Genomic DNA, 55972 nt, shown 5'->3' with positions numbered 1-55972 from the left:
CACGCCATGCAACAGGACAAAGCCACGCTGAAGAGGAAGCTGCCATGAACTCATCATTCGAACATGACGCGCAAAAAGACCCGGACCTGCTCGAACAGGAAATCAATGCCAGGCGCGAGCATATCAGTGACCTGGTCGACGCACTCGAGCAACGCCTCAGCCCTGGGCAGATGGTTGATCGCGTGCTGGCCTATGCCAAGGGCAATGGCGGCGAATTCTTCCAGAACCTTGGTACCACTCTGAAGAACAACCCCGTGCCGGCGACCCTCACGGTGTTGGGCCTGGCCTGGCTGGGGTTGAACCAGAACCGCCCCTTCAACCCTGGGCCAGCCCATCATGGGCCAGGGTTGGGCGAAAAGCTCGGCGAGGCGGTCGACACGGTGAAGGACGCGTTCGCCCAGGCCGGGGAAGCGATGCACGACGCCAGCCAGAAAGTCCGTATGAAGGCCCACGATGTGCGTGACCGGGCCAGCGAGCTTGGCAGCGACGCTCGCAAGACCATGGGCGCATCCGCCGAGAGCTTGCGCGGCTCTGCACACAAGGTTGCAGATGAAACTACAGCGTTGAAGGGGCAGTTCGATCACCTGCTGCACGAACAGCCGTTGGTGATGGCAGCCCTGGGTATCGCGCTGGGGGCTGCTTTGGGAGCGGCGCTGCCGAGTAACCGCAAGGAAGACCATGTGATGGGCGCCAGCAGCGACCGATTGACCGACACCCTCAAAGCCAAGGGTAGCGAGGTGAAAGCGGCAGTGGAGGCGTCGATGGACCAGGCGGGTGACAGCGCCTCGACCGAGTCTGGCAGCAAGGGCTCCGATCTCTCCGGCGGGTTGGGCTTCACCCAATGACGCTGCGGGTGTGCCCCTCCACCCCTTCTGCCAACACAGAGGGGGTGGCTCCCGCTTGCTTCAGGCGCCTGGCTCCTGCGCCAGGCGCTTGAGCAGTGCCTTCGCTGCTGCCTCGGAGGAGGCAGGATTCTGGCCGGTGATCAGGTGGCCATCTTCGATCACATGGCTTGCCCAGTCCGCGGCCTTGGAGTATTCGCCGCCGTTGGCCTTGAGCATGTCTTCCACCAGGAAAGGCACCACCGCGGTCAACCCGACAGCCTGTTCTTCACTGTTGGCGAAGCCGGTGACCTTCTTGCCCTTGACCACCGAATGGCCGTCTGGCGCATTGACATGCTTGAGCACCCCAGGCGCATGGCACACGGCGGCAATCGGCTTGTTGGACGCGTAGAACGCTTGGAGCAGAGTGATCGAATCCTTGTCTTCGGCCAAGTCCCAGAGTGGCCCGTGGCCCCCTGGGTAGAACACGGCATCGAAGTGGTACGGGTCGATTTCGCCAAGCGGCACGGTGTCGGCCAGGGCCATCTGCCCGTCGGTGTCGCTGGCGAAGCGCCGGGTGGCGTCGGTCTGGGCGTCCGGCTCGTCGCTTTTCGGGTCCAGCGGTGGCTGGCCGCCTTTGGGCGAGGCGAGGGTGACGTCGGCATTGGCGTCGACGAACACGTAGTAGGGCGCGGCAAATTCTTCCAGCCAGAAGCCAGTCTTCTTGCCGGTGTCACCCAGCTGGTCGTGCGAGGTGAGCACTATCAGGATCTTTTTCATCAAAGCCACTCCTCCAGAGGTGAATGGGCAGTGCGCTGTTCGCCCTGCATGAAGGTGGGAGGGCAGGGCGCCGCAGGCGTTCCATGATAGCCCTCGAAAAGAATGCGGGGTTTGCCGCTCAGTCAATTACTCTAGCGGCATGACCACTTTATTTATGGATGCCTGCCCATGAGCAACACGTCATTCCGCCAACCCGTCATGGCAGATGCCGAGCGCTGCTTCGCGATCGAAATCGGTGCCTACGAAGGTGACGAAGCGGCCACGCTGGAGAAGATCCGCACGCGCATCAGCCAATACCCTGAAGGCTTCCTGCTGCTCGAAGACGCCCATGGCATCGTCGGCTTCATCAACAGTGGCTGCGCCCACGACGTGGTGATGTCCGATGAGGCGTTCAAGGAGCTGGTCGGCCATGACCCGCAAGCGCCCAACGTGGTGATCATGTCGGTGGTGGTGGACACGGCCCACCAGGGCAAAGGCTACGCCAAGCGGCTGATGAGCGAGTTCATCAGCCGCATGAAGGCGCAGGGCAAACAGACCATCCACCTGATGTGCAAGGAACAGCACGTCGAGCTGTACCGCAAGATGGGCTACCAGTATGTGCGGCCTTCGCCCTCGGACCACGGGGGCATGGCCTGGCATGAAATGGTCATGGCGCTCTGACCCAGCCAGCACGCCGTATCAGTAGACCTGCGGCACGATGATGTCGGTCGGGGTCGGGTTGCGGATGTAGTCCTCTTTCCTGACCCGCTGCGGCAGCTCGATCGTCGGCACCTGCACTTCTTCATAGGGCATTTGCCCAAGCAGGTGGTGGATGCAGTTGAGCCTGGCCTTCTTCTTGTCATCGGCCTGCACCACCCACCAGGGCGCTTCGGCGATGTGGGTGCGTTCGAGCATGACCTCCTTGGCCTTGGTGTAGGCCTCCCAGCGCCGACGTGACTCCAGGTCCATGGGGCTCAGCTTCCATTGCTTGAGCGGGTCGTGCACGCGGCTGAGGAAACGCAGGTGCTGTTCCTGGTCGGAAATGGAGAACCAGTACTTGATCAGCTGGATGCCCGAGCGGGCGAGCATGCGCTCGAACTCCGGCACGCTGCGGAAGAACTCCTCGTACTGGTCGTCGTTGCAAAAGCCCATGACCTTCTCGACGCCCGCGCGGTTGTACCAGCTACGGTCGAACAGCACGATCTCGCCGGCCGCCGGCAAATGCGAAACGTAACGCTGGAAGTACCACTGCGTGCGCTCCCGGTCATTGGGGGCCGGCAGCGCTGCCACCCGGCATACCCGGGGATTCAGGCGCTGGGTGATGCGCTTGATCACGCCACCCTTGCCAGCGGCATCACGGCCTTCGAACAGGATCACCACCTTGTGGCCGGTCTTGACCACCCAGCTCTGCAGTTTCACCAGTTCGCCCTGCAGGCGGAACAGTTCGCGGAAGTAGGTCCGGCGCGCGGCCTTTTCGCTGCCTTCCTCCATATGGTCGTCAAACAGCGCGTTCAGGTCATGGCCGTCCTCGGCCAGCTCCAGTTCCAGCTCTTCATCACTGTGGTCCAGCAGCTCGCGATGGATGCGCCTGATCAAGGTGTGTTCGGTGGGAGACATGGCGGGCACTCGCGTCGGGGGATGATGGCAAAGTGTTTAGTCATATTTGGTTACCACCAAATGACAACCCACTGCCCGTCAGCCCCGATTTAGAGGGGGTTACTACATTGACTGCCATTCAATAGTCACAAAGCTGTAACACAGCTGATGCAAAGTGTGCTCGCCATCACACGGAGCGCTTTTCCATGATACGCCTCATGAAGTCTGCTGCACTCGCCGTTGCGGTTTCTCTGTCTGCCACTTCGGCCTTTGCCGCAGACAACATTCGCCTGACCGGTTCCGGCGCCAGTTTCCCTGCACCTATCTACCTGACCTGGTTCAAGGACTTCAGCAAGAACACTGCTGGCGTTACCGTTGACTACCAGTCCAAGGGTAGCGGCGCAGGCGTTCAGGACTTCCTGAACAAGACCGTCGACTTCGCCGCGAGCGACTCGGCCATGAGCGAAGCAGACATTGCCAAGGTCGGTGAAGGCGTGCAGTTGCTGCCGATGACCGCCGGTGAAATCGTTCTGGCGTACAACCTGCCGGGCAACCCGAAAGGCCTGAAGCTGCCGCGCGACGTGTACTCCAACATCTTCCTGGGCAAGATCACCAAGTGGAACGACCCACAGATCGTCAAGGCCAACCCGGGCATGAAACTGCCTGACCTGCCGATCACCGTGGTCGTGCGTGCCGACTCCAGCGGCACCAACGCTGTGTTCACCAAGCACCTGTCGGCCATCAACGCCGACTTCAAGAAAGACCTGGGTGAAGGCAACACCGTCAACTGGCCGGCTACCGACAAGTTCATCAAGTCGCCGAAGAACGACGGCGTGACCGCCACCGTTCGCCAGACCCCGGGCGCCATCGGCTACATCGAATACGGCTTCGCGAAGCTGGCCAAGGTCGACTTCGCCGAGTTGGAAAACAAGGCCGGCCAGTACGTCGTGCCGAACGCCGAAAGCGGTGCCGAAGCACTGGCTGCGGTGAAAATGCCGGAAAACCTGATCGCTCACCTGCCAGACCCGGAAGGTGCCAAGTCCTACCCGATCACTTCCTACACCTGGATGATCTTCCGCAAGGACAACGGCAGCCCGGAAAAGGCCAAGGCCATGCGTGAGATGGTCGAGTACGGCCTGACCCACGGTCAGAAGATCGCCGACTCGATGGGCTACATCCCGCTGCCGCCGTCGGTTGTCGACGAAGTGCGCAAAGCGTCGCAGAGCATCCAGTAACACCCTCAGGCGCTCCCGGCGTGGTGTGACAGCCGTGTCGGGAGTGTTTGCCCCTTGTCCCGGAATAAGACAATGAACACACCTTTTGCCATACCGGATAACCCAGACTCCGCGTGCCAGCCGCCGTCCGCCAAGGACTTCCTGGTTGACCGCACCTTCCGTGCCCTTGCACGTATCGGTGTGGTGCTGATTCTCGCGCTGGTTTTCGCGTTGGTATACGAAGTAGGACGCAAGGCACTTCCAGGCATGGAAAAGCACGGGTTTGACGTGCTGTTCGGCAGTGTGTGGGACGTCAACCAGGGCAAATACGGCATTCTGCCGGCCATCTGGGGCACGCTTTACAGCGCCCTGATCGCCTTGTTGATCGCAGGTTTCTTCGGCGTCAGCATGGCCATTTTCCTTACCCAGGATTTCTTGCCGGCGAGGCTCGCGGCGGTGTTTCGCACCATCGTCGAGCTGCTCGCCGCCATCCCCAGCGTCGTCTACGGCCTGTGGGGCATCTATGTGGTGATTCCGGCCATCCGGCCGTTGACTGCCTGGCTGAACAGCGAGCTGGGCTGGATCCCGTTCTTCGGCACCTCCCTGAGTGGCCCCGGCCTGCTGCCGGCGGCGTTGGTGCTGGCGATCATGATCCTGCCGACCATTGCCGCGGTTTCCCAGGATGCGCTGACCAGCGTACCGATGAAGACCAAGCAGGCAGCCTACGGCATGGGCACCACCCACTGGGAAGCGATCCTCAAGGTGATGGTGCCGTCCGCCGCCACCGGCATCTTCGGCTCCCTGGTGCTGGGCCTTGGCCGCGCACTGGGCGAAACCATGGCGCTGGCGATGCTGGTCGGTAACGCCAACACCATCACCCTTTCGCTGTTTGCCCCGGCCAACACGCTGGCAGCCTTGCTGGCGCTGAACTTCCCCGAAGCCGGGCCGAACGAGATCGAGGTGCTGATGTACGCCGCCCTGGTCCTGATGTTCATCACCTTGCTGGTGAACGTGTTCGGTTCGATGATCATGCTCTACGCCCAGCGGGGTAACAAATAATGACTGACCTCTCTGCAGCCACTACCGCATTGCCCAGCCTGCAGCGCCGCTTCGAAGGCCGCGCGCTGCGCAGCCTGGTGTTGACCTCCACGGTCTGGTGCGTGGCCCTGCTGGCCAGCGTGCCGCTGATTTCCGTGCTGTACATGCTGATCACCCGTGGCGGTGCGCGCCTGAGCCTGGAAGTGTTCACCGAATTGCCACCCACCGGTTTCGAGATGGGTGGTGGTTTCGGTAACGCCCTGGCCGGTACCTTCGTCATGGTCGGCATCGCCGCAGCCATCGCGGTGCCGGTCGGCATCCTGGCGGCGGTGTTCCTCGCCGAACTCGGCCCTGAGAGCAAGCTGGCCAACGCCTCGCGCTTCGCCGCCAAAATGCTCACCGGCCTGCCGTCGATCCTTGCGGGTGTATTCGCCTACGCCCTCGTGGTAATGACCACCGGTACCTACTCGGCCCCGGCCGGTGGCGTGGCACTGGCCGTGCTGATGCTGCCGATCGTGGTGCTGACCGCTGAAGAAGCGATGAAGATGGTACCCAAGATCATGAAGGACGCCGCCTACGGCATGGGCTGCACCCGCGCCCAGGTGATCTGGAAGATCGTCCTGCCGACCGGCATGCCGGCCATCCTCACCGGCGTCATGCTGGCGGTGGCCCGCGCTGCGGGTGAAACGGCACCGCTGCTGTTCACCGCGCTGTTCAGCAACTACTGGATCTACCACGACGGCAGCCTGGCCGTCATGAACCCCACGGCATCGCTTGCCGTACTGATCTACAACTTCTCCGGCATGCCGTTCGACAATCAGCTGGAGCTCGCCTGGGCGGCCTCGCTGGTGTTGGTGATGATCGTGCTGGTAGTCAACATTCTTAGCCGAATCTTCGGCAAGCCAAAGTACTGAAAGGGAGCATTCGACCGTGAACGTATCAACTGCACAGAGAGCCGCTCCCATGGTCAGCGAAGCGCCAATCGTCATGGACTGCAAGCTGGACAAGATCTTCTACGGCAACTTCATGGCCGTGCGTGACAGCCATGTACCGATCCGCAAGAACGAGATCACCGGCTTCATCGGCCCGTCCGGCTGCGGCAAGAGTACCGTGCTGCGCAGCCTCAACCGCATGAACGACCTGGTCAAGGGCTTCCGCTTCGAAGGCCATGTGCACTTCCTCGGCCAGGATGTCTACGGCAAGGGCGTGGACCCTGTAGTGGTGCGCCGCTACATCGGCATGGTGTTCCAGCAGCCGAACCCGTTCTCGATGAGCATCTTCGACAACGTCGCCTTCGGCCTGCGCCTGAACCGCTACAAGGGCGACATCGGCGACCGCGTCAAGCACGCCCTACAAGGCGCCGCACTGTGGGACGAGGTCAAGGACAAGCTCAAGGTCAGCGGCCTGTCGCTGTCCGGCGGCCAGCAGCAGCGTCTTTGCATCGCCCGTGCCATCGCCACCGAGCCGGAAGTGCTGCTGCTCGACGAACCCTGCTCGGCCCTCGACCCGATTGCCACCCGTCGCGTGGAAGAGCTGATGGTCGAGCTGAAAAAGGACTACACCATCGCCCTGGTGACCCACAACATGCAGCAGGCGATTCGTGTGGCCGACACCACCGCGTTCTTCTCGGTCGACATCTCCCAGGGCACCCGTACCGGTTATCTGGTGGAGATGGGCCCGACCACGCAGATTTTCCAGAATCCGCGTGAGCAGCTGACCAGTGACTACATCAGCGGCAAGTTCAGCTGAGTAGCCAGCACCCGCCAGGCGACCCGCCCCGCAGGCCAGGAAGGCCGAGCGGGGTGGGTCGCTTTCACGTTTGTACTGTTTCAAGAGATTACTAATGGATGCGACATGTCGTCTTGACCTGCCAGCGGTAGAGCGCGCACTGCGCGAAGTGCAGGGCCGCTTTGCGGAACTCAGCCAGCATTTCACCGAGCCGCGTGACCCGTTCACCGACGAGGTGCTGCTCAATGTGCTTGAAGGCTATGCCTTGATTGACGACTATGTCGCACGGGGTGTGGACCTGTTCGACCTGCAGCAGCTGAACCTGATGCTGGAGATCAACGCCACCGTGCTGTGCGGCAGCGACCCGGCACGCCGCCGCGAGTTCGCGCCACACCTCGAAGCCACCGAGGCGCGCTTTTTCAACAACGTGGAAGGCGGCATCAAGGATCTGTACAACTGGTATTGCTCATACCGCAGCGATTCGATCTGGAAGCGTGCGGCGGGTGTCTACGTGCGCATCCTCAGCAAGCCGCAACTGTTCATCGAAGGCAACAATCGCACGGGGTCGCTCATCGTCAGCTATCTGCTGATGCGTGCAGGGCTGCCGCCGTTCGTGCTGACGCTGGACAACGCCGAGGGCTACTTCAACCCGTCCTCGGTCATTCGCAACTCCGCCAAGCATGGTGTGAAAGCTTTGTACGAATTGCCCAAGATCAAGAAAAAGTATGCGGCCTTCCTGGAAGCGAAGGCACCTGAACCCGAAAAGTTTTTCCTGCGCGGCACCTGCGTGCCGGCCCGCCAGGGGAACCGCTGATGGAAAGGTATTCGATGCTGGAAAAAGGCAAGGCCGGTGGCCGACGTGCGTGGAAAGCCATCGGGCGCAAACTCAGGCGCCCGCAGATGCGCATTTCCTTCGATATCGATGACACGCTCGCCTGTTTGCCGCACCACGCCGATGAAGAAGACAGCAAGCTGCCGGCGTTCGTCCACCGCTGGCTGGGCGAGCCACTGCGCAGCGGCACCCGTTCGCTGATCCGCGACCTGCGCCGCCAGGGTTGCAGCATCTGGATCTATACCTCTTCGGGGCGTACACCGGCCTATATCCGGCGCTGGCTGATGCTCTACGGCATTCACGTCGACGGCGTGGTCAACAGTGATCGCCACCAGCATGCCCTGTCACAACACGGGCTTGAGAACACCCCCTCGAAATACCCGCCGGCATTCGACATCGACTTGCACGTCGACGATTCCGAAGGGGTCGGGATCGAGGGCTTCGACCACGGTTTCCGGGTGGTGGTGGTCAACCCGGAGGATGACAGCTGGGCACAGAAGGTGATGGACGCTGCGCAGCAGGTGCAGGCTCAGCTGGCATGGCAGCAATCGCACCGCTACGAAGCACCGGTGGTGCAGCGTTCGCAGGTGCTGGCGTCCTGAGCGTCGTTTTTATGTACGGCGTGAGATGTGTTGCGCCGGTCAGATCGAGCGCCGCCCGCGCGGCGCTCGATTTACGCCTCCCCTCAAAACCAAAGCCAGGCACCCGTCAGTGGTGCGCGGCATCCACGGCAATGCTTTCGCCAGACACTTCCAGATACCGGACACTGCGGTTGGCGATGGCATAGTGGATCAGCCCGCCCAGCCCGGCGCCGAAGAACCAGGAGAACTGCGACAGCGTCTCGAACGCCGGCACCAGCGCCAGCAGGATGGCAATCAGCGAGGCCGGGATGAACGCAGCCACGGCGCGCAGGTTGACCCCGCCACGGTAGTGATAGGCGCCCTCAGGGCTTTCGCTGTACAGCTCCGGCAGGTTCACCCGGCCACGGCGTATCAGGTAGTAGTCGGTGACCATGATGCCGTACAGCGGGCCGAGCAGGGCGCCCAGGCCGCCGAGGAAGTACACGATCACCGACGGGCTGTTGTACAGGTGCCACGGCAGGATCACCACCGCGATGGTGGCACTGAGCAAGCCTGCGCGGCGGAAGTTCAGCACCTTCGGTGCCAGGTTGGTGAGCACGAAGGCCGGGGCGACGAAGTTGGCCATGATGTTCACCGCCACGGTGACCAGCAGGAAGGCCAGGCAGGCCAGTACCAGGCCGGCGGTGTTGGGGATGGCCGCGACGATTTCGCTCGGGCTTTGCACCAGCTTGCCGTCGATGCTGAACTGCGCACCGGCGAGCACCACGGCGATCAGCGCGAAGCCCAGCATATTCACCGGCAGGCCCCAGAAGTTGCCCACGCTGATGGTGCGGCGATCCGGGCAGTTACGCGTGAAATCGCAGAAGTTGAGGATCATGGTGCCGTACAACGACACCCACAGCGCGGCGGCACCGAAGACTTTCAGCCACATGCCGGAGCCGGTCGGCGCGTTGCCGCTGGACCAGGCAATCGACAGGCCGCTGCGCCAGTACATCCAGCCCGCCAGGCCACTGAAGGCGACCAGGATGATCGGCCCGGCGAGGGATTCGAAGCGGCGCACCATCTCCATGCCGTAGGCGAAGATCGCCACCTGCACGCACCAGATGCCGAGGAAGGTGACCCAGCCCAGGGTCGACAGGCCGAGGATCGCGTTCTGGTCGTAAGCCTTGAGGTCGGGGGCGATGGCGGTGAGCAGCACGCGCAGCACCACCGAGGCGAGGTAGGTCTGGATACCGAACCAGGCGATGGCGATCACCGCGCGGATCAGAGCCGGGATCTGCGCGCCATGGATGCCGAAGCTGATCCGGCACATGACCGGGTAGGGCAGGCCGGTCTTCTGCCCCATGTAGCCGGACAGGTTCATCAGGCCGTAGATCACCAGCGCGCCGAGGGCGAAGGCGGCGAGGATCTGCGCGCCGCTCATGCCCAGGGCGAACAGGCCGATGGCGAAGGAGTAGTTGGCGATGTTGTGCACATCGTTGGTCCACAGCGCAAACAGGCTGTAGCGCCCCCAGGTGCGATTGGCTGCACGGGTCGGTGCCAGGTCGTTGCTGTACAGGCGCGGGCTCAGCGGCGGCTGACTGGCCCCGGCCGTTTCGGCAGGGCGATCGGCAAGCTGGCCAACATCGGAACGGGAAATCGACGCCATCGGGGCTCCATGATGATTGTGTACTTTTATTGTTTGTATTTGTATACAAACAAGATTCGTACCAATCCGTGAGCGTGAAGAGCGCCGGGAGTTATCTGGGAGCGGCTTTAGCCGCGAAGCAGGCGACGCGGTGGCTGGCACCGGCTTTGCCGGTGTTCGCGGCTAAAGCCGCTCCCACAGGTAATGGGCTTTGAGCTGGGAACTTTGTGCACACTTTGGTGCAGGGTTGTTACCGCCCCGCCCATGCGAGTGTGCTCAGGTGGCTCGCGGGGAATGTTCCGCATAAGCTGAGGGCAGGATGCCATGAGGATCAGTTCGATGTTGCATGTACCGCTCGCGCTGGGTCTGTTGCTTGCCACCTCCTTGGTCGAAGCCGCGCCGCTGCAGGTGCCCACCCCGGCCGCACTCAGGAGCCAGCTCGACAGCCTCAAGCCTGGCCAGTTTCTCTGGTACCCGCAGGTCTCGCCGGTGGGGCCAGTGACCGTGGTGGTCAGCCTCACCGAGCAACGTGCCTACGTTTATCGCAATGGCATCGCCATTGGCGTCAGCACCGTGAGTAGCGGCAAGGCAGGGCGGGAAACCCCCACCGGGGTGTTCAGCATTCTGCAGAAGAAGGTCGAGCACAAATCCAGCCTCTACAACAGCGCACCGATGCCCTACATGGAGCGCCTGACCTGGGACGGTATCGCCCTGCACGCGGGCCACCTGCCGGGCTACCCGGCCTCCCATGGTTGCGTGCGGCTGCCGCTGGAATTTGCCAAGAAGCTATATGAGGTCACCGGCTTCAGCTCGACCACCGTCATCGTTTCCGATACCCAAAGTGCACCGGTGGAGGTCTACCACCCCGGCGTACTGGCGCCCACGGTCAGCGCAGGCAAGGCCCAGGGCCCGCTGGTATTGAGCAACCAGCAGTTCTGGAACGACCCGGAACCGACGTCTGGGCCGCTGTCGATCCTGATCAGTCGCGCCGACCTGCGCGCCTACGTGTATCGCGCAGGCCAGCTGATCGGCTCGGCGCCTGCACTCTCGCTTGAAAACGCCAAGCACCGCAGTGGCATGGCGGTGTACTCGCTGCTGCAAAAACCCTCCGCCCTGGCGCTCGATGGCGCGCTACCGTTACGGTGGTCGGTGGTGGGCCTGAGCAACCCGGAGTACGGGGATACGCCCTATGAACAGCTGGGGCAATTGAGCATCAACCCGGAGTTCCGCCACCACCTGCGTGCGGCGATGGACGTCGGCACCATGTTGGTGATCACCGATTGGGCGTCCACCCGGGATACCCGCAGCGACGGTAAATTCACGGTGATCACCACCGACGACAGTGAAGAACTTAAGCCATTGGTCAAGAAATGATCGGCAATCCCGAAGAATTCAAGCAAAGTGGTGGCTTTTGGCCGCAAGCCAGCTGACTTTTTGCTGACAGGCCTTTACCGGGGTAGTCCATGTCGATGTTTGAACCCTTGCGGGGAGCTTTCCGGCTCTCGGTGGCCAGTATTGGCCTGTTTTTCCTCAGCGCCTGGCCAGCCGCCCACGCGCAACCCCTGCCCAGCGCCGCCGAGTTGCAGCAACTGGCACCCAACGCCAGCCTGTCGGCGCTGGGCATGGCCCTCACGGCCTACGCCTGCGCCAGCCACGGCGAGGCAGACAAACTGCTGACGGTAATCGATTACTCCAAGGCCTCGCGTGACAAGCGCCTGTGGGTGTTCGACCTGCGCGCGCGCAAGCTGTTGTTCGAGGAGTGGGTCGCTCACGGCAAGAACAGCGGCGCCGATGTGCCGACTACGTTCTCCAACGCCCCGAACAGCTACCAATCGTCCATCGGCCTGTACGAAACCGGCCAGATCTACAGCGGCAAGCACGGCCGCTCGTTGCGCCTGCAGGGGCTGGAGCCGGGGTTCAACGACAACAGCATGTCGCGGGCGATTGTCATGCATGCCGCCGCCTATGCCGACCCCAAGGTGGTGCCCGGCCTCGGGCGCCTGGGGCGCAGCCAGGGCTGCCCAGCGGTGCGGCCGGCCATTGCTGGCAAGCTGATCGACACGCTGCAGCGCGGTAGCTATGTGTTTGCCTATTACCCGCAGCAGGACTGGCTGAAGACATCGCGTTTTCTCAATGCCCAGAGCTGCCCGCTGTCGAGTCAGTCGATCGCCAGCAAGTAGCGAACGTTACACGTAGCGACAGGCCGCCTCCGATAACCGTTGTTGATGAAAATCGAAGCCTTGGATTCATTGGCAGCTCAGGTGAGTATCTAGTTGCTCGGTTTAGCTGCCAAAAGCTGATTAACCCACGAGAACGCATCGGCACGGGGCGCGACTTTTGCGACGAATTCCCGACCACGTGCTGCGGCCTCCGTCATCCCTGATGACGACCAGCGTTGTAATGGGTGAGCCTGGTTAACCTGAAAAAGGTCAGGCTTCGCGATCGGCAGCCTTCGACCCATTGCGGACATTCCATGCTTTTGGGTCAGTGCAGTGTTCGGATGTGTTCGCCGTGGAATTTTTTGCGCCTATGAGATCGAGCGCCGCCCGCGCGGCGCATCGCGAGCTGTGCTCGCTCCTACGTCTGTTTCGGGCCAGTAAAACCTGTGCCAGCCGTGCGCGACCGCCTTGTGGGTACCACGCACTACCGCGCTGAGCACCAAGGCGTTCGCGCGCAAATCCCCCAGGAGTAATTGGCCCGAAACAAACGTAGGAGCGAGCGCAGCTCGCGATGCGCCGCGCGGGCGGCGCTCTATCTAACAGACGCAGGCGATGTCATGGTGAACGTCCGCTATGGGTCGAAATCGGCCGTTCGAGAGTGATCGCTATCGACCTATGGCAGACGCAAGAATTTAGGAGCCGCTTCGCAGCCCATCGCCGCCACGGCAAGCGCGGCTCCGACAAGAACCGCGCAAGCCTTGACTGCTGCATTTATCAGGTCTTGACGGTGCTGTCCGCCGCGACCCTGCGCTTGCTCATCAGGCCGTAGTAGCAGGCTGCCGGGAACAGCAGCCCCACCACCCAGGCCAGGTCGATGCCCTGCAGCGAGGCAGCAACGGGCCCTACGTAGAGGGAGGTATTCATGAACGGAATCTCCAGCGCGATGGTGGCGAGGAACACGCCCACCGCGATCCAGTTGACCCGGCCATAGATACCAGATGGGTCAAAGATGTCGGCAATCTGGTAAACCCCTTTGCGCAGCGCGTAGTAGTCCACCAGGTTGATCGCTGTCCAGGGGATCAAAAAGTAGCTCATGAAAAAGATGAAGTTCAGGAAAAACTGGATGAAGTCATCCTGGGCCAAAGTGCACAACGCCGTCGCCAGGGCACAGATCACCAACATGAAGCTGGCGCGTACCCCGGGGGTGACCTTCAGCGCCGCGAACGGCTCGATCACTGTCACCGTCGACATGAAGGCGCCATACAGGTTGAACACGTTGATCGCGATCTGCCCGTAGAGCACGAACGCCACCGCCAGCAAGGTGCCGCCTCCGAGCACGCCGAGCAGCTGCAGGCCGACGTTGTCGGAAAAGCCGGCGATGGCCTTGGCCAGTACCGCGCCCAGCAGCATCATCCAGCTGCCGCCGATGACCGTGCCCGCGTAGCTGTACCAGAACACTTGCCGCGTCGAGGTACGGGTCGGCAAATAGCGCGAGTAGTCGGCCACGTAAGGCGCATAGGACAACTGCCAAGTTACGGCGATGCTAACCGAGGCCAGGAAGCTGGCCAGGTTGAAGCCTTGCGCTGTCCATTGGCCGCTTTCCATCGGCAACGCCAAGGCCAGCAGGGTGGCAATGCCGAAGACCGCGATCGACAGCAACGACAGCAGCTTCTGCAGTCGGTGGATGAGCTGATAGCCGAACAGCGCCACCAGGAAGCACAGGCCGCCGAGCAGGGCGATGTTGCCGCCGTTGCCGAACGGGCTGGCACTGGCGATGGCCTGGGCGGCCAGCAGCGTGTTGCTGACGAAGAACCCCAGGTAGATGAGCATTACGAACAGCAACGGCACGATGGCGCCGAACACGCCGAACTGCGCGCGGCTCTGGATCATCTGCGGGATCCCCAGTCGTGGGCCCTGGGCGGAATGCGAGGCCATGAAGATCGCGCCAATCAACGAGCCGAGCAGAATCGACAGCGCGCTCCAGAACAGGTTGAGCCCCATGCTGATCGGCAGCACACCGGCGGCCACCGTGGTGATGTTGGCGTTGGCGCCGAACCAGACGAAAAACAGCGAGCGCGGCTCGCCATGGCGCTCGGCTTCCGGGATGAAATCGATGCTTCTTTTCTCTACTTTCATGTCGTTCTCCCCTCAGCGCTGGGCTATCAGTTGGCGCTCGAAGCGCGCAATCGTCTGCACGAATGCGTCTGGCTCATGGGCGAGGTGGTCGGGTTCTGCGCTGCGCACAGAGGCTGCCGGCTGGTGGTTCCAGCTGCGCAGCAATTGTGCGGTGGCGAAGATTTCCAGCCCGTAGAGCCAGTTGGAGAGAATGAACAGCGCCGAATAGTGGGCGGCGAGCGTGGTCGCCGTGCAGGCGTCGGCGACCAGCACCAGCTGGAAGTCGTGCTGATAGGCATCGAACAGGCTGCTCATCACGCACACGTCGGTCAGTACACCGATCACCACCAGCCGCTTGATGCCGCGGCCTTTCAAGGTCTGGGCCAGGCGCGTGCCGTGAAAGGCGCTGTAGCGCTGCTTGTCGATCACCACGTCACCGGCCTGCGGTGCCAGGGCGTCGATGATTTCGATGGCCGGGGTACCAGCGCGGTAGGTGGTTGGCCGGCCTTGTGCGTCGACCGGTTCGCCGAATGCCAGGTCGCGGCCTTGCGCATCGTTGATGTGGCGGGTGTAGAACAGCGGCAGGTTGCGGCAGCGGGCGCCGTCAATCAGCGCGGCGGCGTTGTCGATCACAGTGTCCAGGCGCGGCAGGGGGAAGCTGTCTTCCTGCTGCAGGTCGATCACGAGAATAGCGGTGTCTTGAGTCATCGGATTTCTTCCAGGTGCAGGACCCCGGGCGCTGCACCAAGGGCGCGCCAGGCGGTTCTGCGGATGCAGGTGCGCGGGCGCCGCGACAGCGGTGCCTGCGTGGGTCGAGCGCAACGCTCGTGGAAGAAATCAGCCGACTATCTGCCAGAAGCCGTTCTGCTTGGCGGCGACAGCGGCGGGAAGGCGTTGCAGGGTGACCTGCAACGGTGCCGACGCTCGGCGCAGGAATCCGTTCATGGCTCCACACGGCAAGGCGCGCACCCAGCCAGAACGGCGGGTGCGAAACCTGGCAACGAGGGAGGAAAGGCGGGCCATGAGCAGAACACTCGCGTGATGGGTTCAGTCATGGCAGCAAAACTCGGGCCAATACTGCCAATGCGCTGGGAGTGGCGTCATTGGCGAGTTGAGCTTGGCAGTGTTACTTGCCGGCATGTGGTATGCCGTAATACTGTGCTACCAAGGGTATCAACCTGATGGCTCAGGCACCCTTGCGCGATACCATCGCGGTCAAGGCGGCCCTGGCTTCATCGCTGTTGAGCCGCTCGATGAACAGCAGGCCTTCCTTGGCCACCGTTGCAGCCAGCGCTTCGCGCTGCCCATCCTTGAGCAGACGCCTGCTGATGCGCAGGGCATCGACAGGCAACTGCTGCAGGCGCCGCGCCAGCTTGATGGCGGCGGCCAGGCATTGCCTGCCATCGTCGAACAGTTCGCTCGCCAAGCCCCACTGCACGGCTTGTTCGCCATTCAGCGCCTGGTTGCACAGCAACAGCTGTGCCGCCCGCGCATGCCCGAGCATCTGTGGCAGCAACAGGCTCGCGCCAAACTCCGGGCACACGCCCAGCGCCACGAACGGGGTGCGCAGTTTGGCGTCACGGCTGATCAGTACCTGGTCGCAGTGCAGCAAGAGCGTGGTGCCGATGCCGATCGCAGGCCCCGCCACTGCGGCGATCAGCGGTTTGTCCAGCGCCAGTACCGCCCACATCATGCGGAACACCGGGCTCTGCAGGTCGGTCGGCGGCTGGTCGAGAAAGTCCGGCAAGTCGTTGCCGGCGGTGAAGCACTCGGTGCTGCCGGTGATCAGGATCACCTCGACCTGCGGGTCGTTGTTGGCCGCTTCGAACAGCTCTGCCAGCCGCGTATACATGGCGTTGGTCAGGGCGTTGAGTTTGTCCGCGCGGTTCAGGCGCAGGGTCAGCAGGCCTTCATCGAGCTGCTGGTGGATCAGGTCGGTCATGGGCGGTGCCTCTGTTGTTGTTATCGTGCCCGAGTATAAACAGGCTTTCGCGACCGAGGCGAGTTGCTATACAGTCGTTCAACTGTGCGATCCACGAGAGCCACCCATGACCCAGGAAGCCCGCTTCAGCCGCATGCTGCCCGAACTGCGCAAGGCCAATCTGGTCGAGGCCACCCTGGCCTGCCTGAAGCGCCATGGCTTCCAGGGCGCCTCGATCCGCAAGATATCCGCCGAAGCCGGCGTCTCGGTAGGCCTGATCAGCCACCACTATTCGGGCAAGGACGAGCTGGTCGCCGAAGCCTACATGGCGGTCACCGGCCGGGTCATGCAGCTGCTGCGCGAGGCCATGGCCCAGGTCGCACCCAATGCCCGCGAACGGCTGTCGGCGTTCTTCCGTGGCTCGTTCAGCGCCGAGCTGCTCGACCCGCAGCTGCTCGATGCCTGGCTGGCGTTCTGGGGCGCGGTGAAGACCGCCGAGGCGATCAACCAGGTACACGACCATTCCTATGGCGAGTACCGCCGCGAGCTACGCACGCTGCTCGCCGAACTGGCGCGGGAGGAGGGCTGGGAGCGCTTCGATGCCGACCTCGCCGCCATCAGCCTCAGCGCCTTGCTCGATGGCCTGTGGCTGGAGTCCGGGCTGAACCCGGGCACCTTCACCCCGGCCCAGGGCGTGCAGATCTGCGAGGCTTGGGTCGATGGCCTGCAGGCCGGCGGTCGGCAACGCTTCACTGCGGCCACCGAGGGCTGTTGATCGACCGTTCAGCAATCGCTAGTCTTGGCCCACTCTAATAAAAAAATCGCCTTCGGGCGCTTCAGGACTACCCGCAATGACCTCTCAGGTACTGATCGTCGATGACGATCCGCTGATTCGTGACTTGCTCCAGGCCTACCTGTCCCAGGAAGGCTATACCGTCCACTGCGCCGCCACCGCGGAACAGGCTGAAACGCTGTTGAGCGAGCAGCCGGTGGAGCTAGTGATGCTCGACATCCGTCTGCCCGGCAAGGATGGCCTGACCCTGACCCGCGAGCTGCGGGTGCGCTCGGAAGTGGGGATCATCCTGATCACCGGGCGCAACGACGAGATCGACCGTATCGTTGGCCTGGAATGCGGCGCCGACGATTATGTCAGCAAGCCACTCAACCCCCGCGAACTGGTGTCCCGCGCGAAGAACCTGATCCGTCGCGTGCGCCACGCCCAGGGTGCCCGGCCAGCCAGCGTCGCCACTGCCACCCTCAAGCAGTTCGGCGACTGGTCGCTGGACTGCGACCGCCGCCGCCTGATCGATGCGCAAGGCGGCGAAACCCTGTTGACCCACGGCGAGTTCCAGCTGCTCAGCGTGTTCCTGCGCAACAGCGGCCATACCCTGAGCCGCGACCAGCTGATGGACCAGATCCGCAACCGTGAGTGGGTGCCCAACGACCGTTCCATCGACGTGCTGGTCGGCCGCCTGCGGCGCAAGCTACACGACGACCCCGCCGAGCCCGAACTGATCATCACCATCCACGGTGCCGGCTACCTGTTCACCGCCAGCGTGGCCGCGTGAGTCAGTACCTGTTCGGCCTGCTGATGCTGCTGGCCAGCGCTGCGCTGCAGGCCGCCGAGACCGTGCGCTACTGCGACTACCCGGTGTATCCACCGGTGTCCTGGAGCGATGGCAAGCAGCCGCGCGGGCTGGCGCCAACGGTGGTGCGCGAACTGTTCGGGCGGCTGGGCTACCAGGTCGAGATGGTCGTGCTGGGCAATTGGCAACGCTGCCTGCTCGACGCTGCCGAAGGGCGGGTGGATGTGGTGCTGGCCTACACCTCGGAGCAGCGTGCCAAGGCCATGCGCTTCTCGCAGGTGCCGGTGCTGCGCGAGGAGGTGGCGGTGTTCGCCAACCGTCAGCACCCGCTGCAGTTCGACAAGCTTGAAGACCTGGCTCGCTACCGGGGTGGGCTGTTGTTCGGCGAAAGCTACGGCCCGGCGTTCGACCGCTTCGTCGCGCAGCACCAGAACATCGAGTGGGTCTCGGACAGCGGGCAGAACTTCGGCAAGCTGATTCGCGGGCGTATCGACTTCGTGGTGCAGGAGCGGCGCACCGGCCAGCTGTTCGTCGAGCACCTGCCCGGCGCCTGGGACATCGTCGCGCTGCCTCCGGCGCTGAGTGTCGACTACCTGCGCGTGGCGGTGTCGCGCCACTCGCCGTTGAGCGCGCGCATGGCCGACATCGACGCGCAACTGCAGCAGATGACCGACGCCGGCGAGCTGGAGCGCTGGCTGCATGAAAGTGAGGTCACCTACCGCGACATGGTCAGCCAGCCATGAACCGCCTGCAACCGGGCGGCCTGTTGCGCCGGCTGCTGCTGTTCATCCTGCTGTTCAGCCTGTGCTTCACGGTGCTGGCCAGCAGCGTGCAGCTGTATTTCGAATACCGCCGCGAGATGCGCGAGATCGATGCGCGCATGGCGCTGATCCGCGCCGGCTACCTGGCCAGCCTGGAGCGCAGCCTGTGGGACCTGAACCAGGAGCAGCTGAACGTGCAGTTGCGCGGGCTGGTGGACTTTTCCGATGTGGCGCGGGTGCGCCTGAACAGCGCCGACTTCACCTTGCAGCAAGGTGAGCCGAACCCGCAGGGGCCGCTGCGGGTCGAGCGTTTTGCGCTGGACTACCAGCCACCTTCCGGGCCTGCGCGGCACCTGGGCGAACTGGAAGTGAGCACGGACCTGGGCGCGGTGCACCGGCGGCTGTTCGCCACCGGCCTCACCAGCCTGTTGTGGATGAGCGTGTTCCTCTGCGGCCTGGCGCTGGCGCTCTCTGGGTTGTTCTATCGCCTGGTGACCCGTCACCTGCAGGTCATGGCCGACTTCGCCCGGCGCATCGGTGCCGGGCAATGGCACGAGCCCCTGCGCCTGAACAAGCGCCGTTCGCCCCATACCGACGAGATCGACAGCGTGGCGCTGGCACTGGACGACATGCGCCGGGCGATCCTCAGTGACAGCGAACGCCGCGAAACCGACCGTCTGGCCTTGCAGGACAAGCGCGACGAACTGCAGAAGCAGGTGGAGCGGCGCACGGCGAGCCTGATGCGCGCCAAGGACGATGCCGAAGCGGCCAACCTGGCCAAGTCGCGCTTCCTCGCCACCATGAGCCATGAACTGCGCACACCGCTCAACGGCATCCTCGGCATGGCCGAACTGCTGCGTGGCGCCGGGCTCGCAGCGCCGGACCGCCAGCGCCTCGAGGCGTTGTACAAGGCCGGCGAGGGGCTGCTGAGCATCCTCAACGAAGTGCTGTATTTTGCCCGCCTCGAAGAAGGCGAAAGCCGCCCCGAGGCCGTGGCGTTCTCTCTGCGCCAGTTGTGCGCCGAGGTGGTGACCCTGCTCGAACCCCGCGCGCTGGCCAACGACAGCCTGGTGCTGTGCCGCATCGACCCGCAGCTGGCCGCGTACCAGCACGGCGCCGAGCAGTACTTGCGCCAGGTGCTGAGCAACCTGTTGGCCAACGCCATCAAGTTCACCGAGGGCGGCGAGATTCTCGTCGAAGTGCAAGTGTTGCAGGAGTCACCCGGGCGGCAACGCCTGCGCCTGAGCGTCACCGACGACGGTATCGGCATCTGCGAGGCGATGCAGCCGAAGATCTTCGACCGTTTCGTCCAGGCCAGCGAGGCGGTCGCACGGCGCTATGGCGGCACCGGCCTGGGGTTGGCGATCAGCAAGCACCTGGTCGAGCAGCTGGGCGGGCAGATTGGCGTGCGCAGCCGCGAGGGGGAGGGCAGCTGCTTCTGGCTGGAGCTGGAACTGGAGACGGCGCAGGCGCTCCAGTTCATGGCAGAGGCTGGCCGCGCCGCAGCGCCGCTGCACATCCTGGTGGTGGAAGACGTGGCCCTGAACCGTGAAGTGGTGCGCGGGCTACTGGAGCGTGACGGGCATGAAGTCTGGCTGGCCGAAGATGCCGAGCAGGGCTTGCAGCTGTGTGCTCAGCAACGCTTCGACCTGCTCCTGCTGGATGTACACCTGCCGGGCATCAGTGGCGTGGAGCTGTGTCGACAGCTGCGTGCCGGCGCCACGCCCAACCGCGACACGCGCATCCTGGCGCTAACCGCCAGCGTGCAGCCAGGGCTGGTGCGTGCCTATCTGGATGCCGGCATGCAGGGGGTGCTGGGCAAGCCGCTGAAGCTTGCCAACCTGCGCCAGGCGCTGGCGGGGCAGTGTCAGGAGGAAACGCCGGCCACGTCCGCCTGGCTTGACCACGAGTTGCTGACCACGCACCGCACGCTGCTTGGCGAGCAGAAGTTGCAAGGCCTGCTGGCTGGCTTGCGAGACGGCCTGGCGCAACAGCGCCAGGCCTTGCTCGAAGCGGTCGAGGCGGGGGACTGCACCGAGGTGACCCACCTGGCCCACCGGCTGGCCGGTAGCAGCGATTCCATGGGCTTGTGCGGCCTGGCGGCGAGCTTGCGCCAGCTTGAAGAGCATGCCCTGGCCCGTGACAAGGCGGGTGTGCGCGCCATGGGCCCGTTGCTGGGCGAGCAGCTGCAGCGTGCCGAAAACACCCTGGCCGAACTGCTGCTCGCCTGAGCGACAAAATCCTTACGACTTTTTACATCTTTGATCTTTACGATCAACCGGGCCTTACATCGCTTTCCAATAATCGGACGCAACCGCTGCACACGCGGTCTTCGACGCTTATTGGAGATAATAATAATGAAAGGCCGTAAATCTGAAGGTATCCACCTCACACGGGCATTGAAGAGCCGGCACATCTTCATGCTCTCGCTCGGTGGCGTGATCGGCACCGGGCTGTTCATGGGCTCGGGGGTGACCATCAACCAGGGCGGGCCGGTGGGCGCGATCCTGGCCTATCTGGTCGCCGGTTTCCTGATGTACCTGGTGATGGTCTGCCTGGGTGAACTGTCGGTGCAGATGCCGGTGTCCGGTTCGTTCCAGGCCCATGCGACGAAATTCATCGGCCCGGCCACCGGCTTCATGATCGGCTGGGTGTACTGGATGAGCTGGGCCACCACCGTGGGCCTGGAGTTCACCGCCGCCGGCATGCTGATGACGCGCTGGTTCCCGGAGGTGCCGATCTGGTACTGGTCGGCGCTGTTCGTGGCGGTGCTGTTCGGCATCAACGCCCTGGCCACCCGCGCCTTCGGCGAGGCGGAATACTGGTTCTCCGGGATCAAGGTGGCGGCGATCCTCGGCTTCATCATCGTCGGTGTGCTGGTGATCTTCGGCGGCATTACGCTGAACAGCGGGGCGCCGGCGCCGATGATGACCAACCTGATCGGCGATTCGCTGTTCCCCAATGGCCTGTCGGCGGTGTTCGCGGTGATGATGACCGTGGTCTACGCCTTCCAGGGCTGCGAGATCATGGGCGTGGCGGCGGGCGAGACCGACCAGCCGGAAAAGAGCATCCCGCGGGCCGTGCGCAACGTGGTGTTCCGCGTGCTGATCTTCTACGTGCTGGCGATCGTGGTGCTGTCGGCAATCGTGCCGTGGCAGCAGGCCGGGCTGATGGAAAGCCCGTTCGTGCAGGTGTTCGACATGGTCGGAATTCCTTACGCCGCAGACCTGATGAACTTCGTGATCCTCACTGCGATTCTGTCGGTGGGCAACTCCGGGCTGTATGCCTCCACCCGCATCCTCTGGGCGATGTCCAAGACCGGCATGGCGCCGCGCAGCCTGTCGCCGCTGAGCAGCCGTGGCGTGCCACTGCGCGCCCTGTTCGTCACCTTGTGCTTTGCGCTGGTGTCGTTGCTGACCAGCTTTGTCGCCGCCGACACCCTGTTCATGGTGCTGATGGCGGTGAGCGGCATGGCCGGCACGGTGACCTGGATCGTCATTGCCCTGGCGCAGTACCGCTTCCGCAAGCAGTTCTTGCGTGAGGGTGGCCAGTTGAGCGACCTCAAGTACCGCGCGCCGCTGTACCCGCTGGTGCCATTGCTGTGCATTACCTTGTGCAGCTCGCTGTTTGTGTTCCTGGCGATGGATGAGACGCAGCGGCCTTCGCTCTATTGGGGCTTTGGTTTCATTGCGCTGTGCTATGCGGCGTACTTCCTGGTGCAGCGCAAGCGTCAGGGGGTGGGGTTGGAGCCGGAAATGCCGGCAGCCTGAACCATCCACTGGGGCCGCTTTGCGGCCCCAGCGATTGTGGGCAGTTGTACAAAGTTGTAACAGCGCGGACCCGTACCGCTCTGAGTGTCAATAAAAATGATTATAAATCATATATTTAAGCAATTTTGCACGACGTTACAGTGCATTCTCCTCGCCAATTGCCTCCTTGTTGAACACTCGTTTAGCATGAGCCTCACCTCTCACAGCAATCACAATAATCCGAGGCCCGTCATGACCGCTCCGTCGTCCCTACTCACCCAGGTTGAAGCCGGCGTTGCCTGGATCACCCTGAACCGCCCCGAGCAGCGCAACGCGCTGGACATCCCCACCCTGAAGCAGCTGCACGCCACCCTCGAGGCGTACAACCTCGACCCGGCCGTGCGCGTGGTGGTGCTGACCGGCACAGGCCGCAGCTTCTGCGCCGGCGCCGACCTTGCCGAATGGGCCGAAGCCGAAGCCCGTGGTGCACTGGAAACCTACGGCTGGACCGAAACCGCCCACGCCCTGATGCACTGCCTGCACACCCTGGACAAGCCCACCATCGCTGCCATCAACGGCACCGCCGTCGGCGCCGGCATGGACCTGTCGCTGTGCTGCGACCTGCGCCTGGCCGCCCAGTCGGCCCGGTTCAAGGCCGGCTACACCAGCATGGCCTACTCGCCGGATGCCGGCGCCAGCTGGCACCTGCCACGGCTGATCGGCAGCGAACAGGCCAAGCGCCTGCTGTTCCTCGACGAGCTGTGGGGCGCCGAACGTGCCCTGGCGGCCGGCCTGGTCGGTGAAGTGGTCGCCGACGACCAGTTGCCCACTGCCACCGCCGACCTGGCGGCACGCCTGGCCCAGGGGCCGACCTTCGCCTACGCCCAGACCAAGCGCCTGATGCGCGACGGCGCCTCGCGCAGCCTGGCCGAGCAGCTCACTGCCGAGCTGGCTGCCGGCCTGCTCTGCGGGCGCAGCGCCGACGGCGCCGAGGCCTTGCGCGCAGCCACGGAAAAACGCGCACCACGTTTCAGCGGCAAATAAGCACGCTCTCTTTCCCCGCTTACCCAGGAACAGGCCATGAATTTCCAACTGACCCAAGAACAAGAAATGTTGGTGGATGCCGTACGCAGCTTCGTCGCCAAGGAGCTGTTGCCCCATGAAGAAGCCGTGGACCGTGCCGACGAAGTGTCCCCGGAACTCGCCGCGCAGATCCGTGGCAAGGCCATCGCCGCCGGCTTCTACGCCTTCAACATGCCCGAGGAAGTCGGTGGCGGCGGCCTCGACTACCTGTCCCAGGCCCTGATCGAGCGCGAGCTGTCGAAGGTTTCCTGGGCGCTGCACGTGTTCGTCGCCCGGCCTTCGAAGATCCTCATGGCCTGCACCGGCCAGCAGGTCGAGGACTACCTGCTGCCGTGCATTCGTGGCGAAAAGACCGATTGTTTCGCCCTGACCGAACCGGGCGCCGGCTCCGACGCCAACTCGATCAAGACCCGCGCCGTGCGTGAAGGCGACGACTTCGTGATCAATGGCAGCAAGCACTTCATCAGCCATGCCGGGCACGCCGACTTCGCCATCGTCTTTGCCGTCACCGACACCTACGAGCACAACGGCCGCAAGCGCAACGCCGTCACCGCCTTCCTGGTCGACCGCGGCACCCCGGGCATGACGATCCGCCGTGGCCCGAAATGCGTGAGCAACCGTGGCTACCACACCTACGAGCTGTTCTTCGACGACTGCAAGGTGCCGGCCGCCAAGGTGCTCGGTGAAGTCGGCAAGGGCTGGGACGTGGCCAACGCCTGGCTCACCGCAGGCCGGGTCATGGTCGCTGCCAACTGCGTCGGCCAGGCCCAGCGGGCGCTGGACGTGTCGCTGCAATGGGCCGCCGACCGCAAGCAGTTCGGCCAGCCGATCGGCACCTACCAGGGCGTGTCGTTCAAGCTCGCCGACATGGCCACGCAGATCCGCGCCGCCGAACTGCTGACCCTGCACACCGCCTGGAAGATGGACCAGGGCAACATGACCGACGGCGAGGCGGGCATGGCCAAGCTGTTCGCCAGCGAAGTGCTCGGCAAGGTCGCCGACGAAGCGGTGCAGATCTATGGCGGCATGGGCCTGATGGACGAAGGACCGGTCGAACGCATCTGGCGCAACGCACGCATCGAGCGGATCTGGGAAGGCACCTCGGAGATCCAGCGGCACATCATCTCGCGCGAACTGCTGCGCCCACTGCTGCGCTGATCGGAGCATCCCCATGTCGCAAGCCATTCGTGACAACCTCAAACGCCTGCTGGCCCCCCGGCACCTGGCTTTCGTCGGCGGGCGCAGCATGGCCCGTGCGCTCAAGCGCTGTGCCGAGGGCGGCTACCCGGGCCAGATGTGGCTGGTCAACCCGCAGCAGGACAGCATCGACGGCGTGCCCTGTGTGCGCAGCGTGACCGTGCTGCCCTGCGCGCCGGATGCGGTGTTCATCGCCACCAACCGCGAACTGACCCTGACCTGCGTCGCCGAGCTTGCCGCCAAAGGCGCGGGCGGGGCGATCTGCTATGCCTCGGGCTTCGCTGAAAGCGGCGCCGAGGGCCAGGCACTGCAACAGCAGCTGCTTGAAGCCGCCGGCGACATGGCACTGCTCGGGCCCAACTGCTACGGCCTGCTCGACTACCTGCACAGTGCCGCCCTGTGGCCGGTGGCCCACGGTGGCAAGGCGGTGGACAAGGGCGTGGCGGTGCTGACCCAGAGCGGCAACTTCGCCTACAACCTGTCGATGAGCGACCGCTCGCTGCCGGTGGCCTACATGGCTTCGGTCGGCAACCAGGCGCAACTGGGCATCGCCGAACTGATGGACGTGCTGCTCGATGAACCCCGGGTCACCGCCATCGGCCTGCACCTGGAAGGCCTGAGGAACGTGCCAGGCTTTGCCCGTGCCGCGCACAAGGCGCTGGAAAAGGGCATCCCGATCGTCGCGCTGAAGACCGGGGTGTCGCAGATCGGCGCCGAACTCGCATTGAGCCACACCAGCTCGCTGTCCGGCTCCGACGCCCTGTACGACAGCCTGTTCGAGCGCCTGGGGGTGATCCGCGTCAGCGGCCCGGTGAGTTTCGTCGAAACCCTCAAGGCCGCCGCCTGCGGCAACCTGCCCAAGGGCCCCAGCCTGATCGCGCTGGCCTGCTCGGGCGGCGATGCCGGGCTGATCGCCGACTACAGCGAATGCAACCAGCTGAGCCTGCCGGCCCTGGACGCCGGCCAGGTCGAAGAGCTGGCCCAGGTACTGCCGGCCTACGCCAACCTGGTCAACCCGCTGGACTTCACCACAGCTATCTGGGGCGATGGCCCGGCCAAGGCGCGCATGCTCGACAGCGCCCTGCGCAGCGACGCCGATGCGGCGATGCTGGTGCTCGATTACCCCGCCGAGTTCACCGGCGAACGCAAGGAATGCGACCTGCTGCTGGAGCTGTACTGCGCGGCGCTCAAGCGCCATGGCAAGACCGGCTTCGTTACCTCGGCCTTCCCCGAACTGCTGCCAGCCAGCGCCCGCGAGCGCCTGCACGCGGCCGGGGTACCGGCGCTGCAAGGGGTGGAGGATGGCCTGGCAGCCTGGGGCCGGGTTGCCCGTTACGCGCAACAGCGCCCGGCCTTGCTGGCGCTGGGCGAATCGGCGCTGGTACCGCTGTGCCCGCAGCCGCTGGCCGGCGACAGCCGCCTGCTCAACGAGTGGGATTCCAAACAGGCCCTGCGCGGCTTCGGCCTGCCCATTCCGAATGGCGTGCTGAGCAGCCCGCAGCGCGCGCTGGCCGATGCCGGCCAGGTGGGCTTCCCGCTGGTGCTCAAGGCCGTCAGCGCGCAGTTGCCGCACAAGACCGAAGCCGGTGCGGTAGCGCTGAACCTGGCCGACGAGGCAGCCCTCGGCCTCGCCCTTGAGCAGATGCGCACGCGCATTGCCGCTTATGCGCCGGGCGTCGCCTTCGACCAGGTGTTGCTCGAACCCATGGCCGGCGCGCCGCTGGCCGAGCTGATCGTCGGCATCAAGCGCGAGGCAGACTTCGGCCTGGCGCTGGTGATCGGTGCCGGCGGCATCCTGGTCGAGCTGCTCAAGGACAGCAACAGCCTGCTGCTGCCGACCACCGACGGCGCCATCCGCAAAGCCGTGCTCGGCCTGCGCAGTGCGGCCTTGCTGCAAGGCTTCCGTGGCAAACCGGCGGCCGACCTGGATGCACTGGTCGCCGCCATTCGCGCGGTGGCCGACTACGCCTGCGAAAACGCCAGCCAGCTGCTGGAGCTGGATGTGAACCCATTGATGGTCGGTGCCAATGGCACCACGGCGGTCGATGCCTTGATCCGCCTCGGCCAAGTGTAAGGACATGAACATGACCCACCCCACACTCACGGGCGGCCAGGCACTGGTGCGCCTGCTGGCCAACTACGGCGTCGACACCGTGTTCGGCATCCCCGGCGTGCACACCCTGGAGCTGTACCGCGGCCTGCCCGGCAGCGGCATTCGCCACGTCCTCACCCGGCACGAGCAGGGCGCCGGCTTCATGGCCGACGGCTATGCCCGGGTCAGCGGCAAGCCGGGCGTCTGCTTTGTCATCACCGGCCCCGGTGTGACCAACGCAGCCACCGCCATCGGCCAGGCCTACGCCGACTCGATTCCGCTGCTGGTGATCTCCAGCGTCAACCACACCGCCAGCCTGGGCAAAGGCTGGGGCTGCCTGCACGAGACCCAGGACCAGCGCGCCATGACCGCGCCGATCACCGCCTTCTCGGCCGTGGCGCTGAAGGCTGAAGACCTGCCAGAGCTGATCGCCCGCGCCTATGCCGTGTTCGACAGCGAGCGCCCGCGCCCGGTGCATATCTCGGTGCCGCTGGACGTACTGGCTGCGCCTGTGGCGCGAGACTGGAGCAATGAAGTGGTGCGCCGCCCCGGTCGCGGCCCGGCCAGCCTCGACAGCCTGCAACAGGCGGCGGCCAGACTGGCGGCGGCGAAGCGCCCGATGATCATTGCCGGCGGGGGTGCCCTGCAGGCGGGCGCCGAGTTGCAGCAGCTGAGCACACGCCTGGCGGCGCCACTGTTCACCAGCGTCGCCGGCAAGGGCCTGATGCCGCTGGACTCGCCGCTCAATGCTGGCTCCACCCTGTGCGTGGAGCCGGGCTGGGCGCTGATCGCCGAGGCCGACGTGGTGCTGGCGGTCGGCACCGAAATGGCCGACACCGACTTCTGGCGCGAGCGTCTGCCGCTGACCGGCGAGCTGCTGCGGGTGGATATCGACCCGCGCAAGTTCAACGATTTCTACCCCTGCGCGCTGGCGTTGCACGGCGATGCCCGGCAGACCCTGGCGGGGCTGCTCGAGCACTTGCCGGACGGCGTACGCGATGCGACCCAGGCAAGCGCAGCAGTGGCCCGCCTGCGGGTTGCCGTGCAGGCGAACCACGGCCCTCTGCAGGCGATCCACCAGGCGATCCTGCAGCGGGTCGCGGCCGAGCTGCCAGAAAACGCCTTCATCAGCACCGACATGACCCAGCTGGCCTACACCGGTAACTATGTGTTCAACAGCCGGGCCCCGCGCAGCTGGCTGCACCCGACCGGTTACGGCACCCTCGGCTACGGCCTGCCGGCCGGTATCGGCGCCATGTTCGCCACGGCCGACCGCCCAGGCCTGGTGCTGGTGGGCGACGGTGGTTTCCTCTACACGGCGCAGGAGCTGGCGACCGCGGTCGAGGAGCTGGACCGCCCGCTGGTGGTGCTGCTGTGGAACAACGACGCGCTGGGGCAGATCCGCGACGACATGCTCGACCTGAACATCGAGCCCATCGGCGTCTTGCCGCGCAACCCGGACTTCGCCGGCCTGGCCCGCGCCTTCGGTTGCACGGTCGCGCAGCCGCAAAGCCTCGACGAACTGCAACGCGACCTGCGCGGCGGCTTTGCCCGCAACGGCGTGACCCTGATCGAGCTCAAGCACGCCTGCGCGCGCTGAGCCCACCCCGCACAACAGGACGACCAGCCATGCGATTTTCTTCATTGACCCAACGGATCGCCGGTGACGGCGCCGCCGCCTGGGAGATCCACTACCGCGCCCTGGCCATGCTCGAGCAGGGCCGCGACGTACTGCTGCTGTCGGTCGGCGACCCGGACTTCGACACCCCGGCACCGATCGTCCAGGCGGCCGTGGCCAGCCTCGAGGCCGGCAACACCCATTACGCCGATGTGCGCGGCAAGCGCAGCCTGCGCGAGGCCATCGCCCGTCGCCACCAGCAACGCAGCGGCCAGGCGGTCAGCGCCGACCAGGTGACGGTGCTGGCGGGGGCGCAGTGCGCGCTGTTCTGCGTCGCGCAATGCGTGCTGGAGCCGGGCGATGAAGTGATCGTCGCCGAGCCGATGTATGTCACCTACGAAGCGGTGTTCGGTGCCTGCGGTGCCAAGGTGGTGCCGGTGCCGGTTCGCCCGGAGCATGGCTTCCGCGTGCAACCCGAGGACGTCGCCGCACGGGTCACCCCGCGCACTCGTGCCCTGGCGCTGAACAGCCCGCACAACCCCTCCGGTGCCAGCCTGCCGCGCAGCACCTGGGAGGCCCTGGCCGAACTGTGCATCGCCCATGACCTGTGGTTGATCAGCGACGAGGTCTACAGCGAGTTGTTGTTCGAAGGCGAGCACGTCAGCCCCGCCAGCCTGCCGGGCATGGCCGAGCGCACGGCGACGCTGAACAGCCTGTCCAAGTCCCATGCCATGACCGGTTGGCGGGTCGGCTGGGTGGTCGGCTCGCCGGCGCTGTCCGGGCACCTGGAGAACCTGGCACTGTGCATGCTCTACGGCTCGCCGGACTTCATTCAGGATGCTGCGGTGGCCGCGCTGGAGCAGCCCTTGCCGGAACTGGACGGCATGCGCGACGCCTACCGCCAGCGCCGCGACCTGGTGTGCGAGCGCCTGGCGCACTGCCCGGGCTTGCGGGCACTCAAACCCGATGGCGGGATGTTCGTGATGGTCGATATCCGCGAGACCGGGCTCAGCGCACAAGCCTTCGCCGACCGCCTGCTCGACCAGCATGGGGTGTCGGTGCTGGCCGGTGAAGCGTTCGGCCCGAGTGCGGCCGGGCATATCCGCCTGGGCCTGGTGCTTGGCGCCGAACCCCTGGGCGAGGCCTGCCGGCGCATTGCCCTGTGCGCCAGTGAACTGATGGAGGCGCAACGCAATGCGTGAATACAGCCGCCTGTTCATCGATGGCCGCTGGCAGCCACCAGTGGGGCAGGGCATGGCCGAGGTGATCGACCCGGCCAGCGAAGCGGTTGCCGGCAAGGTGCCGCTGGGTAACGAAGACGATGTGGAACGCGCCGTCAACGCGGCGCGCAGGGCGTTTGCCGGCTGGTCACGCACACCGTCCGGCGTGCGCGCCGGGTTCATTCGCGCCCTGGCCGAACAGCTCAAGGCGCGGGCCGACGAGATGGCGGCGGTGATCACCACCGAGCTGGGCATGCCGGTGCAGTGGTGTCGGCAGGTGCAGGTCGACGGGCCTATCGTCGGTCTGGAGCAGTACATCGAGCTGGCCGGCAGGATGGATGAGGTGCGCGAAGTCGGTAACTCGCTGCTGTACCGCGAGGCGGTGGGTGTGTGCGCATTCATCAACCCCTGGAATTACCCGCTGCATCAACTGATCGGCAAGCTGGCACCGGCCTTGGCTGCGGGCTGCACGGTGGTGGTCAAGCCGAGCCAGGAAACCCCGCTGCATGCCTTCCTGCTGGCGGAAATGATCGAGGCCATCGGGCTGCCGGCCGGGGTGTTCAACCTGGTCAGCGGGCCGGGGGCCAAGGTCGGTGAGGCGCTGGCGCGACACCCGCTGGTGGACATGGTCTCGTTCACCGGGTCTACCGGGGCGGGTGTGCGGGTTGCCCAGGCGGCAGCGCCGTCGGTGAAGCGGGTGTGCCTGGAGCTGGGCGGCAAGTCGCCGTTCCTGATCACCGCCGACGCCCCGCTCGAAGCAGCGGTGCGCCATGGCGTGCAGGACGTGATGATCAACTCGGGGCAGACCTGCACGGCGCTGACGCGCATGCTGTTGCCGGCTTCGCGCTATGCCGAGGCCGTGGAGATCGCCGTGGACGAGGCCCGTGGCCTGGTGATGGGCGATCCGCAGGACCCGCGCAGTTTCCTCGGGCCGATGTGTTCGGCCGGGCAGCGGCGCACGGTCCGGGAGTACATACGGGTGGGGCAGGAAGAGGGCGCGCGGCTGGCCTGTGGCGGGGAGACGGCTGCGGGCTTCGAGCGTGGGTTCTATGTACCGCCGACGCTTTTCGCCGACGTCGACAACCGCATGCGCATTGCCCAGGAGGAAATCTTCGGGCCGGTGCTGTGCCTGATTCCCTACGCCGACGAGGCCGAGGGCATTGCCCTGGCCAACGACTCGCCGTTCGGGCTGTCCAGCGCGGTATGGGCCGGTAGCCGCGACAGGGCGCTGCAACTGGGCCGCCAGCTGCGTGCGGGGCAGTGCTTCGTCAATGGCGGGGCGTTCAATTACCAGGCACCGTTCGGCGGCTACAAGCAGTCGGGCAATGGCCGCGAGTGGGGGGAGGAGGGCCTGCACGAGTTCGTCGAGGTGAAGGCCATTCAGCTCTGAATGTCCCGAAAGCTGGCGCGGTCCATCCTGTGGGAGCCGCGCCAGTTCTCAGAAACTGGCGTTCAGGCCGTATGTTCCTTGGGCGTATCAAACGCCACGAACAACTGGTCGGCCGTGATCGCCCCCAGGTCCAGGCGCATGTTCTGCTCCAGCATCGCAAACAGCCGGGTGAACACTTCGTACACCTTGCAGTGGTCTTCGAGCCCGGCAAACGGGTTGTCGATCTTCTCGGCGATCAGCGAGCTTTCCTGCACCGCGTCATACACCTCGCGCAGGGTGATCTCTTGCGGTGCGCGGGCCAGGGTCACGCCGCCCTGGGCGCCGCGATAGGAGGTCAGGATATTGGCCTTGACCATCTGCGACACCATCGAGCGCACGCGGGTCGGGTGCACCTTGACCCATTTGGCGATGGTCTCGGTGCGCAGCTTCTGCGGGGCATTGGCCGCCACGAACGAAAGGATGTACGAGGCGGTGATGAGTCGGGTCGATTGGCTCATGGGGCAAAGGCTCCCTGCGAAAACGTCAATGGTACACCAGTGAAAAAGCCCGGTATCGGGCGCTGGAAATCAGCTTGTCCTGCCGCTAATGTATTTGTTACGGTAACAATTACAAATTGTAAACAGCTTCTACGCAATCCGCTTTGACCGAACAACAATTTCTTGCGGTTCAACAGGGGCAAATGCCATGAGCGATAACAACAAGAACAATCCTCACGCCATTCTCGACGGCGGCCTGCCGCGCCGGGATTTCCTCAAGTACAGCGCGGCCGCTGCGGCCATCGCCGGGGCGTTCTCCCTCGGCCTGCCGCTGCCTGGCCATGCCGAAGAGGCCACGCCAAAGCCGGGCGGCACCTTGCGCCTGGGCCTGGCTGGGGGCAGCACCACCGACTCCAAGGACCCCGGCTCGTGGGTCGATACCTTCACCTTCATCGGCTTCTCGGCGGTGTACAACACCCTCACCGAAATTTCCGTGGAAGGCACTGCCATCCCTGAGCTGGCCGAGCGCTGGGAGTCGAGCCCCGACGCCAAGGTCTGGACCTTCACCCTGCGCCAGGGCGTGACCTTCCACAACGGCAAGGCCCTCAGCGCCGACGACGTGGTGGCCTCGATCCAGCACCATCTGGGCGACAAGTCGACCTCCGCCGCCAAGACCGTGCTGGGCGATGTCGCCAAGGTGAGCGCCAGCGCCCCCGACACCGTGGTGTTCGAGCTGCACTCGGGCAACGCCGACTTCGCCTACGTGGTCGCCGACTACCACCTGGTGATCATGCCCGCCAAGGATGGCCTGGCCGACTGGCAGGCCGGGGTCGGCACCGGCGGTTACCGCATCAAGGGCTTCGAGCCGGGCGTGCGCATGGACCTGGAGCGCAGCCCGGACTACTGGAAGCCGGGCAGGGCGCATTTCGCCAGCGCCGAGCTGATCGCCATCGCCGACGGCGCCGCACGGGTCAACGCCCTGGTCACCGGCAAGGTCGATGTGATCAACAAGGTCGACCTCAAGACCGTGTCGTTGCTCAAGCGCAACCCGAAGCTGGTGATCGAGGAAACCAAGGGCGCCCAGCACTACACCTTCCCGATGCTCACCGACAGCGAGCAGTTCCGCGACAACAACGTGCGCATGGCCCTCAAGCACGCGATCAATCGCGAGACCCTGCTGGCCTCGGTGCTCTACGGCTATGGCCAGGTCGGCAACGACCACCCGCTGCAGCCGGCCAACCGCTTCATCAACCCGGCGCTGGAACAGCGCGTCTACGACCCGGACAAGGCCCGCTTCTACCTGCGCCAGGCCGGCATGGACAGCCTCAAGGTGCGCCTGCAGGCCTCCGATGCCGCCTACAGCGGCGCGGTGGATGCCTCGGTGCTGTTCAAGGAGCAGGCGCGCCAGGCCGGCATCGACATCGACGTGGTGCGCGAACCCGCCGATGGGTTCTTCACCAACGTATGGATGAAACAGCCGTTCACCACCTCGTTCTGGTACTCCAGCCTCACCGCCGACCGCATGTTCAGCATCGGTTACGCCAAGGGCGCGGCGTGGAACGAGACCCACTGGGACAACCCGCGCTTCAACCAGCTGCTTAACGCCGCCCGTGGCGAGATGAACGAGCCGCTGCGCCGCGAGATGTACAACGAGATGCAGGCGCTGTGCCGCGACGACGGCGGGGCGATCGTGCCGCTGTTCGCCAGCTCCGTCGCCGCCCGTTCCAGCCGTGTGGCCCATGGCCCGCTCACCGCGCCTTACGGCGAGCTGGACGGCCTGCGGGTGATCGAGCGCTGGTGGCAGGCCTGAGCCGCTGACGTTTCGCAAGCATCCAGACGAGGAGTGGTACGGTGAACAATCTTGGCAAACTGCTTGTGCAGCGGCTGGCCCTGGGCCTGTTGTCGCTGTTTGCGGTCTCGGTGGTGATCTTCCTGGCAGTCAGCCTGCTGCCAGGCGACATCGCCCAGGCCATGCTCGGCCAGTCGGCCACCCCGGAAACCGTGGCGGCCCTGCGCGCCCAGCTGGGGCTGGACCTGTCGCCGGTGCAGCGTTTCGTGCAGTGGGCGTGGCGCCTGTTGCACGGTGACCTGGGGGTGTCGCTGGCCAACCAGCGGCCGATCGTCGAACTGGTCGGTACGCGGCTGGGCAACACCTTCAGCCTGGCCTTGCTGGCGGCGCTGTTCTCGGTGCCGACGGCGTTGCTGCTGGGCATGCTCGCGGCGCTGTACCGCAACAGCTGGTTCGACCGCCTGCTCAATACCGGCGCCTTGAGCGCCGTGTCGTTCCCCGAGTTCTTCGTTGCCTACCTGCTGATCCTGGTGTTCGCAGTGAAGCTCGAATGGCTGCCGGGCATCTCCAGCCTGCCCGCAGATGCCTCGCTGGGTGAAGTGCTGGAAGTCTCGGTGCTGCCGGTGGCGACCCTGAGCCTGGTGGTGATCGCGCAGATGATGCGCATGACTCGCGCCTCGCTGATCAACCTGCTGGCCAGCCCCTATATCGAGATGGCCCGGCTCAAGGGCGTGTCGCCGGCGCGGGTGATCTTCAAGCATGCCTTGCCCAATGCCCTGGCGCCGATCGTCAACGTGGTGGCGCTGAACCTGGCGTACCTGGTGGTGGGCGTGGTGGTGGTGGAAGTGGTGTTCGTCTACCCCGGGCTCGGCCAGTTGCTGGTGGACTCGGTGGCCAAGCGCGACATCCCGGTGGTGCAGGCCTGCAGCCTGATCTTCGCCGGCACCTACATCCTGCTCAATACCGGCGCCGACGTGCTGTCGATCGCCAGCAACCCACGCCTGATGCATCCTAAGGGGTAGACCATGAGCCTGTTCACACCTGTGCTGCGCGCGCCCCTGAGTGCCAAGTTCGGCCTGCTGGTGATCGTTGCCTACACCGTGGTGGCGCTGTTCGCGCCGCTGCTGGCGCCTTATGGCGAAACCCAGGTGGTCGGCGAGGGCTTCGCGCCGTGGAGCCCGCAGTTCCTGCTGGGCACCGACAACCTTGGCCGCGACACCTTCAGCCGCCTGCTGTTCGGCGCCCGCAACACCCTGGGCATCGCCTTCCTGACCACCAGCCTGGCGTTCCTGCTGGGCGGCCTGTGCGGGCTGGTCGCGGCCATCAAGGGTGGCTGGATCGACCAGGGCCTGTCGCGCCTGGTGGACATCCTGATGGCCATCCCGCAACTGATCTTCGCCTTGCTGATCCTCAGCGTGGTCGGCACCACGGCCACCTCGCTGGTACTGGTGATCGCCCTGCTCGACGCCACGCGGGTGTTCCGCCTGTCGCGGGCGGTGGCCATGAACGTGGTGGTGCAGGACTTCGTCGAGGCCGCACGGCTGCGCGGCGAAGGGCTGTGGTGGCTGGTCACCCGTGAAGTGCTGCCCAATGCCGCCGCGCCGCTGATTGCCGAATTCGGCCTGCGCTTCTGCTTCGTCTTCCTGTTCATCAGCGCCTTGTCGTTCCTCGGCCTCGGCATCCAGCCGCCGACTGCCGACTGGGGCAGCATGGTGCGTGACAACGCGGTGCTGATCACCTTCGGTGACATCAGCCCGCTGCTGCCGGCCCTGGCGGTGGCGTTGATCACGGTGAGCGTGAACTTTGTCGTCGACTGGGTGCTGCACCTGTCCAGCGGCCTGAAGGAGTGCTGAGCATGAACCCTGATACCTTGCTGGAAATCCGCGGCCTGCGCATCGAAGGCCACCATGACGACGCCTGGCACCCGCTGATCAAGGGCATCGACCTGACCTTGAAGCGCGGCGAGGTGCTGGGTCTGATCGGTGAGTCCGGTGCCGGCAAGTCGACCCTGGGCCTGGCCGCGATGGGCTACGTGCGCGACGGCTGCCGGATCACCGGCGGCAGCGTGTGCTTCGATGGCATTCTGTTGCTCGAGTGCAGCGCCGAAACCCTGCGCAAGCTGCGCGGCCTGCGCATCGCCTATGTGGCGCAGAGCGCTGCCGCCTCGTTCAACCCGGCGCACCGGCTGATCGACCAGCACGTGGAAACGGCCGTGACCAACGGCGGCATCGACCGCGCCAAGGCCGAGGCCGAGGCGGTGGAGCTGTACCGCATCCTGCGCCTGCCCGACCCTGAGCACATCGGCCAACGTTACCCGCACCAGCTGTCCGGCGGCCAGTTGCAGCGGGTGATGACCGCCATGGCCATGGCCTGCCACCCAGACCTGATCATCTTCGACGAACCGACCACGGCGCTGGACGTCACCACCCAGATCGAGGTGCTGGCGGCGATCCGCGACGCAGTGAAAACCTTTGGCAGCGCCGCGCTGTACATCAGCCATGACCTGGCGGTGGTGGCGCAGATGGCCGACCGCATCATGGTGCTGCGCCACGGCAGCCTGGTGGAGGAGGCGCAGACCCGCCACATGCTCAGCGCCCCGCAGCAGGAATACACCCAGTCGCTGTGGGCGGTGCGCAACTTCCACACCACGGCCAAGGCCCGCCCGGGAAATGAAAAACCCTTGCTGGAAGTGCGCAACGCCGATGCCCGCTATGGCCAGCAGCCGGTGCTGCACGATGTGTCGCTGAAGCTCTATCGCGGCCAGACCCTGGCGGTGATCGGCGAGTCCGGCAGCGGCAAGAGCACCACCGCGCGCCTGATCAGCGGCCTGCTGCCGCCGACCTCGGGCCAGGTGCTGTATGACGGCGAGGCCTTGCCGGCCGACTACCGCCAGCGCAGCAAGGAGCAGCTGCGGCGCATCCAGATGATCTACCAGATCCCCGACACTGCGCTCAACCCACGCCAGCGCATCGTCGACATCATCGGCCGGCCGCTGAGCTTCTACCTGGGGCTCAAGGGCAAGGCGCTGCGCGAGCGGGTTGCCGAACTGCTGCGGATGATCGACCTGGAACCGACCAAGTACATGGACCGCCTGCCACGCGAGCTGTCGGGCGGGCAGAAGCAGCGGATCTGCATTGCCCGTGCCCTGGCCGCCGAGCCCCAGCTGATCATCTGCGACGAAGTGACCTCGGCCCTCGACCAGTTGGTGGCCGAGGGCGTGCTGAAACTGCTCGACCGCATCCAGCGCGAGCTGGGCGTGGCCTACCTGTTCATTACCCACGACGTGGCCACCGTGCGCGCCATCGCCGACGAGGTGCTGGTGATGCAGCGCGGGCGGGTGGTCGACCAGGGCAGCCGCGAAGCGATCTTCCAGCCGCCGCACCGCGACTACACCGGGTTGCTGTTCTCCTGCGAGCCCGAGATGGACCCCGACTGGCTCGACCGTCTGCTGGCGGCGCGCAACTCCAATACCCCTTTGGCTACTGTTTGAGGATTGCCCATGAAAGTCCTGATCGTTCACGCTCACCCAGAGCCTCAGTCCTTCACCGCCGCACTACGCGACCAAGCGGCGCAGACTTTCCGTGCCCAGGGCCATGAAGTGCAGGTCAGCGACCTGTACGCCATGGGCTGGAACCCGGTGGCCAGCGCCGATGACTTCAGCCACCGGGAAAACCCGGAATACCTGGTGTATGCGCTGGAGCAGCGCCTGGGCGTGAAGAGCGGTTCCATCGCGCCAGACATCCAGCAGGAGCTGGACAAGCTGCTGTGGGCCGACCTGTTGGTGCTGAACTTCCCGATCTTCTGGTTCTCGGCACCGGCGATGCTCAAGGGCTGGATCGACCGGGTGCTGGTGTCTGGCGTGTGCTACGGCGGCAAGCGTTTCTACGACCAGGGCGGCCTGGCCGGCAAGCGCGCGCTGGTGACCGTGACCCTGGGCGGCCGTGAGCACATGTTCGGCGAGGGCGCGATCCACGGGCCGCTGGAAGACATGCTGCGGCCGATCCTGCGCGGCACCCTGGCCTATGTCGGCTTCGAGGTGCTGGAGCCGTTCGTGGCCTGGCATGTGCCGTACATCAATGATGAAGCGCGCCAGGCGTTTCTGCACAGTTACGAGCAGCGCCTGCAGCACCTGTCGGATGACCTGCCGCTGAGCTTCCCGCGCCTGGACCAGTTCGATGAGGCGCTGTATCCGCTGCCGCGCTGATCATTGGGCAGCTTGGATTGTCGGGGCTGCTTTGCAGCCCATCGCCGGCAAGCGCGGCTCCCACCTTGATCGGCGTACGCAGGGCCCTGGGGGAGCCGCGCTTGCCGGCGATGGGCCGCAAAGCGGCCCCGGGGTTGTCGAGCACTCACGCCTTGTCCGCCTTGCCAGCTGCGGCGGCGAACTTGGCCAAGTGAACATCCAGCCGGCGAGGGCGCCGGTTCTGGTCCTCTGCGCGCTCCTTGCGGCGAATGGCATTGCGCACCATCAATGAGCCCAGGTAGCGGATGGGTTCCGGTGGGAAATGCCCAAGCGGGCCGTCAAGCAATGGCGAGCGTGTCCACGGGTTGTCCAGCCCCAGCACCAGCGAAGACAGGATCTGACCACCCATGTGACACGGGCCCACGCCACTTCCGGAATAACCAAACCCATAGAAGATATTGCCCTTGGCACCCATGCGGCCGAAGAACGGCAAGCCGGTGACCGAGCGATCCGAAGGGCCGTTCCAGGTCGCCGCAATATCGACGCCGGTGAATGCCGGAAAGAACTTTTCCAACGAATCGCGCAGCAAGTTCGCATAGGGTGATGGCTGGTCGAACACCGGCAGCATGCGCCCGCCAAAGGCGAAGGTGTTGCCCCCTTTGCCCAGCATGATTCGCCCGTCGGGGGTGTTGTGGTAGTAGTGAACGAAGATGCGCGAGTCGAGCACCGTCACGCCGCTGGTCAGGCCGATGCGCTCCAGCAGGTCCGGGCGGGGTTCGGTAATGATCATGTCGCTCGAGACAATGGCCACCGAACGCGAAAACTGTGGGAAGGCCCGGGCCATCCAGGCATTGATCGCCAGCACCACGTTGGCGCAAGTGACCTTGCCATGGGGAGTGATGACCGAGGTTGGCTGCCCTTCGTCCAGGCCGACCATGGGCGTGCCTTCATGAATACGCACACCCAGCCCCAGCGCAACGCGGCGCAGGCCACGTACCAGCTTGGCCGGTTGCACGCTGGCCGCGGCGGGCGAGTACCAGCCTTCAAGGTGCTGGGCCGAGCCGGCCATGCGTTGCACATCGGCGAGCGGGCGCTTGGCGAAGGTGTTGATCCCATGACGCTCCAGCGCGGCGACCACCGCATCCGTGGAGCCAACTTGCGCCTGGCTGGTCGAGGTGTACAGCGTGCCGTCGAGACGGTAGTCGGCATCCACGCCGTACTTGCTGCAGAAGTCGCCGATCGCGTAGATGCTCTGCTCCGATGCCTTGACCAGGCGCACCGCCTCTTCGAGCCCGAACAAGCGCTCCAGGGTAAAGAACTTCGCCGACCAGGACAGCGCACAACCGCCATTGCGCCCACTGGCCCCCGCGCCGCAGATGTCCGCTTCAACGATGACCACATCGAGCTCGGGGTTCTGTTCCTTGAGCATGATGGCGGTCCACAGGCCGGTGTAGCCGCCGCCGACGATGCAGACATCGGCATGGGTGTCCTGCTGCAGGGGCGGGCAGGGCTCGTCGGGCTGATTCTTCAGGGCTTGTTCCAGCCAGAAAGGGCGCATCGTGCTTCTCCAGAAAGGGACCGAAAAGGGCGCCGAGCAAGGTGCGCCCTGTGTCCCGCATCCTTGCAGTGCACTGTGCATAAATAAAATCGATTTAACGTATGAATATATAAGCTCAGTCTATGTGTGAGCGACCCCACCCATTCGGGTTATGGTCCCGTGGCGCAATCCCCCGGATAGTGGCTCCATCAGCTCACCCGAGCCGATCCTGATCACACGATGGAGTTGCTATGCGCAAGGCATTGAAGGTGATTTCCAGTCTGCTGATGTGCTGTACCGCCACGGCCGCCCTGGCCAGCGAGGCAGACACCAGCAACACGCTCAGGTTGTACAACTGGACCGACTACATCGGCGAAAACACCCTCGCCGATTTCGAGAAGCAGACCGGCATCAAGGTGATCTACGACACCTTCGACGGCTACGAGACGGTCCAGACCAAACTGCTCACCGGCCGCTCTGGCTACGACCTGGTGATGCTCAACGGCTCGCTGGTGCCACCGCTGATCAAGGCCGGGGTGTTCCAGCCGCTGGATAAATCCAAGCTGCCCAGCTGGGCCAACCTCGACCCGCAAGTGGTGCAGAGCCTGCAGGCCTTCGACCCCGGCATGCGCTACTCGGCGCCCTACACCTGGGGCAGCTCGGGCATCACCTACAACGTCGACAAGATCAAGCAGCGCATGCCCGACGCGCCGATCGGCTCGCTGGCCATGCTGTTCGACCCGAAGATCGTCTCGCGCTTCGCCGACTGCGGCGTGACCGTGATGGACGCGCCCAGCGAAGTCATCCCGCTGGCCCTCAAGTACATTGGCAAGGACCCGCAGAGCGCCAAGCCGGCTGACCTCAAGGCGGCCCAGGACGTGCTCATGGGCATCCGCCCCTACATCAAGAAGTTCGACTCGGTGAACTACCTCACCAGCCTGCCCAATGGTGACGTGTGCATGGCCCTGACCTGGTCCGGCGACTACGCCACCGCCCAGGCCCGCGCGGTGGAGGCGAAGAAGGACATCAACCTGGCGTTCTTCATACCCAAGGAAGGCTCGCTGATCTGGTTCGACAGCCTATACATGCCCAACGACGCCCCCCACGTGGCCAACGCCCACCGTTTCATCGAATACCTGCTGCAACCCAAGACCATGGCCGAGGTGACCAACTACATCCACTACGCCAACAGCAACGCCGCCGCCACGCCGCTGGTGCAGGCCGATATCCGCAACGACCCGGCCATCTACCCCGACGAGCCGACCCGCGAGCGGCTGTTCACCCAGAAGTCCCAGGACCCCCAGGCCATGCGGGCCATCACCCGGGTCTGGAGCACGGTCAAGACCGGCATCTGACACCTTTAACCGTACCGATCCGACAAGGAATTGCTTATGGCTACCCCGACTCGCCCATTGGCCGCCACCTCGCACAACGACCAGCTGGTGAAAGCCGACAAAGCCCACTACATGCACGGCTACCACATGTTCGACGAGCACGCCGAGCAGGGCGCGCTGAACATCCAGGCCGGTGACGGCGCCTACATCCACGACACCCAGGGCAACCGCTTCCTCGACGCCGTCGGCGGCATGTGGTGCACCAACATCGGCCTGGGCCGCGAGGAAATGGCCCTGGCCATCGCCGACCAGGTGCGCCAGCTGGCCTATTCCAACCCGTTCTCGGACATGGCCAACCCGAAAGCCATCGAGTTGTGCCAGAAGCTCGCGAGCCTCGCGCCCGGCGACCTCGACCACGTGTTCCTCACCACCGGCGGCTCCACCGCCGTGGACACCGCCTACCGGTTGATCCAGTACTACCAGAACTGCCGCGGCAAGCCGCACAAGAAGCACGTGATCGCCCGCTACAACGCCTACCACGGCTCGACCTGCCTGACCATGTCGATCGGCAACAAGGCCGCCGACCGGGTGCCGGAGTTCGACTACTCTCACGAGCTGATTCACCACGTCTCCAACCCCAACTTCTACCGGGCCGGCGACGACATGGACGAGGCCGAGTTCCTCGACTTCCTGGTGGCCGAGTTCGAGGACAAGATCCTCTCCCTGGGCGCCGACAACGTCGCGGCCTTCTTCGCCGAGCCGATCATGGGGTCGGGCGGGGTGATCATCCCGCCCAAGGGCTACTTCCAGCGCATGTGGCAGGTGTGCCAGACCTACGACATCCTCTTCGTCGCCGACGAAGTGGTCACTTCGTTCGGCCGCCTGGGCACCTTCTTCGCCTCCGAAGCGCTGTTCGGCATCACCCCGGACATCATCACCACTGCCAAGGGCCTGACCTCGGCCTACCTGCCACTGGGCGCGTGCATCTTCTCCGAGCGCATCTGGAAGGTGATCGCCGAACCGGGCAAGGGCCGCTGCTTCACCCACGGCTTCACCTACAGCGGGCACCCGGTGTGCTGCGTGGCGGCGCTGAAGAACATCGAGATCATCGAGCGGGAAAACCTGCTGGCCCACGTCAACGATGTCGGCAGCTACCTGGAGCAGCGCTTGCAGACCCTGGCTGCATTGCCGCTGGTGGGCCAGGTGCGCTGCATGAAACTGATGGCCTGCGTCGAGTTCGTTGCCAACAAGCAGACCAAGGCGCTGTTCCCGGATGCGGTGAACATCGGCGAGCGCATCCATGTGCGGGCCCAGGCCAAGGGGCTGCTGGTGCGCCCGATCATGCACCTGAACGTGATGTCGCCGCCGCTGATCATCACCCACGCCCAGGTGGACGAGATCGTCGATACCCTGCGCAGCTGCATTCTCGAGGCGGCGCAGGAGCTGACCGAGCAGGGCCTGTACCACGGCCAATGATCGACCTGCAGCCAAAGATGCGCGCGCGTGCCCCGGCCGGTAGACTGCGGGGCATGAGCCGAGCACACGAAAACACCACAATAAACCTGCCGTTTCATGCCCTGCAGCAATGGCACGGCGCCCTGCAACAGGCCTTCGCCCACAGCGAGGGCCCGGACGCGCTGGCCTGGCTGGCGGCGGCCATCAGCCAGCTGGTGGCCGCCGAGTCGATGCTGATCAGCCTCGAACGCAAGGGCCAGCCGCCGCAGCTGCTGTACCAGCAGGGCATCCCCGACCGTTATCACGAGGCGGTGCTGGAACGCTATTTCGCCGCAGGCTACCTGCTCGACCCGTTCTGCCTGGCGGTGGAAAAGGGCCTGGCGCAGGGCTTCTATCACCTGGAAGACATCGCCCCGGACAATTTCTTCGATAGCGACTATTACAAGACCTATTACTTGGGCACCGGCTGCAGCGAGGACAGCTACTTCATCGTCGACCTGGGCAATGACAGCAAGATTTCCCTGAGCCTGTTCCAGGGCTGCAGCGGTGCGCGGCTGGAGGTGGCGCAACTGCACCTGTTGCAGGCCGTGGAACCGATGGTTCGCGAGTTGCTGATGCGCTTTGCCCGGCATGGCCTGGAGCCGCAGCCGGAAGCGAATGAAAGCGTGCAGGCGGCGTTCGACAGCTTTGGGTGCGGGGTGCTGACCGAGCGCGAGCGGCAAGTGGCGCAGATGGTGTTGCAGGGGCATTCGGTGAAGTCCACCGCCCATGAACTGGGCATCTCGCCAGAGACGGTGCGCATGCACCGCAAGAACCTGTACCTGAAGCTGGAGATCAACTCGCAATCGGAGCTGTTCGCCCAGTTCATCGGCTGGTTGCGGCGGGTCTGAGCGGGCTCACCAGCGCAGCAGGCGCGGGCCCAGCCAGGCGCCGAGCGCGGTCGGCAGCAGCATGCCGAGCACGTACCACAGGCCCCAGAACGGCACGCCCATCTCCGGGCAGTGCAGGCAGTAGGCCAAGGTGGCCGTCGAGCCGGCCAGCAGGCCACCTGCGCCACCGGCCTGGCGCAGGCGGGTCGGTGCCAGCCCGCGCAGGGCCCAGAACACGCTTGCCAGCCCCGGCAGCGAGAGCAAGGTGATGTTCAGCGCGCAGGTGCGCCAGGTGCGGCCGAACAGCAGGTCGGCGCGCGCATCGAGCGGGGCGCCAGCCAGGCTCAGCGCCGCGCCCAGCCACAGCAGCAGCAGGGGCAGCCCCAGCAGCCCCCAGGCCAGGCCACCGCGCACGCCCGGCCTGGCCAGCCGGCTGGCCAGCCACAGCCCGAGCAGCGCCAGGCTGCCGGGCAAGGCCACCTTGGCCCAGAACAGCGGCGTGCGCGCCACCTCGGCCAGGTCGCTGCGCACGCCGTAGAGGGCCGCAGTCATCAGCACTGCGGCCAGGCCGCCAAGCAACACCGCCAGACCCAGGCGCCGGCCCGTAGCGTTGTGCTGCACCGGGCCTTCGCCTGCGGCCAGCAGGCTGATCAGGTCATCGGTCTTCATCGTCGCTCCTACCTCCAATCAACCTGGCCAGGGCCTTCAGGCCGCGATGTATGCCCACCTTGACCGCCGAGCTGGAAAGCCCGGTCAGTTGCGCGGTTTCCTCCACCGACAGCCCCTGCAACTTGACGTGGACGATCGGTAGCCGCTGACGCTCGGGCAGCTGTTCCAGCAGCCTGGCCAGGTCGCGGCTGGCTTCGGCAGGTTCGGCATCGCTGCTGGCGAACAGCTCGGCGTCGTCATCCAGTGGCGCGCTGTGCGCATCCAGGCGGGCCCGGCTGCGCAGGTAGTCGACCAGCTTGTAGCGGGCGATCGCCTGCACCCAGGCGGTCAACGGTTGTTGCGCCTGATAAGTATGCCGCGCGTTGTGCACCGCCAGCAGCACCTCTTGCAGCAGGTCCTCGATCTCGGCCGGGCGGCCAGCCAGGCGCCGCCGCAGAAACGCCCGGATATGCAGCGCCAGCGCGGCGAGGAAGGCCCGGTAGGCCTGCGCATCACCCGCCAGCCCGGCCAGCAGCAAGGCTTGCAGCTGGGCTTCGCGCGCATCGAGCACTGCCTGTGAGTTAGTTCGCTGCATGGGCCGCCTGGGTTACACCGTGGGTGCAATTTTCGGTGAGCCAGCCGTTGGTGACCCCCTGGATTGAAACCTTAAGTAAAGACCAGCAAGTGCTCGCCAGCATATGTTCAGCGCCTGTGAGATCGAGCGCCGCCCGCGCGGCGCATCGCGAGCTTTGCTCGCTCCTACGTTTGTTTCGGGCCAATTATTCCTGGGGGATTTGCGCGCGAATCCCTTGGCGCCTGTCTATACATCGCGTCGTACCAACAAGGCGGTCGCGCGTGCCTGCCACAGGCGTTACTGGCCCGAAACAAACGTAGGAGCGAGCAAAGCTCGCGATGCGCCGCGCGGGCGGCGCTCGACCTCGCAGGCGCTAGACCTCTCAGCTCAGGCTCAGCACCAGCCGGTTGAGCGAAAAATTTTTCCAGTCCTGTAACCGGATCCGCACACGCCACGAACTACTCCATGAGCCGCCGGTAAACCTGCCACGGCCAACCACTCTGGAGACTTCAGCATGAAAACCTTAGCCCTCGCCACCGCTGCCTTGGCCCTCGCTTCGCTGGCAAGCGCCGCCCTGGCGGCTACCCCCACCCAGCCGGCCGGCAGCGGCGCCACCATGGAGAAATGCTACGGCGTCGCCATGGCCGGCAAGAACGACTGCAAGGCAGGCGCCGGCACCACCTGCGCCGGCTCCGCGAAGAAGGACTACGACGGCATGCACTGGAAGAACGTCCCGGCCGGCACCTGCACCTCGATCAAGACCCCGAACGGCATGGGTTCGCTGACCCCGATCCAGTCCTGAGCAGAGGAGGCCGACCATGAACGGCAAGGCAGCACTGGGCGCCGGGATCGGGCTCAAGGCCGAGCACTATGACGCGGCGCTGGCGTGCAGCGCCGAAGGGCTCTGGTTCGAGGTTCACCCGGAGAACTACATGGTCGGCGGCCCGCGCCTTGCCTGGCTGCTGCGCATCGCCGAGCGCCACCCGCTGTCGCTGCACGGCGTGGCGCTGTCGCTGGCGGCCGATGCCGAGCCGGACCCGCAGCACCTGCAACGCTTACGCACGCTTATCGACCAGGTGCGGCCGGTGCTGGTGTCCGAACACCTGGCCTGGTCGACCTGGCGCGGCGCCTATCACCCCGACCTGCTGCCGTTCCCGCGCAGCAGCGAGGCCCTGGCCCGCATCAGCAGCAATATCCAGCGCAGCCAGGAAGCGCTGGGGCGGCGGATCTCGATCGAGAACCCCAGCCATTACCTGCAGCTGGACGGGCATGACTGGGACGAGATCGATTTCCTGGCGGAACTGGCCCGGCGCACGGGTTGCGGCTTGCTGCTGGACGTCAACAACGTCTATGTCAGCGCGCACAACCTGGGCTTCAGCGCTGCCGATTATCTGGACCGCTTTCCCGCACAGGCGATCAGCGAAATTCACCTGGCCGGTTATAGCCACGACGCGCAAGGCAGCCTGTTGATCGACTCGCACGATGCGCGAGTCGCCGAGCCGGTCTGGGCGCTTTACCGGCGCCTGATCGCCCGGATTGGCCCGCGCCCGACCCTGGTCGAGCGGGATGGCAATGTCCCGTCGTTCAATGAATTGCTGGGCGAACGGGCCATGGCCCAGGCAACCCTGAACAGCCCTGGAGAGCAGCCATGAACCTTACCTTGAGCCAGTTCCAGGACGCGTTCGTCGCCGCCTTGCAGGGGCACCCGGCGCCGGGGCTGGCGGCACTCACCGAACAGCCGGCGTTCGCGGTGTATCGCAACACGGTCATGGCCGGCTGCGTGGAGGCGTTGTGTAGCAACTTCCCCAGCGTCCTGACCCTGGTCGGGCGCGAATGGATGGAAGCGGCCGCGGCGGCCTACGCACGGCAAGCGCCACCCGACGACCCCCGGCTGATCCATTACGGCGCAGGCTTCGCCGACTTTCTCGAGCAGGCGCAAGCACAACACGGCGTGCCGTACCTGGCCGAGGTTGCACGGCTGGATGCCTGCTGGAGCGAGGCCTTCAGCGCACTCGATGCGCCTTGCCTCGACTTGGCCGAGCTGGCTGGCATGACGGCCGGTGACCTGGCGCGCAGCGTTCTCTACCCGCGTGCCAATGCCCGCTGGTACTGGTGTGCGGCGCATCCAGCCTACCGCCTCTGGCGCTGCGGCCGCGAGCAGCTGGCCTGGGCAGACGATCAGCCTTGGGTCGGTGAAGGTGCGCTGTTCGTTGGCGGCCCCGAGGGTGTCACTCACCAGCCGCTGGAGCAGGGCGGCTGTGCGTTCCTGCAGGCCTGCGCAACCGGGCAGCCCCTTGAACAGGCTTCTGAGTTTGCCGAACACACCCAACCGGACCTGGACTTCGGCGACCTGCTCGGCCGCCTGGTCGCTGCCCAGGTCTTCCGCCCGCTCAGCTTTACTTGAGGACGCCACCATGGACCATGTCCACGCCACACCCTTGACCAGCAACCTGCGCCACGCCTGGAACCGGCTTGCCGATGCCCTGCAACAGCATTTGGGCGACAGCATCTTGTGCCTGGTTGCGCGGTTTGGCATTGCCTCGGTGTTCTTCCTGTCCGGGCGAACCAAGGTCGAAGGCTTTCTGACCATCACGCCGAGCACTTACGAGCTGTTTCGCACCGAGTATGCGTTGCCGCTGATTTCCCCCTGGCTGGCGGCGCACCTGGCCACTTACGCCGAGCACCTGTTCTCACTGCTGCTGGTGCTGGGCCTGATGACCCGCCTGTCAGCCCTGGCGCTGCTGGGCATGACCACGGTGATCGAAGTGTTCGTCTACCCCGATGCCTGGCCCACCCACCTGACCTGGGCGGGCTTGCTCCTGCTGCTGATCGCGCGTGGGGCTGGCAAGTTGTCCCTAGATCACCTGCTGAAGGTACGCTGATCGCTGACATCGGCCTGAACATGCAGGGACGTGCGCAGCAACAGCAGCACCGCCCCAAGTACCGGCAGGCTCACCAGCAACAGCGCATAGCGCAGCGATTGCACGCCGAACAGGGGTTGCAGCAGGTCGCTGAGCAGGCCGGTCAGCAGCGGGCCGGCCCCCACGCCCAGCAGGGTGCTGACGATGGTCTGCAGGGCCATGGCCGTGCCGCGCTGCTGCGCCGCCACCAGTTGCGTGACCAGGTTGTAGGACGGCGCCACCCACCACACGGCAAAGAAGCTGTACAGCGCGCACCACAGCATCGCCACCGGTACCGGCAGGGCGCCCAGGTACATCAGCCGCTCGCTGGGCCACAGCAGGTAGCTGGCCAGTGCCGACAGCGCCGCCAGGTGGCCGAGCACCGGCAGTGACAGCTGCCAGTGCGCACTGCGGCGGGCCAGGCGGTCGCTCAGCCAGCCGCTGAACAGCCCGCCAATGCCGGCAGCGCTGCCGCAGACCACCCCCGCAAGCATGCCGGCCTCGCGCAGCGACAGGCCATGGGAGCGTACCAGGAAGCTGGTGTTCCACATGGCCACGGCATAGGAACCCAACGTGGTCAGCCCGCCCGCAAGGATCAGCCAGCGGTAGGGCGCCAGCGCCCACAATGCGCGGGCTTCGGCGCCAAGGCCCAGGCGCGGCGCGGGTGCCGGTGCCGAGTGCTGACCCAGGTCCCAACGGCCACGCGCGGGCTCGCGCACCAGCAGCCCAAGGAGGGCGGCAAAGGCCAGGGCTGGCAGCCCCAGGGCGATGAACGCCGTGCGCCAGCCGTATTGCTCGACCACCCAGGCCCCGATGCTCAGGCCGATGATCGACGAAAAAGTCGGTGCAGCAGTGAAGCAGCTGATAGCAAACGAGCGCCGCTGTGGCGGGTACAGGTCGGCGATCAGCGACAGCGACGCCGAGGTGGTCGGCGCTTCGCTCACCGCCACCAGCATGCGCGCCAGGGCCAGCACCACGAAACTGCCCGCCAGCCCGCAGCTCATGGTGGCCAGCGCCCACAGCAGGCAGGCCAGCGCCAGCAGGCGCAGGCGCGGCAGGCGGTCGACCAGGCGCCCGGCCGGCAAGCCGAGCAGGGCATACACCGCGGCGAAGGCCAGGCCCGAAATCAGGCCCAGGGCGCTGTCACCGACCTGAAACTCAGCCTTGATCGGCTCGAACATCACCGCCAGGATCTGCCGGCCGACGAAGTTGTCGGCGAACACGGCCGCCAGCAACAACAGCAGACCATGGCTGCGCCAGCCGACCGTGGTCGACGGCAAGGTAGGCGTGGCGCTGCTCATCGCGGTGCCCACAGGTCCGGCAGGCCGGGGTCGCTGACCACGATCAGGCGCTTGAGCAACACCTTCAGCGCCTGGGCATCGGCTTCGCCGAGCTTGCCGATGAGGTCTTCCTCGACCACCTTGGCCAGCGCCACCTGCTGCAATGACAGCTCGCGGCCATTGGCGGTCAGCACGAAACGCAACGGTGCGGCATCCCCTTCGATGGCCACCAGGCCCTGGCGTTCGAGAAAGCGCATGCCGGCCAGGGTCACCACATGGCCGGTGTAGCTGACGAAGGTGTTGAGCTCGTCCAGGGTCAGGTTGTCGCGGATCGACAGCACCGCCAGCACGAAGAACGCCTGTTCATCCAGTTGCTGGTTGCTGAGCAGCTGGCGCAACCGGTTGAGCACCTGGTAGTGGCCGCGCCCCAGCAGGTAGCCCAGCAGGTCTTCGGTGTAGCTGCATTCCGGTGGCGGTGGCGTGGTGGCCAGGCGCAGCTCGCTGCGCGGCTTGCGCGTGGCCAGGGCGTACTGGCCGCTCTGGAAGGCCAGTGGCGCGCGGTCGCTGTGGTCGAATGCCAGCACCTCGCCGACGAAGATCACATGGTCGCCGCCTTCGTACTGGAAGGCGGTGCGGCACTGGAAGCGCGCGGTGCAGTCCTGCAGCAGCGGGGCATCGCTGATGCCGTTGTCGAGCTCGATTTCGGCGAACTTGTCCTCGCCCTGGGTGGCGAAGCGGCCGGACAGCTGCTCTTGCCCGATCGACAGCACGTGCACGTTCCAGTGCTTGCCGCTGCTGAACACCGGCAGGCTGCGCGCCTGCTTGGACAGGCTCCACAGCACCAGCGGCGGGTTCAGCGACACCGAGTTGAAGCTGTTGGCGGTAATGCCCACCGGCGCGCCGTCCTCGCCCTGGGAGGTGATGATGGTGACACCGGTGGTGAAGGTGCCAAGTGCGGCGCGGAAGGCCTGGGGGTCGAAACCGATCTGTGGGATTGCCATGGCTGGCCTCATGCGGGTGGCTTTTGTGCCGCCAGTATTGGCCTGCAGGCCTTGCCGGGCATCGTCTCAACGGACTAACGCAGTTGCTCGATTCTGGTCCGATCGGACGAGGCGCAGCCGCCGCGCCCTGGCTAGTGTGGCGCCATGCGCATCGGGCGCAGTCAACAGCCAGAGGAGACACCCATGCCACCCGTTTCGTCATCGGTCCAGGCGCTCAGCGGCCTGTTAGCGCGGCAGCACAGCGCTTTCGTCGGCGAGGGCGCCGTCACGGCCGAGCGCCGTCGCCAGCGCCTGCAGCAGGTGATCGACCTGCTGGTGCGCCACCACGAGAGCCTGACCCAGGCTATCGACGAGGATTTCGGCGGCCGGCCCGCCGGCTTCACCCTGATGAACGATGTGCTCGGTGCCCTGGCCAGCCTCAAGCACGCCAGGGACCACCTGCAGCAGTGGATGGCGGATGAGCCCAGGGCGCCTTTCGCGCCCTACGACCAGCTCGGCGCCAAGGCCTGGGTGCGTTACCAGCCCAAAGGCACGGTGGGCATCATTGGCACGTGGAATGCCCCGCTGTACACCCTCTTCAGCCCGCTGGCGTCGGCCCTTGCTGCCGGTAACCGGGCCATCCTCAAACCCTCCGAGGTGCTGCCGCGCACGGCGGCGCTGGTCGCCGAGCTGTGCGCCGCGCACCTCGACCCGCTGGAGGTGGCGGTGGTGACCGGCGGCCCGGACCTGGCAGATGCCTTCACCGCCCAGCCGTTCGACCACCTGGTGTTCACCGGCAGCACGGCGGTGGGGCGCAAGGTGATGGCCAATGCTGCGCAGAACCTGGTGCCGGTAACCCTGGAGCTGGGCGGCAAGTCGCCGGTGATCGTGTCGGCCAGCGCCGACCTGGCCAAGGCCGCGCACAGTATTGCCGTGGCCAAGGCCACCAATGCCGGGCAGATCTGCATCAACCCGGACCTGGTCTATGTGCCCCAGGCGATGCAAGAGGGCTTCATCGCCGAGCTGCGCAGCGCCTACTGTGCGCTGAACCCGAGCGTGGCCGGCAACCCGGATGTGGTGGCCGTGGTCAATACCCGGCACCTGGCGCGGGTCGAGGCGTTAGTGCAGGATGCGCAACAGCTTGGCGTGCGCGTCGAGGTGATGCCCGAGGTAACCCCGGGCAGCGCGGATGAACGCCGTCGGCCCTTGAGCGTGGTGGTCAATCCGCCCGAGCAGGCGCAGATCATGCACGAAGAAATCTTCGGTCCGTCGCTGGTGGTGCTGGCCTATGACACGCTGGACCAGGTCATTGCCCAGATCAACAGCCGGCCACGGCCGCTGGCGCTGTACTACTTCGGCGAGAACCCGCAAGAGCAGCAGCAGGTGCTCAACCACACGCTGTCTGGCGGGGTGACGCTCAACGACGTGATGATGCATGCCGCCCTGCACGATGCGCCATTTGGCGGTGTCGGCGCCTCGGGCATGGGGCATTATCACGGACGCGAGGGTTTCCTTGAATTCAGCCACCTGCGCACCGTGTTCCAGGCCCCGGCACACGACCCGCGCCGCGAGTGGGGGCTGCTGCCACCGTATGGCGAGCACTACCTCGCCGCCATGCTGGCCCAGGTCACTGCCGACTGATGCGTACTTACAACAATGAAGAACAGGACGCCATGAGTAATCAGACCCAAGATCCGCATTCCACAACTGCCTCCAGCTGGTCGCGCCGCAGTGTGCTCAAGGCCGGCGCCGTCGGCCTGGGCGCCGGCCTGCTGGGGCGCTTTGCCGACGCAGCAGCCACCGGCCTGTCGGCCAGCGACTACCAGGGCCTGGACGCCTGGGCGATGGCCGAGGCAGTGCGCGCCGGCAGCCTCAGCGGCGAAGAGCTGCTGGCCGCCGCGCTGGCCCGGCATGCCGCCGTCAACCCCAGGGTCGGCGCCGTGAACATGCTGCACGAGGCCTACGCCCAGGCCCTGCTGGCCCGTCGTCGCGCCGCTGGTGACGGAGCCAAGGGCGCGCTGGCCGGGGTGCCGCTGCTGCTCAAGGACCTCAACACCTACCTGCAAGGCACGCCGACCACCCATGGCTGCCGGCTGTTCCGCGATGCACCGCCGGCCACGGTCACCAGCACCCTGATTGCCCGCTACGAGCAGGCCGGCGCGGTGCCGTTCGGCAAGACCACCTGCCCGGAGTTCGGCCTGACCACCACCACCGAATCGCTGCTCTGGGGCGAGACCCACAACCCGTGGAACCTTGCCATGAGCGCGGGTGGCTCATCCGGTGGCGCCGCTGCGGCGGTGGCCGCCGGCATCGTCCCGGTGGCCCATGCCACCGACGGTGGCGGCTCGATCCGCATCCCGGCGTCGTACTGCGGCCTGGTCGGGCTCAAGCCCAGCCGGTACCGCACGCCCAGTGGCCCGCTGCATTTCGAGGGCTGGTTCGGTGCCAGCGTCGGCCATGTGGTGTCGCGCACGCTGCGTGACACCGCGCTGTTCCTCGATGCCGGGCAGGGCCACGAAGCCGGCAGCGCCTACTGGAGCGCGCCGCTGGAGCGGCCGTACGTGGACGAGTTGCAGCGCGCCCCGGGCAAGTTGCGGGTGGCCGTGGTGCGCCAGTCGCTGACCGGCGCGCCGCTGGATCCTGCAGTAGCTGCCACCCTGGAGCAGACCATCAAGCAGTTGCAGGGCTTGGGCCATGAACTCGAAGAGCTGCAGTTGGCCGTGGACCCCCGCGAGCTGTTCGGCGCCCATGGCACGGTGATCGGCACGGCGCTGTCTAGCCTGGTGCACGAGCGCGAGCAGGCGCTGGGCCGCGCGGCAGGTCCGGGCGACCTGGAGCAGATCACCCAGGTGGTGCTAAAGCGAGCCAGCGCCACCAACGGCGAGGCGATGTACCGCGCCCGGCAGAGCTTCGAGCGCATCGGCGCGGCGATGGAGCAGCCGTTCACCCGCTTCGATGTGATCCTCTCGCCGGTCACCGCCAACCTCACCCCGGCCCTCGGCCAGCTCAGCCTCGACCAGCCCTGGGACAGCTACGCGCAACGGGCGATGGGCAGCGCCGGCTTCACCGTGCTGGCCAACGTCAGCGGCCAGCCGTCGATCTCCCTGCCGCTGGGGCAGAGCGACGGCGGCTTGCCGGTGGGCATGCTGTTCACCGCCCGTCTCGGTGGCGAAGATGTGCTGCTGCGCCTGGCCAGCCAGCTGGAGCAGGACCGCCCGTGGGCCGGGCGTCGGGCGCAGCTGTAGCGCCTAGTCCGCTTTGACGATGAGTGCCCGTCGGCCAGCGCTGATCATGGGATGCACGCCGCCAGCCGCACCGCGAGGGTGCTGGCGGCTCTTCCCTGACCTTAGCGAATGGCACAACAACAATGACGGCTCAAGATCAGTCTCAAACCCAGTACGACGTGATAGTGGTCGGCTCGGGGGCCGGCGCGATGACCTCGGCGGTGTTCCTTGCCGACCAGGGCTTCAGCGTGCTGGTTCTGGAAAAGAGCGACAAGTTCGGCGGCACCTCGGCCATTTCCGGGGGTGGCATCTGGATCCCCAACAATCACTACTTCGCCCGCCAGGGCGGCAACGACAGCCTCGAGCAGGCACGCCGCTACCTCGATGCAGCGGCCGCTGGCCAGGTCGACCCGGCCCGCCTTGAGGCCTACCTGGACAACGCGCCGAAGATGATCGAGGCGCTCACCCGCTGCAGCCGCGTGCGCTATGCGGTGGCGGCGAAGTACCCCGATTACTACCCGCACCTGCCCGGCGCCTTGCCCGGCGGGCGCACCCTCGACCCGGAACTGTTCGACAGCAGCCTGCTCGGTGCCGAGCTCGACAACCTGCGCAAGCCGTCACCCTCGACCCTGCTGATGGGCCGTATCGCCTGGACTGCGCGCGACGCGCACAAGGCCATGGCCCGAGGTTTTGGCTGGCGCCTGCTGATCCTGCGGCTGATGCTGCGCTACAAGCTCGACTTCAAGTGGCGCCGCAAAAGCCGTTTCGACCGCCGTGCGGCGCTGGGCAGCTCGCTGGTGTGTTCGCTGCGCCGCTCGCTGATGGACCGCAACGTGCCGCTTTGGCTGAACAGCGACTTCCGTGAACTGATCGTGGAGCAGGGCCGGGTCAGCGGCGTGCGCATCTACCGCGAGGGCCGCGAGCTCGCGCTGCAGGCCCGTCACGGGGTGATCCTGGCGTCTGGCGGCTTCGAGCAGAACCAGGCCTTGCGTGAACAGTACCTGCCCAAGCCGACGCGCATGGCCTGGAGCGCCACGCCACCGGGCAACAACACCGGCGCCGCGCTGCAGGCTGGCCTGGCCCAGGGCGCGGCCACCGCACTGATGGACTGGGCCTGGTGGGCGCCAACCATCGCCGTGCCGGGTGAAGACAAGCCCCGTGGCATTTTCGCCGAACGCGCCTTCCCCGGCGCCATCGTGGTCAATGGCGAGGGCCGGCGATTCGTCAACGAAGCCGCACCGTACCTGGAATTCGTCGACGCCATGCACCGCGACAACGCCCGCACCGGCGGTGGTTCGGTGCCGGCCTGGGTGATCTTCGACGGGCACTTCCGCTTCAACTACGCCATGGGCCCGTTGATGCCGGCCCAGGTCATGCCCGACAGCCGCTTGCGCCCGGAGTGGCGCGACACCTTGTACTGGAAGGCCGAGACTCTGGAGGCCTTGGCCGGCAAGATCGGCATCGACGCCCAGGGCCTGGCCGGCACCGTGGCCCAGGTCAACGACTATGCGCGCACCGGGGTCGACCTGGACTTCGGCCGCGGCGGCAATGTCTTCGACCGCTACTACGGCGACTGCAACATCAAACCCAACCCGTGCCTGGCACCGCTAAGCAAGGGGCCGTACTACGCCATGCGCCTGGATGCCGGTGACATCGGCACCAAGGGCGGCCTGCTGACCAATGCCCAGGCCCAGGTACTGCGTGAAGACGGCTCGGTGATCGCCGGCCTGTATGCCATCGGCAACTGCTCGGCCTCGGTGATGGGCACCAGCTACCCCGGTGCTGGCGGCACCCTGGGCCCGGCCATGACCTTTGCCTACGTGGCCGCCAACCACTTGGCGGCCAAGCGCCGGGAGGTGGCATGAGCAGCGCCGTCACCGCGATTCTCGAACCGTTGCAGGTGGCCGACGCGGCGGCGCTGCAGTGGCAGGCACACTGCGATGTGCTGGTGATCGGCTGGGGCGCCGCCGGGGCCTGCGCGGCGCTGCAGGCATGTGCCGATGGCGCCGATGTGCTGGTCGCCGACCGCTTTACCGGCGGCGGCGCCAGCGCCCGCAGCGGTGGCGTGGTGTATGCCGGCGGCGGTACCCGGCAGCAGCAGGCGGCGGGTTTCGACGACAGCCCCGAGGCGATGTTCGACTACCTGCGGCATGAAACCCAGGGCGTGGTCAGCGACGACACGCTGTGGCGCTTCTGCCGCGACAGCGTCGCCAACCTGCAATGGCTGGAAAGCCACGGCGCGCCGTTCGCCCACCAGATGCCACCTGGCGGCAAGACGTCGTACCCGCCCGACGGCGCCTTCCTCTACTACTCGGGCAACGAACTGGTGCCGGCCTATGCCGGCCAGCAGCCGGCGGCGCCGCGTGGCCACCGCACGGTCGGCAAGGGCCAGTGCGGCGCGGTGCTGTACAGCCACTTGCAGGCGGCCTGCCTGCGCGCCGGCGTGCGACCGTTGCCGCAGTCGGCGGCGCGGCGCCTGGTGCTCGACGGGTGGGGGCGGGTGATCGGTGCCGAGCTGTGGCGCCTGGCACCGGGCAGCAAGGCGGCGCGCGAACATGCGCGGCTGGCGGCCCGCGCCGAACGCCTGCAGAACTTCATGCCGGGCTACTGCGACCGCCTGCGCCGCCGGTTGAGCGCGCTCGAACACAAGCACGCCCGGCCCTGGCTGGTGCGGGCTGTGAACGGGGTGATCCTGAGCACCGGTGGCTTCATCTTCAACCGCGAGCTGATCAAGGCCCACGCGCCAGCCTTCCGCCGCAACTTCAAGGTCGGCGCCACCGGCTGCGACGGCAGCGGCCTGCGCCTGGGCCTCAGCGTCGGCGCGGCCAGCGACCGCCTGCAGCGGGTCTCGGCGTGGCGCTTCATCAATCCGCCGTACAGCTGGCACAAGGGCATCGTGGTCAACCGCGCCGGCGAGCGCTTCTGCAACGAAGAGGTGTACGGCGCCACCCTCGGCCAGCCGTTGATGGAAGAGCAGGGCGGCCAGGCCTGGCTGGTGCTCGATGCGCCACTGCGCAAGCAAGCCCTGCGCGAGGCGTTGTTTGGCGGCTACTGGTGGTTCCAGGCGCTGCCGGCGTTGGTGCTGATGCTGTTGGGCGCGCGCAAGGGCAAAAACCTGCAGGCGCTGGCGCAAACCACCGGCATGGTCGCGGAAAACCTGCGTCAGGCGTTGCTGGCCAACAATGCCGCAGCCCGTGGCCAGGCGCCGGACCCGTTCGGCAAGTCGGCGGGCGGGCGCCAGGTGCTGGAGCAGGGGCCGTTCCATGCCTGCGATATCTCGGTGGGCAACCCGATCTTCCCGCTGGGGGCATTGACCCTCGGTGGCCTGCGCGTAGACGAGCAGAGCGGTGCGGTGCTGGACCAGGAGGGTCAGGCAATCGCCGGGCTCTATGCGGCCGGGCGCACGGCGCTGGGTATTCCTTCACATCTTTACATCAGCGGCCTGTCCCTGGCCGATTGCGTGTTCTCTGGTCGCCGTGCCGGAGCCGCCGTCGCCGCCGGGGCACGCTTGAACACGGACTGCGAGGTGGCGTCATGAGTGAACGTAACGGACGAGTGCAGGGCAAGGTTGCCTTGGTCACCGGGGGCGCCAAGGGCATCGGCGCAGCGAGTGCACGGCTGCTGGTAGAGCAGGGC

General features: G+C 65.7%; 51 protein-coding genes (2 of these 51 only partly in view). 39 read left to right on the top strand and 12 right to left on the bottom strand.

The features are described from left to right. Positions 1 to 48: the end of a phage holin family protein gene (locus C2H86_RS00475; protein ID WP_159410971.1), read on the top strand. The gene continues 381 nt to the left of window position 1, outside the view; the window shows 48 of its 429 coding nt (coding positions 382-429); its start codon lies beyond the left edge, outside the window; the stop codon is at positions 46 to 48. Further along, positions 45 to 845 (top strand): DUF3618 domain-containing protein, encoded by an 801-nt coding sequence (locus C2H86_RS00470; protein ID WP_159410970.1) that lies wholly within the window; start codon positions 45 to 47, stop codon positions 843 to 845. Before C2H86_RS00475 ends, C2H86_RS00470 begins: the two co-directional genes overlap by 4 nt. A 60-nt stretch (positions 846 to 905) precedes the next feature. Here the strand turns inward: C2H86_RS00470 and C2H86_RS00465 are convergent, their stop codons facing one another. Continuing rightward, positions 906 to 1601 (bottom strand): type 1 glutamine amidotransferase domain-containing protein, encoded by a 696-nt coding sequence (locus tag C2H86_RS00465; protein WP_159410969.1) that lies wholly within the window; start codon positions 1599 to 1601, stop codon positions 906 to 908. A 168-nt stretch (positions 1602 to 1769) separates the two neighbouring features. On the opposite strand from C2H86_RS00465, the gene C2H86_RS00460 reads away from it, so the two are divergent. Next, positions 1770 to 2261 (top strand): GNAT family N-acetyltransferase, encoded by a 492-nt coding sequence (locus C2H86_RS00460; protein ID WP_159410968.1) that lies wholly within the window; start codon positions 1770 to 1772, stop codon positions 2259 to 2261. Between the two features lie 18 nt (positions 2262 to 2279). Here the strand turns inward: C2H86_RS00460 and ppk2 are convergent, their stop codons facing one another. After that, positions 2280 to 3197: a polyphosphate kinase 2 gene (ppk2, locus tag C2H86_RS00455; protein WP_159410967.1), complete on the bottom strand. Its 918-nt coding sequence runs from the start codon at positions 3195 to 3197 to the stop codon at positions 2280 to 2282. Between the two features lie 185 nt (positions 3198 to 3382). On the opposite strand from ppk2, the gene pstS reads away from it, so the two are divergent. From pstS to C2H86_RS00425, 6 genes are all read left to right on the top strand, one after another. Further along, the gene (gene pstS / locus C2H86_RS00450; protein WP_159410966.1) at positions 3383 to 4411 is read left to right on the top strand and encodes a phosphate ABC transporter substrate-binding protein PstS; all 1029 of its coding nucleotides are present in this window, start codon (positions 3383 to 3385) and stop codon (positions 4409 to 4411) included. Positions 4412 to 4483: 72 nt separating this feature from the next. Further along, a complete protein-coding gene (gene pstC / locus C2H86_RS00445) occupies positions 4484 to 5449 on the top strand; it encodes a phosphate ABC transporter permease subunit PstC (RefSeq protein ID WP_110635505.1) in 966 nt (321 codons plus the stop codon). Then, the gene (gene pstA, locus C2H86_RS00440; protein ID WP_103447793.1) at positions 5449 to 6342 is read left to right on the top strand and encodes a phosphate ABC transporter permease PstA; all 894 of its coding nucleotides are present in this window, start codon (positions 5449 to 5451) and stop codon (positions 6340 to 6342) included. The genes pstC and pstA overlap by 1 nt, the downstream gene beginning before the upstream one ends. 49 nt (positions 6343 to 6391) lie before the next feature. Further along, positions 6392 to 7177, top strand: a complete 786-nt coding sequence (gene pstB / locus C2H86_RS00435; RefSeq protein ID WP_027918791.1) for a phosphate ABC transporter ATP-binding protein PstB — start codon at positions 6392 to 6394, stop codon at positions 7175 to 7177. 94 nt (positions 7178 to 7271) lie between these two features. Beyond that, entirely contained in the window at positions 7272 to 7970 is a 699-nt protein-coding gene (locus C2H86_RS00430; protein WP_159410965.1) for a hypothetical protein, read from the top strand. After that, positions 7970 to 8590 carry a hypothetical protein gene (locus C2H86_RS00425; RefSeq protein ID WP_159410964.1) on the top strand — a complete coding sequence of 207 codons (621 nt, stop codon included), beginning with the start codon at positions 7970 to 7972 and terminating at the stop codon, positions 8588 to 8590. The genes C2H86_RS00430 and C2H86_RS00425 overlap by 1 nt, the downstream gene beginning before the upstream one ends. Positions 8591 to 8696: 106 nt before the next feature. Here C2H86_RS00425 and C2H86_RS00420 read toward each other — a convergent pair whose 3' ends face one another. After that, entirely contained in the window at positions 8697 to 10217 is a 1521-nt protein-coding gene (locus C2H86_RS00420; RefSeq protein ID WP_159410963.1) for an NCS1 family nucleobase:cation symporter-1, read from the bottom strand. A 318-nt stretch (positions 10218 to 10535) separates the two neighbouring features. Between C2H86_RS00420 and C2H86_RS00415 the strand changes: the two genes are divergently transcribed. Further along, a complete protein-coding gene (locus C2H86_RS00415; protein WP_159410962.1) occupies positions 10536 to 11570 on the top strand; it encodes a L,D-transpeptidase in 1035 nt (344 codons plus the stop codon). Positions 11571 to 11659: 89 nt separating this feature from the next. Further along, a complete protein-coding gene (locus tag C2H86_RS00410; RefSeq protein WP_159410961.1) occupies positions 11660 to 12376 on the top strand; it encodes a murein L,D-transpeptidase catalytic domain family protein in 717 nt (238 codons plus the stop codon). 753 nt (positions 12377 to 13129) lie between these two features. Here the strand turns inward: C2H86_RS00410 and C2H86_RS00405 are convergent. From C2H86_RS00405 to C2H86_RS00390, 3 genes are all read right to left on the bottom strand, one after another. Next, the gene (locus C2H86_RS00405; RefSeq protein ID WP_159410960.1) at positions 13130 to 14491 is read right to left on the bottom strand and encodes a purine-cytosine permease family protein; all 1362 of its coding nucleotides are present in this window, start codon (positions 14489 to 14491) and stop codon (positions 13130 to 13132) included. Between the two features lie 12 nt (positions 14492 to 14503). Beyond that, positions 14504 to 15178, bottom strand: coding sequence for a cysteine hydrolase family protein (locus C2H86_RS00400; RefSeq protein WP_159410959.1), 675 nt, complete (start codon positions 15176 to 15178; stop codon positions 14504 to 14506). Between the two features lie 478 nt (positions 15179 to 15656). Next, the gene (locus C2H86_RS00390) at positions 15657 to 16412 is read right to left on the bottom strand and encodes an enoyl-CoA hydratase-related protein (RefSeq protein ID WP_159410957.1); all 756 of its coding nucleotides are present in this window, start codon (positions 16410 to 16412) and stop codon (positions 15657 to 15659) included. Positions 16413 to 16518: 106 nt separating this feature from the next. Here C2H86_RS00390 and C2H86_RS00385 point away from each other — a divergent pair, with 106 nt between their 5' ends. From C2H86_RS00385 to C2H86_RS00335, 11 genes are all read left to right on the top strand, one after another. Then, positions 16519 to 17166 carry a TetR family transcriptional regulator C-terminal domain-containing protein gene (locus tag C2H86_RS00385; RefSeq protein WP_159410956.1) on the top strand — a complete coding sequence of 216 codons (648 nt, stop codon included), beginning with the start codon at positions 16519 to 16521 and terminating at the stop codon, positions 17164 to 17166. Positions 17167 to 17242: 76 nt separating this feature from the next. Beyond that, on the top strand, positions 17243 to 17959 hold the full coding sequence (locus C2H86_RS00380) for a response regulator (protein ID WP_159410955.1): 717 nt from the start codon (positions 17243 to 17245) through the stop codon (positions 17957 to 17959). Positions 17960 to 17982: 23 nt separating this feature from the next. After that, positions 17983 to 18720 (top strand): substrate-binding periplasmic protein, encoded by a 738-nt coding sequence (locus C2H86_RS00375; RefSeq protein WP_430738607.1) that lies wholly within the window; start codon positions 17983 to 17985, stop codon positions 18718 to 18720. Next, positions 18717 to 20969: an ATP-binding protein gene (locus C2H86_RS00370; protein ID WP_159410953.1), complete on the top strand. Its 2253-nt coding sequence runs from the start codon at positions 18717 to 18719 to the stop codon at positions 20967 to 20969. The genes C2H86_RS00375 and C2H86_RS00370 overlap by 4 nt, the downstream gene beginning before the upstream one ends. 126 nt (positions 20970 to 21095) lie before the next feature. Continuing rightward, positions 21096 to 22508: an amino acid permease gene (locus C2H86_RS00365; protein ID WP_159410952.1), complete on the top strand. Its 1413-nt coding sequence runs from the start codon at positions 21096 to 21098 to the stop codon at positions 22506 to 22508. Positions 22509 to 22739: 231 nt separating this feature from the next. Continuing rightward, entirely contained in the window at positions 22740 to 23531 is a 792-nt protein-coding gene (locus C2H86_RS00360; protein ID WP_159410951.1) for an enoyl-CoA hydratase/isomerase family protein, read from the top strand. Positions 23532 to 23567: 36 nt separating this feature from the next. Then, entirely contained in the window at positions 23568 to 24728 is a 1161-nt protein-coding gene (locus C2H86_RS00355) for an acyl-CoA dehydrogenase family protein (RefSeq protein ID WP_159410950.1), read from the top strand. A 13-nt stretch (positions 24729 to 24741) separates the two neighbouring features. Further along, positions 24742 to 26841, top strand: coding sequence for an acetate--CoA ligase family protein (locus tag C2H86_RS00350; RefSeq protein ID WP_159410949.1), 2100 nt, complete (start codon positions 24742 to 24744; stop codon positions 26839 to 26841). A gap of 10 nt (positions 26842 to 26851) precedes the next feature. Beyond that, the gene (locus C2H86_RS00345) at positions 26852 to 28459 is read left to right on the top strand and encodes a 5-guanidino-2-oxopentanoate decarboxylase (RefSeq protein ID WP_159410948.1); all 1608 of its coding nucleotides are present in this window, start codon (positions 26852 to 26854) and stop codon (positions 28457 to 28459) included. Between the two features lie 29 nt (positions 28460 to 28488). After that, a complete protein-coding gene (locus C2H86_RS00340; RefSeq protein WP_159410947.1) occupies positions 28489 to 29679 on the top strand; it encodes a pyridoxal phosphate-dependent aminotransferase in 1191 nt (396 codons plus the stop codon). Then, complete coding sequence (locus C2H86_RS00335; protein WP_159410946.1) at positions 29672 to 31087, top strand: aldehyde dehydrogenase family protein; 1416 nt, start codon at positions 29672 to 29674, stop codon at positions 31085 to 31087. Before C2H86_RS00340 ends, C2H86_RS00335 begins: the two co-directional genes overlap by 8 nt. 62 nt (positions 31088 to 31149) lie before the next feature. Here the strand turns inward: C2H86_RS00335 and C2H86_RS00330 are convergent, their stop codons facing one another. Continuing rightward, the gene (locus tag C2H86_RS00330) at positions 31150 to 31584 is read right to left on the bottom strand and encodes an RrF2 family transcriptional regulator (protein ID WP_079228574.1); all 435 of its coding nucleotides are present in this window, start codon (positions 31582 to 31584) and stop codon (positions 31150 to 31152) included. A gap of 187 nt (positions 31585 to 31771) precedes the next feature. On the opposite strand from C2H86_RS00330, the gene C2H86_RS00325 reads away from it, so the two are divergent. From C2H86_RS00325 to C2H86_RS00305, 5 genes are read left to right on the top strand one after another with little or no spacing between them, the layout of a single operon-like run. Further along, positions 31772 to 33373, top strand: coding sequence for an ABC transporter substrate-binding protein (locus C2H86_RS00325; RefSeq protein ID WP_159410945.1), 1602 nt, complete (start codon positions 31772 to 31774; stop codon positions 33371 to 33373). Positions 33374 to 33414: 41 nt separating this feature from the next. Then, entirely contained in the window at positions 33415 to 34374 is a 960-nt protein-coding gene (locus C2H86_RS00320; RefSeq protein ID WP_159410944.1) for an ABC transporter permease, read from the top strand. A 3-nt stretch (positions 34375 to 34377) separates the two neighbouring features. Then, complete coding sequence (locus C2H86_RS00315; protein WP_110635404.1) at positions 34378 to 35205, top strand: ABC transporter permease; 828 nt, start codon at positions 34378 to 34380, stop codon at positions 35203 to 35205. A gap of 2 nt (positions 35206 to 35207) precedes the next feature. Continuing rightward, complete coding sequence (locus C2H86_RS00310; protein ID WP_205524588.1) at positions 35208 to 36842, top strand: ABC transporter ATP-binding protein; 1635 nt, start codon at positions 35208 to 35210, stop codon at positions 36840 to 36842. A 9-nt stretch (positions 36843 to 36851) separates the two neighbouring features. Further along, the gene (locus C2H86_RS00305) at positions 36852 to 37556 is read left to right on the top strand and encodes an NAD(P)H-dependent oxidoreductase (RefSeq protein WP_159410943.1); all 705 of its coding nucleotides are present in this window, start codon (positions 36852 to 36854) and stop codon (positions 37554 to 37556) included. A 145-nt stretch (positions 37557 to 37701) separates the two neighbouring features. On the opposite strand, the gene C2H86_RS00300 is transcribed toward C2H86_RS00305, so the two are convergent. Further along, a complete protein-coding gene (locus C2H86_RS00300) occupies positions 37702 to 39093 on the bottom strand; it encodes an FAD-dependent oxidoreductase (RefSeq protein ID WP_159410942.1) in 1392 nt (463 codons plus the stop codon). A gap of 230 nt (positions 39094 to 39323) precedes the next feature. On the opposite strand from C2H86_RS00300, the gene C2H86_RS00295 reads away from it, so the two are divergent. The 3 genes from C2H86_RS00295 to C2H86_RS00285 are packed head-to-tail and all read left to right on the top strand — an operon-like array spanning position 39324 to position 42751. Then, positions 39324 to 40427, top strand: a complete 1104-nt coding sequence (locus tag C2H86_RS00295) for a polyamine ABC transporter substrate-binding protein (protein WP_159410941.1) — start codon at positions 39324 to 39326, stop codon at positions 40425 to 40427. Between the two features lie 36 nt (positions 40428 to 40463). Further along, positions 40464 to 41882 carry an aminotransferase gene (locus C2H86_RS00290; protein ID WP_159410940.1) on the top strand — a complete coding sequence of 473 codons (1419 nt, stop codon included), beginning with the start codon at positions 40464 to 40466 and terminating at the stop codon, positions 41880 to 41882. 53 nt (positions 41883 to 41935) lie between these two features. Then, positions 41936 to 42751: a helix-turn-helix transcriptional regulator gene (locus C2H86_RS00285; RefSeq protein ID WP_159410939.1), complete on the top strand. Its 816-nt coding sequence runs from the start codon at positions 41936 to 41938 to the stop codon at positions 42749 to 42751. Positions 42752 to 42757: 6 nt separating this feature from the next. On the opposite strand, the gene C2H86_RS00280 is transcribed toward C2H86_RS00285, so the two are convergent. After that, on the bottom strand, positions 42758 to 43399 hold the full coding sequence (locus C2H86_RS00280) for a DUF1109 domain-containing protein (RefSeq protein ID WP_159410938.1): 642 nt from the start codon (positions 43397 to 43399) through the stop codon (positions 42758 to 42760). Further along, positions 43386 to 43973, bottom strand: a complete 588-nt coding sequence (locus tag C2H86_RS00275) for a sigma-70 family RNA polymerase sigma factor (RefSeq protein WP_159410937.1) — start codon at positions 43971 to 43973, stop codon at positions 43386 to 43388. Before C2H86_RS00275 ends, C2H86_RS00280 begins: the two co-directional genes overlap by 14 nt. 493 nt (positions 43974 to 44466) lie before the next feature. Here C2H86_RS00275 and C2H86_RS00270 point away from each other — a divergent pair, with 493 nt between their 5' ends. From C2H86_RS00270 to C2H86_RS00255, 4 genes are read left to right on the top strand one after another with little or no spacing between them, the layout of a single operon-like run. Beyond that, complete coding sequence (locus C2H86_RS00270) at positions 44467 to 44754, top strand: BufA1 family periplasmic bufferin-type metallophore (RefSeq protein WP_159410936.1); 288 nt, start codon at positions 44467 to 44469, stop codon at positions 44752 to 44754. 16 nt (positions 44755 to 44770) lie between these two features. Further along, the gene (gene bufB, locus C2H86_RS00265) at positions 44771 to 45604 is read left to right on the top strand and encodes an MNIO family bufferin maturase (RefSeq protein WP_159410935.1); all 834 of its coding nucleotides are present in this window, start codon (positions 44771 to 44773) and stop codon (positions 45602 to 45604) included. Beyond that, on the top strand, positions 45601 to 46356 hold the full coding sequence (locus tag C2H86_RS00260) for an HvfC/BufC N-terminal domain-containing protein (protein ID WP_159410934.1): 756 nt from the start codon (positions 45601 to 45603) through the stop codon (positions 46354 to 46356). Before bufB ends, C2H86_RS00260 begins: the two co-directional genes overlap by 4 nt. A 10-nt stretch (positions 46357 to 46366) precedes the next feature. Continuing rightward, positions 46367 to 46834 (top strand): DoxX family protein, encoded by a 468-nt coding sequence (locus C2H86_RS00255; RefSeq protein WP_159410933.1) that lies wholly within the window; start codon positions 46367 to 46369, stop codon positions 46832 to 46834. Here the strand turns inward: C2H86_RS00255 and C2H86_RS00250 are convergent. Then, a complete protein-coding gene (locus tag C2H86_RS00250; protein ID WP_205524587.1) occupies positions 46813 to 48153 on the bottom strand; it encodes an MFS transporter in 1341 nt (446 codons plus the stop codon). The genes C2H86_RS00255 and C2H86_RS00250 overlap by 22 nt on opposite strands. Further along, positions 48150 to 49133 carry a flavin reductase family protein gene (locus C2H86_RS00245; protein ID WP_159410932.1) on the bottom strand — a complete coding sequence of 328 codons (984 nt, stop codon included), beginning with the start codon at positions 49131 to 49133 and terminating at the stop codon, positions 48150 to 48152. Before C2H86_RS00245 ends, C2H86_RS00250 begins: the two co-directional genes overlap by 4 nt. Positions 49134 to 49316: 183 nt before the next feature. Here C2H86_RS00245 and C2H86_RS00240 point away from each other — a divergent pair, with 183 nt between their 5' ends. From C2H86_RS00240 to C2H86_RS00220, 5 genes are all read left to right on the top strand, one after another. After that, positions 49317 to 50753, top strand: a complete 1437-nt coding sequence (locus C2H86_RS00240; protein ID WP_159410931.1) for a coniferyl aldehyde dehydrogenase — start codon at positions 49317 to 49319, stop codon at positions 50751 to 50753. 32 nt (positions 50754 to 50785) lie between these two features. Then, complete coding sequence (locus C2H86_RS00235; RefSeq protein ID WP_240349666.1) at positions 50786 to 52357, top strand: amidase; 1572 nt, start codon at positions 50786 to 50788, stop codon at positions 52355 to 52357. Positions 52358 to 52479: 122 nt separating this feature from the next. Continuing rightward, entirely contained in the window at positions 52480 to 54201 is a 1722-nt protein-coding gene (locus tag C2H86_RS00230) for an FAD-binding protein (protein ID WP_159410929.1), read from the top strand. After that, positions 54198 to 55874 carry an FAD-binding protein gene (locus C2H86_RS00225; protein ID WP_159410928.1) on the top strand — a complete coding sequence of 559 codons (1677 nt, stop codon included), beginning with the start codon at positions 54198 to 54200 and terminating at the stop codon, positions 55872 to 55874. The genes C2H86_RS00230 and C2H86_RS00225 overlap by 4 nt, the downstream gene beginning before the upstream one ends. Further along, on the top strand, positions 55871 to 55972 hold the start of the coding sequence (locus C2H86_RS00220; RefSeq protein WP_159410927.1) for an SDR family oxidoreductase. 666 nt of this gene lie beyond the right edge of the window; 102 of the gene's 768 nt are visible here — the first part of the coding sequence; its start codon is at positions 55871 to 55873; its stop codon lies beyond the right edge, outside the window. The genes C2H86_RS00225 and C2H86_RS00220 overlap by 4 nt, the downstream gene beginning before the upstream one ends.

Origin of the sequence: Pseudomonas putida (assembly GCF_009883635.2) — a bacterium.
GTDB lineage: Bacteria > Pseudomonadota > Gammaproteobacteria > Pseudomonadales > Pseudomonadaceae > Aquipseudomonas > Aquipseudomonas putida_W.
This window is presented reverse-complemented; position numbering and strand designations above follow the sequence as displayed.

Bases quoted from the DNA above. Each gene is read 5' to 3' on its own strand.
- C2H86_RS00260 (WP_159410934.1), top strand. From the start codon at position 45,601: ATGAACCTTACCTTGAGCCAGTTCCAGGACGCGTTCGTCGCCGCCTTG.
- C2H86_RS00305 (WP_159410943.1), top strand. From the start codon at position 36,852: ATGAAAGTCCTGATCGTTCACGCTCACCCAGAGCCTCAGTCCTTCACC.
- C2H86_RS00225 (WP_159410928.1), top strand. From the start codon at position 54,198: ATGAGCAGCGCCGTCACCGCGATTCTCGAACCGTTGCAGGTGGCCGAC.
- C2H86_RS00350 (WP_159410949.1), top strand. From the start codon at position 24,742: ATGTCGCAAGCCATTCGTGACAACCTCAAACGCCTGCTGGCCCCCCGG.
- pstS (WP_159410966.1), top strand. From the start codon at position 3,383: ATGATACGCCTCATGAAGTCTGCTGCACTCGCCGTTGCGGTTTCTCTG.
- C2H86_RS00270 (WP_159410936.1), top strand. From the start codon at position 44,467: ATGAAAACCTTAGCCCTCGCCACCGCTGCCTTGGCCCTCGCTTCGCTG.
- C2H86_RS00275 (WP_159410937.1), bottom strand. From the start codon at position 43,973: ATGCAGCGAACTAACTCACAGGCAGTGCTCGATGCGCGCGAAGCCCAG.
- pstC (WP_110635505.1), top strand. From the start codon at position 4,484: ATGAACACACCTTTTGCCATACCGGATAACCCAGACTCCGCGTGCCAG.
- pstB (WP_027918791.1), top strand. From the start codon at position 6,392: ATGGTCAGCGAAGCGCCAATCGTCATGGACTGCAAGCTGGACAAGATC.
- C2H86_RS00290 (WP_159410940.1), top strand. From the start codon at position 40,464: ATGGCTACCCCGACTCGCCCATTGGCCGCCACCTCGCACAACGACCAG.
- C2H86_RS00470 (WP_159410970.1), top strand. From the start codon at position 45: ATGAACTCATCATTCGAACATGACGCGCAAAAAGACCCGGACCTGCTC.
- bufB (WP_159410935.1), top strand. From the start codon at position 44,771: ATGAACGGCAAGGCAGCACTGGGCGCCGGGATCGGGCTCAAGGCCGAG.
- C2H86_RS00360 (WP_159410951.1), top strand. From the start codon at position 22,740: ATGACCGCTCCGTCGTCCCTACTCACCCAGGTTGAAGCCGGCGTTGCC.
- C2H86_RS00465 (WP_159410969.1), bottom strand. From the start codon at position 1,601: ATGAAAAAGATCCTGATAGTGCTCACCTCGCACGACCAGCTGGGTGAC.
- C2H86_RS00325 (WP_159410945.1), top strand. From the start codon at position 31,772: ATGAGCGATAACAACAAGAACAATCCTCACGCCATTCTCGACGGCGGC.
- C2H86_RS00405 (WP_159410960.1), bottom strand. From the start codon at position 14,491: ATGAAAGTAGAGAAAAGAAGCATCGATTTCATCCCGGAAGCCGAGCGC.
- pstA (WP_103447793.1), top strand. From the start codon at position 5,449: ATGACTGACCTCTCTGCAGCCACTACCGCATTGCCCAGCCTGCAGCGC.
- C2H86_RS00390 (WP_159410957.1), bottom strand. From the start codon at position 16,412: ATGACCGACCTGATCCACCAGCAGCTCGATGAAGGCCTGCTGACCCTG.
- C2H86_RS00385 (WP_159410956.1), top strand. From the start codon at position 16,519: ATGACCCAGGAAGCCCGCTTCAGCCGCATGCTGCCCGAACTGCGCAAG.
- C2H86_RS00420 (WP_159410963.1), bottom strand. From the start codon at position 10,217: ATGGCGTCGATTTCCCGTTCCGATGTTGGCCAGCTTGCCGATCGCCCT.
- C2H86_RS00295 (WP_159410941.1), top strand. From the start codon at position 39,324: ATGCGCAAGGCATTGAAGGTGATTTCCAGTCTGCTGATGTGCTGTACC.
- C2H86_RS00245 (WP_159410932.1), bottom strand. From the start codon at position 49,133: ATGGCAATCCCACAGATCGGTTTCGACCCCCAGGCCTTCCGCGCCGCA.
- C2H86_RS00380 (WP_159410955.1), top strand. From the start codon at position 17,243: ATGACCTCTCAGGTACTGATCGTCGATGACGATCCGCTGATTCGTGAC.
- C2H86_RS00355 (WP_159410950.1), top strand. From the start codon at position 23,568: ATGAATTTCCAACTGACCCAAGAACAAGAAATGTTGGTGGATGCCGTA.
- C2H86_RS00415 (WP_159410962.1), top strand. From the start codon at position 10,536: ATGTTGCATGTACCGCTCGCGCTGGGTCTGTTGCTTGCCACCTCCTTG.
- C2H86_RS00410 (WP_159410961.1), top strand. From the start codon at position 11,660: ATGTCGATGTTTGAACCCTTGCGGGGAGCTTTCCGGCTCTCGGTGGCC.
- C2H86_RS00335 (WP_159410946.1), top strand. From the start codon at position 29,672: ATGCGTGAATACAGCCGCCTGTTCATCGATGGCCGCTGGCAGCCACCA.
- C2H86_RS00425 (WP_159410964.1), top strand. From the start codon at position 7,970: ATGGAAAGGTATTCGATGCTGGAAAAAGGCAAGGCCGGTGGCCGACGT.
- C2H86_RS00370 (WP_159410953.1), top strand. From the start codon at position 18,717: ATGAACCGCCTGCAACCGGGCGGCCTGTTGCGCCGGCTGCTGCTGTTC.
- C2H86_RS00365 (WP_159410952.1), top strand. From the start codon at position 21,096: ATGAAAGGCCGTAAATCTGAAGGTATCCACCTCACACGGGCATTGAAG.
- C2H86_RS00375 (WP_430738607.1), top strand. From the start codon at position 17,983: ATGCTGCTGGCCAGCGCTGCGCTGCAGGCCGCCGAGACCGTGCGCTAC.
- C2H86_RS00400 (WP_159410959.1), bottom strand. From the start codon at position 15,178: ATGACTCAAGACACCGCTATTCTCGTGATCGACCTGCAGCAGGAAGAC.
- C2H86_RS00315 (WP_110635404.1), top strand. From the start codon at position 34,378: ATGAGCCTGTTCACACCTGTGCTGCGCGCGCCCCTGAGTGCCAAGTTC.
- C2H86_RS00310 (WP_205524588.1), top strand. From the start codon at position 35,208: ATGAACCCTGATACCTTGCTGGAAATCCGCGGCCTGCGCATCGAAGGC.
- C2H86_RS00330 (WP_079228574.1), bottom strand. From the start codon at position 31,584: ATGAGCCAATCGACCCGACTCATCACCGCCTCGTACATCCTTTCGTTC.
- C2H86_RS00430 (WP_159410965.1), top strand. From the start codon at position 7,272: ATGGATGCGACATGTCGTCTTGACCTGCCAGCGGTAGAGCGCGCACTG.
- C2H86_RS00345 (WP_159410948.1), top strand. From the start codon at position 26,852: ATGACCCACCCCACACTCACGGGCGGCCAGGCACTGGTGCGCCTGCTG.
- C2H86_RS00285 (WP_159410939.1), top strand. From the start codon at position 41,936: ATGAGCCGAGCACACGAAAACACCACAATAAACCTGCCGTTTCATGCC.
- ppk2 (WP_159410967.1), bottom strand. From the start codon at position 3,197: ATGTCTCCCACCGAACACACCTTGATCAGGCGCATCCATCGCGAGCTG.
- C2H86_RS00240 (WP_159410931.1), top strand. From the start codon at position 49,317: ATGCCACCCGTTTCGTCATCGGTCCAGGCGCTCAGCGGCCTGTTAGCG.
- C2H86_RS00255 (WP_159410933.1), top strand. From the start codon at position 46,367: ATGGACCATGTCCACGCCACACCCTTGACCAGCAACCTGCGCCACGCC.
- C2H86_RS00230 (WP_159410929.1), top strand. From the start codon at position 52,480: ATGACGGCTCAAGATCAGTCTCAAACCCAGTACGACGTGATAGTGGTC.
- C2H86_RS00340 (WP_159410947.1), top strand. From the start codon at position 28,489: ATGCGATTTTCTTCATTGACCCAACGGATCGCCGGTGACGGCGCCGCC.
- C2H86_RS00460 (WP_159410968.1), top strand. From the start codon at position 1,770: ATGAGCAACACGTCATTCCGCCAACCCGTCATGGCAGATGCCGAGCGC.
- C2H86_RS00250 (WP_205524587.1), bottom strand. From the start codon at position 48,153: ATGAGCAGCGCCACGCCTACCTTGCCGTCGACCACGGTCGGCTGGCGC.
- C2H86_RS00235 (WP_240349666.1), top strand. From the start codon at position 50,786: ATGAGTAATCAGACCCAAGATCCGCATTCCACAACTGCCTCCAGCTGG.
- C2H86_RS00300 (WP_159410942.1), bottom strand. From the start codon at position 39,093: ATGCGCCCTTTCTGGCTGGAACAAGCCCTGAAGAATCAGCCCGACGAG.
- C2H86_RS00280 (WP_159410938.1), bottom strand. From the start codon at position 43,399: ATGAAGACCGATGACCTGATCAGCCTGCTGGCCGCAGGCGAAGGCCCG.